The 56,831-nt window shown below is 71.6% G+C and carries 55 protein-coding genes and 1 pseudogene (2 of these 56 only partly in view); 39 read left to right on the top strand and 17 right to left on the bottom strand.

Annotation, left to right across the window (positions count from 1 at the left end):
• Together AC3RKB_RS18530 and AC3RKB_RS18525 are read left to right on the top strand one after the other, a co-directional pair.
• Positions 1-680: the 3' portion of an AI-2E family transporter gene (locus AC3RKB_RS18530; RefSeq protein WP_491437798.1), read on the top strand. 538 nt of this gene lie to the left of the window's left edge; 680 of the gene's 1,218 nt are visible here — the last part of the coding sequence; its start codon lies beyond the left edge, outside the window; it ends in the stop codon at positions 678-680.
• Positions 681-742: 62 nt separating this feature from the next.
• Complete coding sequence (locus tag AC3RKB_RS18525; protein WP_491437796.1) at positions 743-1,807, top strand: YihY/virulence factor BrkB family protein; 1,065 nt, start codon at positions 743-745, stop codon at positions 1,805-1,807.
• 34 nt (positions 1,808-1,841) lie between these two features.
• On the opposite strand, the gene AC3RKB_RS18520 is transcribed toward AC3RKB_RS18525, so the two are convergent.
• Positions 1,842-2,030 carry a hypothetical protein gene (locus tag AC3RKB_RS18520; protein ID WP_491437794.1) on the bottom strand — a complete coding sequence of 63 codons (189 nt, stop codon included), beginning with the start codon at positions 2,028-2,030 and terminating at the stop codon, positions 1,842-1,844.
• A gap of 155 nt (positions 2,031-2,185) precedes the next feature.
• On the opposite strand from AC3RKB_RS18520, the gene AC3RKB_RS18515 reads away from it, so the two are divergent.
• Entirely contained in the window at positions 2,186-2,464 is a 279-nt protein-coding gene (locus tag AC3RKB_RS18515) for a DUF2277 domain-containing protein (RefSeq protein ID WP_491437793.1), read from the top strand.
• A 36-nt stretch (positions 2,465-2,500) separates the two neighbouring features.
• On the top strand, positions 2,501-3,529 hold the full coding sequence (gene ligD, locus AC3RKB_RS18510; RefSeq protein WP_491437791.1) for a non-homologous end-joining DNA ligase: 1,029 nt from the start codon (positions 2,501-2,503) through the stop codon (positions 3,527-3,529).
• 7 nt (positions 3,530-3,536) lie between these two features.
• Here ligD and AC3RKB_RS18505 read toward each other — a convergent pair whose 3' ends face one another.
• Complete coding sequence (locus tag AC3RKB_RS18505) at positions 3,537-4,247, bottom strand: GTP pyrophosphokinase (RefSeq protein ID WP_491437894.1); 711 nt, start codon at positions 4,245-4,247, stop codon at positions 3,537-3,539.
• Positions 4,248-4,388: 141 nt separating this feature from the next.
• Positions 4,389-4,802, bottom strand: coding sequence for a YchJ family protein (locus tag AC3RKB_RS18500; RefSeq protein WP_491437790.1), 414 nt, complete (start codon positions 4,800-4,802; stop codon positions 4,389-4,391).
• A 168-nt stretch (positions 4,803-4,970) separates the two neighbouring features.
• Here AC3RKB_RS18500 and AC3RKB_RS18495 point away from each other — a divergent pair, with 168 nt between their 5' ends.
• Positions 4,971-5,819, top strand: a complete 849-nt coding sequence (locus AC3RKB_RS18495; protein ID WP_491437789.1) for an aggregation-promoting factor C-terminal-like domain-containing protein — start codon at positions 4,971-4,973, stop codon at positions 5,817-5,819.
• A 49-nt stretch (positions 5,820-5,868) separates the two neighbouring features.
• Here AC3RKB_RS18495 and AC3RKB_RS18490 read toward each other — a convergent pair whose 3' ends face one another.
• The 9 genes from AC3RKB_RS18490 to idi are packed head-to-tail and all read right to left on the bottom strand — an operon-like array spanning position 5,869 to position 12,345.
• Positions 5,869-6,162, bottom strand: coding sequence for a GNAT family N-acetyltransferase (locus tag AC3RKB_RS18490; RefSeq protein ID WP_491437788.1), 294 nt, complete (start codon positions 6,160-6,162; stop codon positions 5,869-5,871).
• 24 nt (positions 6,163-6,186) lie between these two features.
• Positions 6,187-6,558, bottom strand: coding sequence for an RNA-binding S4 domain-containing protein (locus tag AC3RKB_RS18485; RefSeq protein ID WP_491437787.1), 372 nt, complete (start codon positions 6,556-6,558; stop codon positions 6,187-6,189).
• Between the two features lie 22 nt (positions 6,559-6,580).
• Positions 6,581-7,486 carry a prenyltransferase gene (locus tag AC3RKB_RS18480; RefSeq protein WP_491437786.1) on the bottom strand — a complete coding sequence of 302 codons (906 nt, stop codon included), beginning with the start codon at positions 7,484-7,486 and terminating at the stop codon, positions 6,581-6,583.
• On the bottom strand, positions 7,483-7,848 hold the full coding sequence (locus tag AC3RKB_RS18475; RefSeq protein ID WP_491437785.1) for a lycopene cyclase domain-containing protein: 366 nt from the start codon (positions 7,846-7,848) through the stop codon (positions 7,483-7,485). Before AC3RKB_RS18475 ends, AC3RKB_RS18480 begins: the two co-directional genes overlap by 4 nt.
• Positions 7,845-8,231 (bottom strand): lycopene cyclase domain-containing protein, encoded by a 387-nt coding sequence (locus AC3RKB_RS18470; protein ID WP_491437784.1) that lies wholly within the window; start codon positions 8,229-8,231, stop codon positions 7,845-7,847. The genes AC3RKB_RS18475 and AC3RKB_RS18470 overlap by 4 nt, the downstream gene beginning before the upstream one ends.
• A complete protein-coding gene (gene crtI / locus AC3RKB_RS18465) occupies positions 8,228-9,865 on the bottom strand; it encodes a phytoene desaturase family protein (RefSeq protein ID WP_491437783.1) in 1,638 nt (545 codons plus the stop codon). The genes AC3RKB_RS18470 and crtI overlap by 4 nt, the downstream gene beginning before the upstream one ends.
• A complete protein-coding gene (locus tag AC3RKB_RS18460; protein ID WP_491437782.1) occupies positions 9,862-10,767 on the bottom strand; it encodes a phytoene/squalene synthase family protein in 906 nt (301 codons plus the stop codon). Before AC3RKB_RS18460 ends, crtI begins: the two co-directional genes overlap by 4 nt.
• Complete coding sequence (locus AC3RKB_RS18455; RefSeq protein ID WP_491437781.1) at positions 10,764-11,810, bottom strand: polyprenyl synthetase family protein; 1,047 nt, start codon at positions 11,808-11,810, stop codon at positions 10,764-10,766. Before AC3RKB_RS18455 ends, AC3RKB_RS18460 begins: the two co-directional genes overlap by 4 nt.
• Positions 11,803-12,345: an isopentenyl-diphosphate Delta-isomerase gene (gene idi / locus AC3RKB_RS18450; protein ID WP_491437780.1), complete on the bottom strand. Its 543-nt coding sequence runs from the start codon at positions 12,343-12,345 to the stop codon at positions 11,803-11,805. Before idi ends, AC3RKB_RS18455 begins: the two co-directional genes overlap by 8 nt.
• A gap of 138 nt (positions 12,346-12,483) precedes the next feature.
• Between idi and AC3RKB_RS18445 the strand changes: the two genes are divergently transcribed.
• From AC3RKB_RS18445 to AC3RKB_RS18425, 5 genes are all read left to right on the top strand, one after another.
• Entirely contained in the window at positions 12,484-12,951 is a 468-nt protein-coding gene (locus AC3RKB_RS18445; protein ID WP_491437779.1) for an NUDIX domain-containing protein, read from the top strand.
• 9 nt (positions 12,952-12,960) lie between these two features.
• The gene (locus tag AC3RKB_RS18440) at positions 12,961-13,581 is read left to right on the top strand and encodes a CDP-alcohol phosphatidyltransferase family protein (protein ID WP_491437778.1); all 621 of its coding nucleotides are present in this window, start codon (positions 12,961-12,963) and stop codon (positions 13,579-13,581) included.
• Between the two features lie 2 nt (positions 13,582-13,583).
• Positions 13,584-14,099, top strand: coding sequence for an FHA domain-containing protein (locus AC3RKB_RS18435; RefSeq protein WP_491437777.1), 516 nt, complete (start codon positions 13,584-13,586; stop codon positions 14,097-14,099).
• Complete coding sequence (gene ftsR, locus AC3RKB_RS18430) at positions 14,096-14,788, top strand: transcriptional regulator FtsR (RefSeq protein ID WP_491437776.1); 693 nt, start codon at positions 14,096-14,098, stop codon at positions 14,786-14,788. The genes AC3RKB_RS18435 and ftsR overlap by 4 nt, the downstream gene beginning before the upstream one ends.
• A 124-nt stretch (positions 14,789-14,912) precedes the next feature.
• The gene (locus AC3RKB_RS18425) at positions 14,913-15,467 is read left to right on the top strand and encodes a MerR family transcriptional regulator (protein WP_491437775.1); all 555 of its coding nucleotides are present in this window, start codon (positions 14,913-14,915) and stop codon (positions 15,465-15,467) included.
• Positions 15,468-15,549: 82 nt separating this feature from the next.
• On the opposite strand, the gene AC3RKB_RS18420 is transcribed toward AC3RKB_RS18425, so the two are convergent.
• The gene (locus AC3RKB_RS18420; protein WP_491437773.1) at positions 15,550-16,392 is read right to left on the bottom strand and encodes a ParA family protein; all 843 of its coding nucleotides are present in this window, start codon (positions 16,390-16,392) and stop codon (positions 15,550-15,552) included.
• Positions 16,393-16,471: 79 nt separating this feature from the next.
• Here AC3RKB_RS18420 and AC3RKB_RS18415 point away from each other — a divergent pair, with 79 nt between their 5' ends.
• The 3 genes from AC3RKB_RS18415 (at position 16,472) to def (ending at position 21,850) form a co-directional block, all read left to right on the top strand.
• Complete coding sequence (locus tag AC3RKB_RS18415) at positions 16,472-19,876, top strand: pyruvate carboxylase (protein ID WP_491437772.1); 3,405 nt, start codon at positions 16,472-16,474, stop codon at positions 19,874-19,876.
• 37 nt (positions 19,877-19,913) lie between these two features.
• A complete protein-coding gene (locus AC3RKB_RS18410; RefSeq protein WP_491437771.1) occupies positions 19,914-21,287 on the top strand; it encodes a MinD/ParA family ATP-binding protein in 1,374 nt (457 codons plus the stop codon).
• Positions 21,288-21,358: 71 nt separating this feature from the next.
• Positions 21,359-21,850 carry a peptide deformylase gene (def, locus tag AC3RKB_RS18405; RefSeq protein WP_491437770.1) on the top strand — a complete coding sequence of 164 codons (492 nt, stop codon included), beginning with the start codon at positions 21,359-21,361 and terminating at the stop codon, positions 21,848-21,850.
• A gap of 60 nt (positions 21,851-21,910) precedes the next feature.
• Here the strand turns inward: def and AC3RKB_RS18400 are convergent, their stop codons facing one another.
• The gene (locus AC3RKB_RS18400; protein ID WP_491437769.1) at positions 21,911-23,746 is read right to left on the bottom strand and encodes an AMP-dependent synthetase/ligase; all 1,836 of its coding nucleotides are present in this window, start codon (positions 23,744-23,746) and stop codon (positions 21,911-21,913) included.
• A 154-nt stretch (positions 23,747-23,900) separates the two neighbouring features.
• Between AC3RKB_RS18400 and AC3RKB_RS18395 the strand changes: the two genes are divergently transcribed.
• The 3 genes from AC3RKB_RS18395 to AC3RKB_RS18385 all read left to right on the top strand — a co-directional run bounded on the left by AC3RKB_RS18395 (position 23,901) and on the right by AC3RKB_RS18385 (position 27,046).
• Positions 23,901-24,854, top strand: a complete 954-nt coding sequence (locus AC3RKB_RS18395; protein ID WP_491437768.1) for an ROK family glucokinase — start codon at positions 23,901-23,903, stop codon at positions 24,852-24,854.
• A 52-nt stretch (positions 24,855-24,906) separates the two neighbouring features.
• Positions 24,907-25,596 carry a lysophospholipid acyltransferase family protein gene (locus AC3RKB_RS18390; RefSeq protein ID WP_491437767.1) on the top strand — a complete coding sequence of 230 codons (690 nt, stop codon included), beginning with the start codon at positions 24,907-24,909 and terminating at the stop codon, positions 25,594-25,596.
• A 121-nt stretch (positions 25,597-25,717) separates the two neighbouring features.
• Positions 25,718-27,046, top strand: a complete 1,329-nt coding sequence (locus tag AC3RKB_RS18385; RefSeq protein ID WP_491437892.1) for a class II 3-deoxy-7-phosphoheptulonate synthase — start codon at positions 25,718-25,720, stop codon at positions 27,044-27,046.
• Positions 27,047-27,152: 106 nt separating this feature from the next.
• On the opposite strand, the gene pknB is transcribed toward AC3RKB_RS18385, so the two are convergent.
• Together pknB and AC3RKB_RS18375 are read right to left on the bottom strand one after the other, a co-directional pair.
• Positions 27,153-29,072 (bottom strand): Stk1 family PASTA domain-containing Ser/Thr kinase, encoded by a 1,920-nt coding sequence (gene pknB / locus AC3RKB_RS18380; protein ID WP_491437766.1) that lies wholly within the window; start codon positions 29,070-29,072, stop codon positions 27,153-27,155.
• A 100-nt stretch (positions 29,073-29,172) separates the two neighbouring features.
• Positions 29,173-30,294 carry a LysM peptidoglycan-binding domain-containing protein gene (locus tag AC3RKB_RS18375; protein WP_491437765.1) on the bottom strand — a complete coding sequence of 374 codons (1,122 nt, stop codon included), beginning with the start codon at positions 30,292-30,294 and terminating at the stop codon, positions 29,173-29,175.
• 135 nt (positions 30,295-30,429) lie between these two features.
• Between AC3RKB_RS18375 and AC3RKB_RS18370 the strand changes: the two genes are divergently transcribed.
• Entirely contained in the window at positions 30,430-30,768 is a 339-nt protein-coding gene (locus AC3RKB_RS18370; protein ID WP_491437764.1) for an Rv2175c family DNA-binding protein, read from the top strand.
• Between the two features lie 15 nt (positions 30,769-30,783).
• Here the strand turns inward: AC3RKB_RS18370 and AC3RKB_RS18365 are convergent, their stop codons facing one another.
• Positions 30,784-31,896 carry a polyprenyl synthetase family protein gene (locus AC3RKB_RS18365; RefSeq protein WP_491437763.1) on the bottom strand — a complete coding sequence of 371 codons (1,113 nt, stop codon included), beginning with the start codon at positions 31,894-31,896 and terminating at the stop codon, positions 30,784-30,786.
• Positions 31,897-31,971: 75 nt separating this feature from the next.
• Between AC3RKB_RS18365 and AC3RKB_RS18360 the strand changes: the two genes are divergently transcribed.
• The 22 genes and pseudogenes from AC3RKB_RS18360 to hisD form a co-directional block, all read left to right on the top strand.
• Positions 31,972-32,367: an SCO2097 family morphological protein gene (locus AC3RKB_RS18360; protein WP_491437762.1), complete on the top strand. Its 396-nt coding sequence runs from the start codon at positions 31,972-31,974 to the stop codon at positions 32,365-32,367.
• Positions 32,368-32,795: 428 nt separating this feature from the next.
• Positions 32,796-33,227, top strand: a complete 432-nt coding sequence (gene mraZ / locus AC3RKB_RS18355) for a division/cell wall cluster transcriptional repressor MraZ (RefSeq protein ID WP_465545105.1) — start codon at positions 32,796-32,798, stop codon at positions 33,225-33,227.
• Positions 33,228-33,330: 103 nt separating this feature from the next.
• A complete protein-coding gene (gene rsmH, locus AC3RKB_RS18350; RefSeq protein ID WP_491437760.1) occupies positions 33,331-34,284 on the top strand; it encodes a 16S rRNA (cytosine(1402)-N(4))-methyltransferase RsmH in 954 nt (317 codons plus the stop codon).
• Complete coding sequence (gene ftsL / locus AC3RKB_RS18345; RefSeq protein ID WP_491437758.1) at positions 34,281-34,862, top strand: cell division protein FtsL; 582 nt, start codon at positions 34,281-34,283, stop codon at positions 34,860-34,862. Before rsmH ends, ftsL begins: the two co-directional genes overlap by 4 nt.
• Positions 34,863-34,914: 52 nt before the next feature.
• Positions 34,915-36,723 carry a peptidoglycan D,D-transpeptidase FtsI family protein gene (locus AC3RKB_RS18340; protein ID WP_491437757.1) on the top strand — a complete coding sequence of 603 codons (1,809 nt, stop codon included), beginning with the start codon at positions 34,915-34,917 and terminating at the stop codon, positions 36,721-36,723.
• 12 nt (positions 36,724-36,735) lie between these two features.
• Entirely contained in the window at positions 36,736-38,280 is a 1,545-nt protein-coding gene (locus AC3RKB_RS18335) for a Mur ligase family protein (protein ID WP_491437756.1), read from the top strand.
• Positions 38,277-39,689, top strand: a complete 1,413-nt coding sequence (locus AC3RKB_RS18330; protein WP_491437891.1) for a UDP-N-acetylmuramoyl-tripeptide--D-alanyl-D-alanine ligase — start codon at positions 38,277-38,279, stop codon at positions 39,687-39,689. The genes AC3RKB_RS18335 and AC3RKB_RS18330 overlap by 4 nt, the downstream gene beginning before the upstream one ends.
• Complete coding sequence (mraY, locus tag AC3RKB_RS18325; RefSeq protein WP_491437755.1) at positions 39,686-40,780, top strand: phospho-N-acetylmuramoyl-pentapeptide-transferase; 1,095 nt, start codon at positions 39,686-39,688, stop codon at positions 40,778-40,780. Before AC3RKB_RS18330 ends, mraY begins: the two co-directional genes overlap by 4 nt.
• Positions 40,777-42,321: a UDP-N-acetylmuramoyl-L-alanine--D-glutamate ligase gene (gene murD, locus AC3RKB_RS18320; RefSeq protein WP_491437754.1), complete on the top strand. Its 1,545-nt coding sequence runs from the start codon at positions 40,777-40,779 to the stop codon at positions 42,319-42,321. The genes mraY and murD overlap by 4 nt, the downstream gene beginning before the upstream one ends.
• Entirely contained in the window at positions 42,278-43,525 is a 1,248-nt protein-coding gene (gene ftsW, locus AC3RKB_RS18315; RefSeq protein WP_491437753.1) for a putative lipid II flippase FtsW, read from the top strand. The genes murD and ftsW overlap by 44 nt, the downstream gene beginning before the upstream one ends.
• On the top strand, positions 43,522-44,622 hold the full coding sequence (gene murG, locus AC3RKB_RS18310) for an undecaprenyldiphospho-muramoylpentapeptide beta-N-acetylglucosaminyltransferase (RefSeq protein ID WP_491437752.1): 1,101 nt from the start codon (positions 43,522-43,524) through the stop codon (positions 44,620-44,622). Before ftsW ends, murG begins: the two co-directional genes overlap by 4 nt.
• A gap of 43 nt (positions 44,623-44,665) precedes the next feature.
• Positions 44,666-46,100 (top strand): annotated as a pseudogene (gene murC, locus AC3RKB_RS18305) (UDP-N-acetylmuramate--L-alanine ligase); the annotation flags it as partial.
• An 18-nt stretch (positions 46,101-46,118) separates the two neighbouring features.
• Positions 46,119-47,138 (top strand): cell division protein FtsQ/DivIB, encoded by a 1,020-nt coding sequence (locus AC3RKB_RS18300; protein ID WP_491437890.1) that lies wholly within the window; start codon positions 46,119-46,121, stop codon positions 47,136-47,138.
• A 142-nt stretch (positions 47,139-47,280) separates the two neighbouring features.
• Positions 47,281-48,489: a cell division protein FtsZ gene (gene ftsZ, locus AC3RKB_RS18295; RefSeq protein ID WP_491437751.1), complete on the top strand. Its 1,209-nt coding sequence runs from the start codon at positions 47,281-47,283 to the stop codon at positions 48,487-48,489.
• Positions 48,449-49,192, top strand: a complete 744-nt coding sequence (locus AC3RKB_RS18290; RefSeq protein WP_491437750.1) for a YggS family pyridoxal phosphate-dependent enzyme — start codon at positions 48,449-48,451, stop codon at positions 49,190-49,192. The genes ftsZ and AC3RKB_RS18290 overlap by 41 nt, the downstream gene beginning before the upstream one ends.
• A 34-nt stretch (positions 49,193-49,226) precedes the next feature.
• Complete coding sequence (locus tag AC3RKB_RS18285; RefSeq protein WP_491437748.1) at positions 49,227-49,703, top strand: cell division protein SepF; 477 nt, start codon at positions 49,227-49,229, stop codon at positions 49,701-49,703.
• Between the two features lie 10 nt (positions 49,704-49,713).
• Positions 49,714-50,031: a YggT family protein gene (locus AC3RKB_RS18280; RefSeq protein WP_465545081.1), complete on the top strand. Its 318-nt coding sequence runs from the start codon at positions 49,714-49,716 to the stop codon at positions 50,029-50,031.
• A 116-nt stretch (positions 50,032-50,147) separates the two neighbouring features.
• Complete coding sequence (locus tag AC3RKB_RS18275) at positions 50,148-50,828, top strand: DivIVA domain-containing protein (RefSeq protein ID WP_491437747.1); 681 nt, start codon at positions 50,148-50,150, stop codon at positions 50,826-50,828.
• A complete protein-coding gene (gene lspA / locus AC3RKB_RS18270; protein ID WP_491437746.1) occupies positions 50,818-51,429 on the top strand; it encodes a signal peptidase II in 612 nt (203 codons plus the stop codon). The genes AC3RKB_RS18275 and lspA overlap by 11 nt, the downstream gene beginning before the upstream one ends.
• A 1-nt stretch (position 51,430) precedes the next feature.
• Positions 51,431-52,351 (top strand): RluA family pseudouridine synthase, encoded by a 921-nt coding sequence (locus AC3RKB_RS18265; RefSeq protein ID WP_491437745.1) that lies wholly within the window; start codon positions 51,431-51,433, stop codon positions 52,349-52,351.
• A 114-nt stretch (positions 52,352-52,465) separates the two neighbouring features.
• On the top strand, positions 52,466-55,936 hold the full coding sequence (gene dnaE, locus AC3RKB_RS18260) for a DNA polymerase III subunit alpha (RefSeq protein ID WP_491437888.1): 3,471 nt from the start codon (positions 52,466-52,468) through the stop codon (positions 55,934-55,936).
• Between the two features lie 47 nt (positions 55,937-55,983).
• Positions 55,984-56,831: the 5' portion of a histidinol dehydrogenase gene (gene hisD, locus AC3RKB_RS18255; RefSeq protein ID WP_491437744.1), read on the top strand. It continues 460 nt past the right edge of the window; only the first 848 of its 1,308 coding nucleotides appear in the window; it begins with the start codon at positions 55,984-55,986; the stop codon falls past the right edge of the window.

Here is a 56,831-nt window from a genome sequence, read left to right as displayed (position 1 = left end):
TCGGCCTCGTCGTGGTGCTCACGCTGCTGATTCTCATGGCCATGGACGCGACCTACGTGCCCGCGATCCTCCGCCAGATGCAACCGCGTCGCCCCGCGCTCGTCGTCGCGATCGTGACGTACGGCCGCAACGTGCGCCGCTACATGGTCGTCACGACCGGGCTCGGCATCGCGCAGGGCATCCTCAACTGGCTCGCCCTGCTCGCCCTGCAGGTCCCCGGCGCGGCACTCTGGGGCCTGCTCTCGTTCATCTGCAGCTTCATCCCGAACATCGGGTACTTCATCGCCATCATCCCGCCCATCGTGTTCGGCTTCCTCTCCGGGGGATGGCCGACCGTCATCGCCGTGATCATCATCTACGGGCTGGTGAACGCCGTGGTCCAGTCGATCATCCAGCCCAAGGTGGTCGGCAAGGCGGTCCAGTTGAGCGAGTCCATCACGTTCGCCTCGGTGCTGTTCTGGGCGCTCGTGCTCGGGCCCATCGGCGCCATCCTCGCGGTGCCGCTGACGCTCCTCGGGCGGACGGTCCTGATCGACGCCGATCCGTCCATCAGGTGGTGGCGCCCCGCCACCGGTGACGTCGGCGAGGCGAAGCTGCTGGCGACCGAGCTCGTCGCTGAGAACCGCGCCCAGTCCAAGGCCCTCCGGGCTGAGAAGTCGGAGCGGAAGCGAGCGAAGTGAGCAAAGTGGGCGCGCCTGTCAAGGCCGCCGCCCGACGGCGTGCACGTCGGTAGCCTGACGGGATGACCGAGAACACGGGGGAGTCGACTCGTCCGCCGGCGGGAATCCGCGCGCGCGTCACCCGCCTCGTCGAGTGGGTGCTGAGCACCAAGCCGGCGCGGGCGTTCCTGCTCTACCAGGAGCAGCACGGCGCGATGCTCGCCGACAGCGTGACCTACCGCACGCTCTTCTCGGTGTTCGCGGGAACCTTCCTCGGCTTCGCCGTCGCGGGCATCTGGCTTGCGGGGAACCCCGATGCCATCGACGCGATCGTGGCCACGGTGAGCGACGTCATCCCGGGCCTCGTCGGCGAAGGGGCGGTGATCGACCCCGATGACCTCGTCCAGCCGATCACGCTGAGCATCGCCGGCGCGCTCGCGCTCATCGGTACCGTCGGTGCCGCGATCGGCGCGATCGGGTCGCTCCGCATCGCCCTGCGCACGCTCGCCGGACTGCCCGACGATCGCACGTTCTTCCTCTGGCAGCTGCTTCGCGACCTCGCGATCGCCATCGCGTTCGGACTGCTGCTCGCCGCCGGTGCGGCGATCACCGTGATCGGCACCGGCGCGATCGGGACGGCGCTCGCGTGGATCGGGCTCCCGTCGACCGGCGGCCTCGTCCAGGGCGGATCGCAGACGCTCTCGATCCTCGTCGCGTTCGCGATCGACACGATCGTCATCGCGGGATTGTTCCGCCTCCTCTCGGGCCTCCGCCCCAGCGCGAGGGCGCTGTGGTCGGGCGCGGTGCTCGGCGGACTCGGACTGACCGTGCTGCAGGTCCTCTCCGGGCTGTTCGTCGGCGGTGCGACGAGCAACCCCCTGCTCGCCTCGTTCGGCTCGCTCGTGGCACTGCTCATCTGGCTCAACCTCTCGAGCCAGGTCGTGCTCATCGCGAGCGCGTACGTCATCACGGGCGTGGAGGAGGAGCGCGACCGGGTCGCGGCGCGTCACGGCGCGGCGTCGATGGCGCTGCGCCGGCTCAAGCGGGCCGAGCGCCGCGCGGCGATCGCGGCAGCCGAGGTCGCGGCGGCCCGCGACGCGCTGCCCGGGGTCGTCGACCCGGTCGCGGACCGTCGCGGCGCGTCCTGATCCGCGCCGCGACGGCCGGTCGTGCGATCGGCGTTCAGCGAGTCGGGCGGTCGGCGTCGGCGTCGGTGAACTCGATCACCTCGACCTCCTCGACGACCACGTCGTCGTCGTTCCAGTCGCCGTCGTCGACGCCCGCGGCGTCGTCGTCCTTCGGGAGCTCGGCGTCGAGCGGGAGCTCGGAGTCGGTGTACTCGCCCTCGATCGGGTCGTGCGGCTGCATCATGCTCACTCTCCGTTCGTCCGACCGTCATCCGCAGGTGCGGCGGCCGAGGCTCACGCTAGATGCGGCCGTCGCGAGTCGTCAGGGGATTGACGGAGCACCCGACCGCGAGTAGGCGGGCCCTCGACGTGGTCGGCACCCGGGGTTAGGCTCCCGGCATGTGCAGGAACATCCACACCCTCCACAACTTCGAGCCCGCCGCGACCAGCGAGGAGGTGCGCGCCGCCGCGCTGCAGTACGTGCGCAAGGTCAGCGGCTCCACGCATCCGTCGAAGGCCAACCAAGCCGCGTTCGACGACGCCGTCGAAGCGGTCGCGCACGTCACGCAACACCTGCTCGATCACCTCGTCACCTCGGCGCCGCCGAAGGACCGAGAGGTCGAGGCCGCGAAGGCGCGCGCCCGCGCCGCCCAGCGCTACGCCACGATCAGCGCCTGACCCCCGGCGTCGGCGGCGAGGGGTAGCGTCGAGCCCATGGCCGGCGACGCGGTGACCCTGCACATCCCCGGACCGGACGGAGCGCGCGACGTCCGGATCTCGAGTCCGACGCGCGTGCTCTGGCCCGAGCTCGGCATCACGAAGGTCGAGCTCGCGCAATACCTGGTGGCCGTCGGGCCCGCCTTCGTCGAGGCGAACGGCGGCCGGCCGGTCTCCCTCGAGCGGTTCCCCGAGGGCGTCGACGGCGAGCGGTTCTTCTCCAAGAACCCGCCGCGTGGCGCCCCCGAGTGGATGCGCGACGTCACGGTCGCCTATCCGAGCGGCCGGCGCCATCCGCAGCTCGTCGTCGACGAACCCGCCGGCGCGGTGTGGGCTGCGCAGATGAACACCGTCGTGTTCCACCCGTGGGCCTCGCGCGCCGAGGCGCCCGACCTGCCCGACCAGCTGCGCGTCGACCTCGACCCGCAACCCGGCACCGGATTCGCCGATGCGGTTCCCGCGGCGCTGGCGTTGCGCGACCTGCTCGGCGAGGTCGGGCTCACCGGGTTCGTGAAGACGTCGGGCAATCGCGGCATCCACGTCTTCGCGCCCATCGAGCCCGAGCACGAGTTCCTCGACGTGCGGCACGCGGTCATCGCGCTCGCGCGCGAGCTCGAGCGGCGCATGCCCGAACGCGTCACCACCGCGTGGTGGAAGGAGGAGCGCGGCGAGCGCATCTTCCTCGACTTCAACCAGGCCAATCGCGACCGCACGATGGCGGGCGCCTACAGCCCGCGGGCGCTCGCCAACGCGGCCGTCTCGTGCCCGCTCGAGTGGGACGAGCTCGAGCACGCCGATCCGGCCGACCACACCGTCCGCACGGTGCCGGCCCGGCTCGCCGAGCGCGGCGACCCGTGGGCGGGCATGCACGACGCGCCGGGCCGCATCGACACGCTGCTCGAGTGGTGGCAGCGCGACCTCGACGACGGGCTCACGGAACTGCCGTTCCCGCCCGACTTCCCCAAGATGCCGGGCGAGCCGACCCGCGTGCAGCCCAGCCGCGCGAAGCGGCCCGAGGGGGAGTGACGCCGGCTCAGGCGACGGTCGGTCCGGTGCGCGCGTGCCGCGGATCCTGCGGGGCGCCGTGCACCGTCCGGTGCAGCCGCTCCATGCGGGCGTCGAGCTCGGCCGCCGTGCGGGCGGCATCCGTCAACTGGTCGAGCAGCTCGCCCGGCACCTGGCGGTCGTACTTGTAGTAGATCTTGTGCTCGAGGCTCGCCCAGAAGTCCATTGCGATCGTGCGGATCTGCACCTCGATCGGCACCGGATGCGCACCGGTCGAGAGGAACACCGGCACCTCGACGATCAGGTGCAGGCTCTGGTAGCCGTTCGCCTTCGGCTCGGCGATGTAGTCCTTGACCCGGATCACCCGCACGTCCTCCTGCGCGGTGAGCAGCTCGGCGATGCGGTACGCGTCCGAGACGAAGCTGCACGTCACGCGGACGCCCGCGATGTCGGTCACGGTCTCGCGGATGGCGTCGAACGAGGGCTCCACGCCCTTCCGCCGCATCTTGTCGACCACGCTGTCGAGGCTCTTCAGGCGGCTCGAGATGTGCTCGATCGGGTTGTACGCGTGCGCCTGGCTGAACTCCTCGCGCAGGATCGAGAGCTTGGTGATCACCTCGTCCATGCCGAACTTGTAGCGCAGCATGAACCGCTCGGTCTCGTCGCGCAGTGCCCGCATCTCCTCGAGCGTCTGCCCGTCGATGGTGTCGAGCGTGCGCTGCGCCCGGGCCGTCAGCATCGAGGGCGAGGGCGAGGGCGAGGGCGAGGGCATCGGGGCACGGGCTGGCGGGGTTCCGTCGAGCGGCGTCACCTGGGCCACGCTACGCGGCGAACCTCGGGGTTCCCTCTGCGCCGGCGATGGATCGGCCATGGGCGGCGGTCAATCGATCGCGTCGACGTAGAGCCAGCGGGCCTCTCGCACGAAGCGGCTCGTCTCGTGCAGCACGCCGCGTTCGCCGTCCGCCGCATAGCGCGCCGCGAACTCGACGACGCCCTCGCGGTCGAGCGGGCCGCCGCGTTCGGTCCGCACGATCTCGAGTGAGCGCCACGTCAGGTCGGGGCCGAGTTCGAGCGAGCCGGGGCGGGTCGACGGATGCCACGTGACGAGGAGGTAGTCGGCATCGCCGACGACGTACGCCGTGTACCGCGAGCGCATGAGCTGGACCGCGGTCGGGGCCTCGGCCGCTCCGGCGTGGAAGGGTCCGCAGCACTCGCCGTAGGGCATGCCCGAGCGGCAGGGACAGCGATCCGCGGCGTCGAGGTCGGGGAATCCGGGGCGGTCGGGGTCGCGCATGCCGCCAGTCTCGCAGGCGGCGCGATCACCGTCTGCCCAGTGAAAGCCGAGGTTTCGTACAGAAACGGAGGGCAGAGTGGGGGGCTTGTGTGCCCGGGCGGTTCGTCCGGGCGCGTCCATGCCCCTGCTCGGAGGGCCCTCGACCCCCGGATCCGAGCCCCCCACGTTATGCAGATCGATACGCACGAGAACCAGCCCGCCCCCACCGTCACCGCCCCCCGCACCTCGCACGCCACGCCCGCCGTCACCCGACGCGCCCAGCGCCGTCGTCGTGCCGGTCGCCGCCGACTCGCCCTCGGTGCGGTCCTCGCGACCGGCCTCGTCGCCGGGACCGGTGCGATGATGCAGTCGGCGTTCGCCGCGCAGGAGCGCGTCGAGACCACCGCCTCGATCACGCAGGCGAGCGGTCTCGCCGCCGACCAGCTCGGCGCCTACGCCGGCATCGCGACGGCCAGGACCCACTCCGAGGCCGAGGACACCCTGACCGTCGCGCAGGACACGCTCGCCTCGGTTGAAGGCAAGATCGATGCGGGCGAGCTCGCGTCATCCGTCGCCTCGCTCGGCGAGTTCGAGACGCTGCCGCTCGACGAGGTCCGCGCCCTCACCGCCGAGACCGAGACGCGCATCCAGCAGGCGATGGACGCCGCCGCCGCACACGACCAGGCGGTCGCCGAGCGGACCGCGGCCGAGGCTCTGGCGCGCGCGAACACGCCGGAGGGCGCGAAGCAGACCGCTCGGGAGATGGCCGCGTCGCAGTACGGCTGGGGCGAGGGCGAGTTCCAGTGCCTCGTGCAGCTCTGGACCAAGGAGTCCGGCTGGAACTACCAGGCGACCAACCCCTCGAGCGGCGCCTACGGCATCGTGCAGGCCTGGCCGGCCGAGAAGCTCGCGACCGCCGGCGCCGACTGGGCGACCAGCGCCGCGACCCAGATCAAGTGGGGCCTGGACTACATCGCGCGCGGGTACGGTTCGCCGTGCGCCGCGTGGGGCCACTCGCAGTCGCTCAACTGGTACTGATCGCGATCTCCGTCCGTGAGGGCGGTCCGGGCTCGGGCCGGGACCGCCCTCACGTCGTACGCGGGTCGAGCAGGGCGCGTCGGTCGGGATGCCGGTCGAACCACTGCTCGACGTACCAGCAGCTGGGTACGATCCGACGCTGCGTGCGCTCCTCGACGTCGTCGACCGCGAAGCGGACGAGCTCGGCTGCGAGCCCGCTGCCGCGGTAGGGCGGATTGGTGAACGTGCGCACGAACGCGACCGTGTCGCCGAGTTCGCGGTAGTCGAGCACGCTGGCGACCTGGCCGTCGAGTCGCACGACGTAGCGCCGGAGTCCGGGTTCGTGGGCGAAGTCCTTCGTCACCGCTTCAGGCTACGCCCGGCGGGATCACCGGCCGCGCAGGCGGTCGAGGTCGCGTCGCTCGCGTTTCGTCGGCCGGCCCGCGCCGCGGTCGCGCACGGCGACCGTCGCCACCGCCTCACGCGGCGGCGGGGGAGGCGTGCGATCGTCGGCGGCGGTCGCCGCGACCTCGGCCGACACGCGCTTGACGATGGGCCGCCGCACGATGAGGATGCGGTCGAATCCGTGCAGCCGCACTCGCACCTCGTCGCCCGGTCGCACCGGCAGCGCCGCCTTCGCGCGCTCGCCGTTCACGCGGACGTGACCGGCGCGGCACGCCGCGGTCGCCGCGCTGCGCGTCTTGCACACGCGAACCGCCCAGAGCCACGCGTCCACGCGTGCCGACCCCGCTTCCGCCATCCTGCGAGTCTAGGCCGCCGGGTCAGCGGATCAGGGCCCACCAGATCATGAGCATGGTCACCGCGAAGCCGACGAGGTAGTTGATGAGGATGAAGTGACGCCAGCCGCGGTTCGACTCGCCCGACGCGGCATCCGTCACCGATCGGTAGGGCCACGCGGCCCAGAGGTAGGGCAGCACCAGCAGCGCCGCGAGCGGACCCGGCCAGTCGGTGGGGAGCATCAGGACGCCCGCCGCCGCCCACAGGGCGAGCGCGAGCCGCACGGTCGCCGCGGCGCCGAACGCCGTCGCGACCGACGCGATGCCGGCCTCGCGGTCGGGCACCACGTCCTGCACGGCGCCGAACGCGTGACTCGCCATGCCCCAGCAGAAGAAGGCGGCGATGAGCGCGACGAGCGGCCAGGTCGGCTCGGCCGCCGCCACCGCGAGGCCGTACACCGCCGGGCTCACGAAGTGCGTGCTCGAGGTGATCGAGTCGAGGAGCGGTCGCTCCTTGAACCGCAGTCCCGGAACCGAGTACGCGAACACGGCGAACAGGCTGACCGCCAGCACCAACCACGACCACGGCTCGCCCGTGCCGGCCAGCCACAGCATGATCGCGACGAGCGGCGTCGCCGTGACGACGCCGGCCCACACGACGGTGCGGTGCAGACTCGGATCGAGCAGCGCCCCCTCGGCGCCGCCCTTGCGGGGGTTGCGGAGGTCGGACTCGTAGTCGAACACGTCGTTGATGCCGTACATGAGCAGGTTGTACGGGATCAGGAAGAAGATCGTCCCGACGATCAGGAGCGCGTCGACCTCGCCGGTGGTGAGCAGGTACGCCGAGGCGAACGGGAACGCGGTGTTGATCCAGCTGATCGGCCGCGACGACAGCAGCACCTGGCCGACGCGGTGGCCGAGGCCCCCCTCGCGCGTGCGGGCCGCGCTCATCGGACGGCTCCGGCCTCACCCGGGCGGGGCGGATCTGCGGGGCCGGCATGGCGCGGGGGCCATCGGCGCAGCGCGAACGCCCAGACGGCCGGCAGCAGCAGCACGCCCGCGAGCGGGTAGAGGAAGTCCTCCACGGGCGCGAGCCCGACCGTCCAGCCGAGGCGGTGCGCATCGTCGTAGGCGACGATGCCCGTCGCGATGATGACGGAATCGAAGACCGCCGTGAGCACGACGAGCACGATCGCGGCGACGATCGTCGCGATCCCACGTCGGCGGGCGGCTGCGGAATCGCGCGGCCGCAGCGCCCACGCGACCACGACCGCGGCGATCAGGAAGGGCAGGCTGAGCAGCAGGTAGGTCACGCGACGCCCCGTCCGTCCGGGCGGGTGCCGGTGATCGAGCCGGATGCCGCGGCGGCCGAGCGTGCGCCGCGTGCGCGCAGCATCCGCTCGGTGCCGAGCACCAGCACCAGCGTGAGGTAGCAGAGGAAGGCGAGGAAGACCGGCTCCTCGAGCGGCAGCTCGGGCGCGAGCTCGATGCCGGTGACGATCTCCGAACGCCCGCGGAAGAACACGCCGAGCAGGATGCCCGCCGCATCCCACGCGAGGAAGAACGCCACGCCGAGGGCGACCGTGATGGCGGCCGCGGCCGGGGCGCGCCAGAAGACCAGGCGCCAGCGCGCGTCGATGAGCATCATGCATCCGATGACCGCGAGCAGCCCGGCGAGGTACGCGAACCCCGTCATGCGCGCGCCGGGTCGGAGGCCGTGCCCGGGGCGGCGCCCGGCCCGGCGATCTCGAGCGCATCGGATGCCGCGGGCTCGGCGATCGGCCCCGCCGAACGGTCGCCGCGCACGCGCTTGAGCACGTTCTCGGCGCTGATCAGGCACATCGGCAGCCCGATGCCCGGCACCGACGACCCGCCGGCGTAGTACAGCCCGTCGACCCGGCGCGACCGGTTCGACCCGCGCAGGAACGCGCTCTGCCGCAGCGTGTGCGCCGGCCCGAGTGCACCGCCCTGCCACGAGTTGAGGTCCTCGGCGAAGTCCGCGGGCCCGACGGTGCGCCGCACGACGATCCGCTCGGCCAGATCGGGCAGGCCCGACACCTCGGCGATCCGCGCGATGGCGCGGTCGGCGGTCTCCTCGACGAGCCGGTCGCCCGTGCCGTCGATCCCGCCGCGGCCGATCGCGGTGTCGGCCGGCACCGGGACGAGGATGAACAGGTTCGTGTCGCCCTCGGGCGCCACGGTGGGATCGGTCGCGCTCGGCATGCAGACGTAGAAGGAGGCCGGGTCGGGAACGTGCGGATCGGCGCCGAAGATCGCGCCGAAGTTCCGCGACCAGTCCTCGGTGAAGAAGAGCGTGTGGTGCTCGAGCCCGGGCACCCGGCCGCGGATCCCCAGCATCGCGAGCACGGCGCCCGGCCCGGAGGTGCGGCGGCGCCACCATTCCTCGGGGTACGTACGCACCGCGCGGGGGAGGAGTTCGGTCTCGGTGTGGTGCAGGTCGGCCGCCGACACGATCCGGTGCGCCGGCGCGACGACGCTGCGCCCGGTCGCGTCGCGGAAGCGCGCCCCCGCGACGGCAGGCCGCGCGTCGCCCGACAGCACGATCTCCTCGACGCGCGCGCCCGTCACGATGTCGACGCCGGCGTGCTCGGCCAGCGCCGCGATCCGGTCGATCAGCCCCGAGAAGCCGCCCTGGGGATAGAACACGCCCTGCTCGAGGTCCATGTGGCTCATCAGGTGGTACATCGCTGGAGTCGCATCGGGGGAGGAACCGAGGAACACGGCCGGATACCCGAGCACCTGCTGCAGGCGGCGGTCGCGCACCGCGTGCGCCGCGAACCGGTCGAGCGGGGTCATGAGCAGCTTCGCGAGCCGCCCGGCCTGCCGGAGCACCTCGCCGGAGAGCAGGTTCCGCGGGTCGTCGAAGTTCGTGTACAGGAATCGCCGGCGGGCGATGTCGTAGGCGGATTCCGCGGAGTCGAGGTAGTCGCCGAGGGCCGACCCCGCGCCGGGCTCGATCGACTCGAACAGCGCGACGTTGCCCGCCCGCGTCGGCCTGATGTCGACGGGGTCGGCGTAGCCCTCGGCGTGGACCCGGTACCCCGGATCGAGCTGGACCAGGTCGAGCTGCTCCTCGGCGCTGGTGCCGAACAGCCGGAAGAAGTGGTCGAAGACCTCGGGCATGAGGTACCACGACGGCCCGGTGTCGAACCGGAACCCGTGCTGTTCCCACCGACCGGCGCGCCCGCCGAGCTCGTCGCGTGCCTCGAGCAGCGTGACGCGGTGCCCGTCGCGGGCCAGCAGCGCCGAGGTGGCCAGTCCGGCGATGCCGCCGCCGATGACGACGATGCGCTCCGATTCGCCGATCATCGGCGACTCCCTCCCGTGCCGAGCGCCGAGCGGACCGCGATGGCGAGCTTCTCGCCGTCGGGCACGCGGATGCGCGTCGCGATGATCTCCGAGGCCGGGGTCGCCCGGCACCGGGCTGTGAGGCTCGCGAAGAGCCCGTGCGCCGCGGAGACCGCGGCGCGGGCGCGCCGCGGCAGCTCGGGCAGCGAACGACGCGCGATCTCGAGGTCGCGGTCGATGTCGTCGAGGATCGCCGTCTTGTCGCGATCGGTGAACGCGTCGGGATCGATGCCCGGGAAGTAGTTTCGGCCGAGCGTGCGCCAGTCCACCGCGAGGTCGCGGAGGAAGTTGATCTTCTGGAACGCCGCGCCGAGATGGATGGCGCCGCGCTCGAGTCGCGCGCGACGCGCCTCGTCGACCGGCACGCCGGTCTGCGCGGCCTCGCCGGAGAGGAAGACCGCGAGGCACATCAGCCCCACGACCTCGGCGGAGCCGTGGATGTAGGGGCCGATCTCCTCCGCGGCGAACGGCGCCGGGTCGAGGTCGCGTCGCATCGATGCGAAGAACGGCCGGGTCAGCTCCGTGCCGAACCCCGCCTCGCGGGCGACCGCCGCGAAGGCGTGCACGACGAGGTTCGCGGAGTAGCCCCATTCCAGCGCGCGTTCGGTGTCGGCCTCCAGCCCGTCGAGCACCTCCTGCTGGTGCCCGAGGCTCAGCCCGGCCTCGGCGGCAGCGCCGTCGACGATCTCGTCGGCGATCCGCACCAGGGCGTACACGGAGCGGATGCGGCGACGCGCGTCGGCGTCGAGCAGCTTCGCGGCCGCACCGAACGAGGTCGAGTAGTGCGAGATCACGGTCGCGGAACTCGCCTCCGCGGCATCCGAGTACCGGCCCAGGAGGCTCGGGTCGCGCCGGCCGCTCATCGCACGCGCTCCGTCGCCCGCTGGGCGAACTCGCCCAGCTCGCCCCGCAGTGCCGCCGGGAGGTCGGCGGCGTCGAGCTCGTACCGGGCGAGCGTCACGTGCTCGGCGGCGAGCGCCACGGCCGCATCGAGGGCCCCGCATCGCCGGAGCTCCTCGCGGACGGCCTCGGCGCCGTCGTCGTCGAGCGCGGGGTCGCCGAGCCGCGCCGAGACCGCAGGCCAGGACGACGTCGTCGCCGCGTGCGCGATCAGCGCGGTGCGCTTGCCCTCGCGCAGGTCGGCCGACGCGGACTTGCCCGTCACGAGCGGGTCGCCGAAGACGCCGAGCACGTCGTCGGTGATCTGGAACGCGACGCCGACCAGGCGGCCGAACCGGCAGAGGGCTGCCACGGCCTCGTCGGGGGCGCCGGCCAGCACCGCGCCGGCGGCGAGGGGGGACTCGAACGAGTACACCGCCGTCTTCTGCTCGAGCGTCGCGAGGACCGACTCGAGCTCCGGCGTCGTTCCCCGCAGCGAGCCGACGACGTCGGAGAGCTCGCCCGCCGCCGAGACGAACACGGCGTGGTCGAGAATGTCGAGCAGCGCCCCGCGCCGCTCGTCGGAGACCGGGAGCATCGCGAGTTCGCGGTGCGCACGACTGAGCGCCAGGTCGCCCGCGAGCACCGCGGCCGTCTCGCCCCACACGGCGCTCGCCCGCTCGTCGGCGCCGTGTTCGATCGCCCGCGCCGCGAACCGCCCCGCGACGTTCGGTTCGCCACGACGCACCGTGTCGCGGTCGATGAGGTCGTCGTGGATCAGGAACGCGGTGTGCAGCAGCTCGAACGCGAGCGCGACGTGCGTGACGAGGTCGCGGTCCTCGCCGCCGAAGCCGCGGTACGCCGACCACACCAGCCTCGGCCGCACCCGCTTGCCGCCCGAGCTCTGCTGCTCCATCGACTCCCACAGCGCCGCGTAGTGCGCGCCGTACTGCCCGGCGCGCGCTCGTGCCTCGGCGAAGAACGCGCGCAGTCCGCCGTCGATCGCCGAGTCGAGCAGTTCAGGCACGGAACAGCTCCAGTTCCCTGGCCTGGAGGACCAGCCACGGGCTGAACGCCCACGGCGCCGCCTCGACCGCGGCGGCGAGGGCGGCAGGGTCGACCCAGCGGTACTCGGCGACCTCGCGCGGGTTCGGGTCGGGCTCGCCGGAGGCGACTGCGATGTACACCGGGCATACCTCGTTCTCCACGACGCCGCTCGCGTCGGTCGCGCGGTACCGGAAGAGCGGCAGCGCGAGCTCGACCGAGTCGAGCTCGAGGCCGAGCTCGTGCTCGGCGCGCCGGCGCACCGCGTGCAGCATCGGCTCCGCCGGCTTCGGGTGTCCGCAGAACGAGTTGGTCCACACGCCGGGCCAGGCTTGCTTGGAGAGCGCCCGGCGCGTCACGAGCACCTCGCCGATGGGATTGACCACGTGGCACGAGAACGCCAGGTGGAGCGCCGTGTCGGGGCCGTGCGCCGCGCTCTTCGGTGCTCGCCCGATGGGCGTGCCCGACTCGTCGAGGAGCACCACCTCGTCCTCGACGGTCTCGGTCGTCTGCTGCATGGTGGCCTCCCTCGTCACAGCGGGCGATGACGTGGTCCCGCGGTCCGTGCACCCGAAGCTAGCAGCGGGCCCGCGGCACCGGGAACAACCGAAAGTTGGACGGGCGCATCGCGCGCTCGCGTGCGGCATGCTGGAACGATGACGGGCGAGAGCGGCGACGGCTGGGTGCACGGTCCGGACGGCGCCCGGTACTGGGGGCGCTACGGTGCGGCCGGGCTGCTCGTCGTCGATCCCGGCGGCGCCGTGCTGCTGCAGCATCGCGCCGCCTGGAGCCACTTCGGCGGCACGTGGGGCATTCCCGGCGGAGCACGGCACCTCGGCGAGTCGGCGTACGACGCCGCCGTCCGCGAGGCGACCGAGGAGACCGGGATGCCCGCGGGGCTCGTCGTCGTGCGCTTCGAGAGCGTGCTCGACCTCGGCTACTGGTCGTACACGACCGTCGTCGCCGATGCCGCGGAACGCTTCGAGGCGCGCCTGGCCGACCCCGAGAGCATCGCGCTGCGATGGACGCAGGCCGACGTCGTCGACGAACTGCCGCTCCATCCGCGATTCGCTGAAGCCTGGCCCGCGTTGCGTGCCCGGCTCCACGGCGGTTCCGCTCGATAGGATCGACCCGTGGGTGGGGAGAGCACGGGGGTCTCGACGCGGATCTGGACGATCCCGAACGTGCTCAGCATGCTCCGCCTGCTGCTCGTGCCGGTCTTCCTCATCCTCGTGATCGCCGGCGCGTACGTCACGGCGCTCATCGTGCTCATCACGGCCAGCCTGACCGACCTGCTCGACGGATACCTGGCCCGGCGGTTCAACCAGGTGACGCGTCTCGGGCAGCTGCTCGATCCCGCGGCCGACCGGCTCTACATCTTCGCCGCCCTCATCGGACTGGCCGCGAACGCGCTCGTGCCGTGGTGGATCGTCATCGTCATCGTCGCCCGCGACGTGCTCATCGTGGTGCTCGGCGTCGTGCTCGCCAACCACGGCTACGGCCCCCTCCCGGTGCACCAACTCGGCAAGGCGGCCACCTTCGCGCTCTTCACGGGCCTGCCCGTCATCATGCTCGGACTCGCCTTCCCGGCGATGCAGCCGGTGAGCGAGCCGTTCGGCTGGGCGGTCACGCTGTGGGGTGCGTTCCTCTACTGGTGGGCGGGCATCATCTACGCGATCGAGACCGCCCGCGTGGTGCGTGTCTCGCGGGTGTCGCCCCCACCCGCATCCGATACGCTGGAGCAGGGAGGTTAGCAGTGGCGGATTCCGACATGAACCAGGCCGGTGCGAGCGACGAGGAGCGTGAGCTCTCGACGCAGACCTCCGCCCACGTGGTGAGCGACGCGAACGATACGACGATGGGCTTCAGCCGCGAGGCGGCGGCTCAACTGAGCGCGCTCGACAGCGACATCTCAGCGGCCGAGCAGGAGGCGATCGCCGCGCTCCCGTCCGGGTCGGCGCTGCTGATCGTGCGTCGTGGTCCGAACGCGGGCGCCCGGTTCCTCCTCGACACCGATGTCACGACCGTCGGCCGTCATCCCGACGCCGACATCTTCCTCGACGACGTCACCGTCTCGCGCAAGCACGCCGAGTTCGTGCGGCACCGCACGGCGTTCGAGGTCCGCGACCTCAACTCGCTGAACGGCACGTACTTCGACGGCGTGCGGATCGAGACGGCGCTGCTCAGCGACGGCGCCGAGGTCCAGATCGGCAAGTACCGCCTGACGTTCTACGCCTCCCGGCGCGACCTCTCGCCGGCGGGAACCGGGTGAGCGAGGGCGCCGCGACGCGGCGTCCGGCCCACGCCCCGCCGCTGCTCGGCATCGGTCAGGTCCTCGCGAAGCTCCAGCCGGAGTTCCCGGAGCTGACCCCGTCGAAGCTGCGGTTCCTCGAGGAGCAGGGGCTCGTCACACCGTCGCGCACCGCGGCGGGCTATCGGAAGTTCGCGCCGACCGACGTCGAGCGGCTGCACCTCGTGCTCGCGATGCAGCGCGACCACTACCTGCCGCTCAAGGTCATCCGCGCGCACCTCGACGCCGTCGACGCGGGCGGCACGCCCGCGCTGCCGGGCGCGGTGAGCGCCGCGGCCGTCCAGGCGACCGCGAACCGGTTCTCGCGCGACGAGCTGGTCCGTGAGGCCGGTGCGACCGCCGCGCTCCTCGACGAGGCGATCGCGGCGTCCGTCATCCGTCCGGCCGAGGTCTACGGCGCCGACGCGCTCGACGCCCTCAGGGCGCTGGCCGCGCTCCGTTCCGTGGGCATCGAGCCCCGGCACCTCCGCGGCGTGCGCGCCGCGGCCGAGCGCGAGGCCGCGCTCATCGACCAGGCCATCCGGCCGGAACGCCGACCCGACCCTGCGGGCCGCGCGCGCAGCGCGGAGCGGGCACGCGAACTCGCCGAGCACCTCGCGATCGTGCACGCGAGCGTGCTCCAACGCGCGCTCGACGGCTTCTCGCGCTGACCCCGGTGCGGTCGGTCCGCGACACGCCGTGACGTTCGGCCCGATGTCCTCGACTCGGGTCGCGAGCGTGGGTAGCGTGGGACCCGCGCCGTCGAGGCGCCGACGAGAGGTGAGGGGCGATCGGATGAGCGAGCTCGATCGGAGCGAACGCACGCGCTACGACCTCGGTCTGCTCTTCACCGACGGGCTTCCCGAGCACGACGATGCGACGGGCTATCGCGGCGCCGTCGCAGCTCGTGCGGCCGGCATCAGCTACCGCCAGCTCGACTACTGGGCCCGCACCCAGCTCGTCGAGCCCACCGTCCGTGGCGCCGCCGGGTCCGGATCGCAGCGACTGTACGGGTTCCGCGACATCCTCGTCCTGAAGCTCGTCAAGCGGCTGCTCGACACGGGCATCTCGCTGCAGCAGATCCGCGTGGCCGTCACCCAGCTCCGCGAGGCCGGCATCGACGACCTCGCCCAGACCACGCTCATGAGCGACGGCGCGAGCGTGTACCTCTGCACCTCCGACGACGAGGTGATCGACCTCGTCAACCGCGGCCAGGGCGTCTTCGGCATCGCGGTCGGCAAGGTCCTGCGGGAGGTCGAGTCGACGCTCGTCGAGCTCGACACCCAGTCGGCCGACCACGTCGACGAGCTCGCGGCGCGACGGAGCCGGTCGACTCGCAAGATCTCCTGAGCGCGGCCCGACAGCCGGGGCCGGCCCGGGCGTCGCGCCGACGGCGTCGACATGACGTCGCGTGACGCCGCTCGAGGCGAGGTCAGCGGGGAGCGGCGTCGATCTCGAGGCGGCTGCCCGGAGTCGGCGCGAACTCGCCGATCCGTGCCGTGCGGAGCACGCGCTCGAGCAGCTGGTCGAAGTGGTTCGACATCTCCTCGGCGCTCTCGCCCGGCCACATGTGCAGCGGCTTCGCGGCGCCCTGCGCCTGCTGCAGCGACGTGCGCTCGGGCAGTTGCGGGGAGAGCACGAGCGGCCCGAACATGTCACGCAGCTCCTTGATCCGGAACTGGTGCTCGAGCGACTGCACGCGAGCGCGGTTCACGATGATGCCGAGCGGCTGCAGGCGGGGCGAGAGGCCGCGCCGGATCTCCTCGATCGCGCGCAGCGCCCGGTCGGCCGCGGCCACCGAGAACAGGCCCGGCTCGGTCACGACCGCGACGCGGTCGCTCGCCGCCCACGCGGTGCGCGTGAGCGCGTTGAGCGAGGGCGCACAGTCGATGAGGACGAGCTCGTAGTCGGCCTCGACGTTGGCGAGCGCCTCCTCGAGCTTCCAGATGTCGCGGATCGACGGATGCGGACCGTCGTAGTTGATCGCGGACGGGCTGCCGATCATGACGTCGATGGTCGACTGCGGGTTCGACCGGGCCCACCCGCTCGGCGCGATCGCCGAACGGACGATCTTCTCCTTGGGCGATGCCAGGACGTCGGCGACGTTGAGGTGGCCGGAGACCTGGATGTCCATGCCGGTCGACACATCGGACTGCGGATCGAGGTCGACCACGAGCGTGCGCACGCCGCGCGCGAACGCAGCCGACGCCAGTCCGAGGGTGACGGTCGTCTTTCCGACGCCGCCCTTCAGAGAACTGACCGAAAGAACGTGCACGAGCGAATACGTTACCGTTACTCGCAAGGCGATACCTAAATGTTCGCTGTGCGGAAGACCCCCATCCGGAAAGGCCTGCATGTTCTCGAAGATCCTGGTCGCCAATCGCGGTGAGATCGCCATCCGGGCGTTCCGCGCCGCCGTCGAGCTCGGTGCGAAGACCGTCGCCGTCTTCCCGTACGAGGACCGCAACTCGCTGCACCGGCTGAAGGCCGACGAGGCGTACCAGATCGGCGAGCCGGGTCATCCGGTTCGCGCGTACCTCGACGTCTCGGAGATTATCCGCGTCGCGAAGGAGTCGGGCGCGGATGCCATCTACCCGGGCTACGGCTTCCTCTCGGAGAACCCCGAGCTCGCACAGGCGGCCGCCGACGCGGGCATCACCTTCATCGGCCCGCCCACGCGCGTGCTCGAGATGGCCGGCAACAAGGTCACCGCGAAGGAGCAGGCGATCGCGGCCGGCGTGCCGGTGCTGAAGTCGACCGAGCCCTCGCGCGACGTCGAGGCGCTGCTCGCGCAGGCCGACGAGATCGGCTTCCCGATCTTCGCCAAGGCCGTCGCAGGTGGCGGCGGCCGCGGCATGCGTCGCGTCGACAAGCCGGAAGATCTGCGCCGCGCGCTCGAGGAGGCCATGCGCGAGGCCGACAGCGCCTTCGGCGATCCGACCATGTTCCTCGAGCAGGCCGTGCTCCGCCCGCGCCACATCGAGGTGCAGGTGCTCGCGGACGGCACGGGCGAGACCGTGCACCTCTTCGAGCGCGACTGCTCGGTGCAGCGCCGCCACCAGAAGGTCGTCGAGATCGCGCCCGCGCCGAACCTCTCCGACGAGATCCGGCAGTCCCTCTACCGCGACGCGGTCGCGTTCGCGAAGTCGATCGGCTACGCCAACGCGGGCACCGTGGAGTTCCTGCTCGACACGGCAGGGGAGCGTGCCGGCCAGCACGTGTTCATCGAGATGAACCCGCGCATCCAGGTCGAGCACACCGTCACCGAAGAGGTCACCGACGTCGACCTCGTCGTCGCGCAGATCCGCATCGCCGCTGGGGAGACCCTCGCGCAGCTCGGCCTCACGCAGGACCGCATCCAGCTGCGCGGCGCCGCACTGCAGTGCCGCATCACGACCGAGGACCCGACCGCGAACTTCCGCCCCGACACGGGCAAGATCACGACCTACCGCTCGCCCGGCGGCGCCGGCATCCGCCTCGACGGCGGCACGGTCAACCCCGGCGCCCAGATCAGCCCGCACTTCGACTCGATGCTCGCCAAGCTCATCTGCCGCGGTCGCGACTACGAGCAGGCCGTCACGCGCGCCAAGCGCGCCCTCGCGGAGTTCCGCATCCGGGGCGTGTCCACCAACATCCCGTTCCTGCAGGCCGTGCTCGAGGACCCGTCGTTCATCGCGGGCGACCTGAGCACCTCGTTCATCGACGAGCGCCCGCAGCTGGTGCGCGGCCGGGTCTCCAAGGACCGCGGGACGAAGATCCTGAACTGGCTGGCGGATGTCACGGTGAACCAGCCGAACGGGCCGGCGCCGACCACCGTCGCCCCCGCCGACAAGCTGCCCGAGCTCGACCTCGCGACGCCGGCGCCGTCAGGATCGCGTCAGCGCCTCCTCGAACTCGGCCCGGCCGGCTTCGCCGCCGCGCTGCGCGCGCAGACGCCGCTGGCCGTCACCGAGACGACCTTCCGCGACGCCCACCAGTCGCTGCTCGCGACGCGCGTGCGCACGAAAGACCTGGTGGCCGTCGCGCCGTACGTGGCGCGGATGACGCCCGAGCTCCTCTCGGTCGAGGCATGGGGCGGCGCCACCTACGACGTCGCGCTCCGGTTCCTCGGCGAGGACCCGTGGGAGCGGCTCGCCGCACTCCGTGGTGCGTTGCCGAACATCAACATCCAGATGCTGCTGCGCGGCCGCAACACGGTGGGCTACACGCCGTACCCGACCGAGGTCACCGACGCGTTCGTCCAGGAGGCGGCAGCGACGGGCGTCGACATCTTCCGAATCTTCGACGCGCTCAACGACGTGTCGCAGATGCGTCCCGCGATCGACGCGGTGCTCGCCACTGGCGGCTCGATCGCCGAGGTCGCCGTCTGCTACACGGGCGACCTGCTCGACCCGGCCGAGGACCTCTACACCCTCGACTACTACCTGCGCCTGGCCGACGAGATCGCGTCGGCAGGGGCGCACATCCTCGCGATCAAGGACATGGCCGGCCTCCTGCGCCCCGCCGCGGCCGAGATGCTCGTCACCGCGCTCCGCGAGCGGTTCGACCTGCCGGTGCACCTGCACACGCACGACACCGCCGGCGGACAGCTCGCGACCCTCCTCGCCGCCAGCCGGGCCGGCGTCGACGCGGTCGACGTGGCGAGCGCGCCGATGGCGGGCACCACGAGCCAGCCGTCGGCCTCGTCGCTCGTCGCGGCGCTCGCCCACACCGACCGCGACACCGGCATCTCGCTCGACGCGGTCTCCGACCTCGAGCCGTACTGGGAGGCGGTGCGGCGCCTGTACCGCCCGTTCGAGTCGGGCCTGCCGGGCCCCACCGGCCGCGTGTACCACCACGAGATCCCCGGCGGCCAGCTCTCCAACCTCCGCCAGCAGGCGATCGCGCTCGGCCTCGCCGACGACTTCGAGCTCATCGAGGACATGTACGCCGCGGCGAACGCGATCCTCGGTCGAGTGCCGAAGGTCACGCCGTCGTCGAAGGTCGTGGGCGACCTCGCCCTGCACCTCGCGGCCGTCAAGGCCGATCCTGCCGACTTCGAGGCCAACCCGGAGAAGTACGACGTGCCCGACTCGGTCATCGGCTTCATGGCCGGCGAGCTCGGCGACCTGCCCGGCGGCTGGCCCGAGCCCTTCCGCTCGAAGGTCCTCGCCGGACGCGACGTGCGCGTCGGCGTCACCGAGCTGACCCACGCGCAGCGGCGGGGGCTCGAGGCGCCCGGCGTCGAGCGCCAGGCGCTGCTCAACGCACTGCTCTTCCCGGCGCCGACACGCCAGTTCGAGCAGATCCGCGAGCTGTTCGGCGACCTCTCGGCGGTCGACACCGCCGACTACCTGTACGGGTTGCGCCCCGGCGCGGAGCACGTGGTCGAGATCGCGAAGGGCGTGCGACTGTACGCCGGGCTCGAGGCGATCGGCGAGGCCGACGACAAGGGCATGCGGACCGTCATGACGATCCTGAACGGCCAGCTCCGGCCCGTGTTCGTCCGCGACCGGAGCATCACGGTCGAGAGCCGTGCGGCCGAGAAGGCCGACGCGTCCCAGCCGGGCCAGATCGCCGCGCCATTCTCCGGCGTGGTCACGCTGCAGGTCGAGGCGGGTGCCGAGATCGCGGCCGGACAGGCCGTGGCATCCATCGAGGCCATGAAGATGGAGGCCGCCATCACCTCGCCCGTCGCGGGCGTCGTCGAGCGCGTCGCCATCCCGAAGACCCAGCAGGTGGAGGCGGGTGATCTGCTCGTCGTGGTGCGCCCGCGATAGACTCGTGAGCGTTCCGCACTGATGAGGAGGGAAATCGGTGGCTGAACACGATGACGAGACGGGCCCCACCGCCCGTCGCCCACGTTCCCGAACCACCGAGCGCTCCGCCGCTGCAGGCGGGTCGCACCCCGTCGAGCCGACCGAAAAGGTCGACGTCCGCGTCGACCTTCCGCCCGCGCCGGCACGGCAGATGCCCGACGACGAGGTGGCGGTGGCCATCGACGACGTCGCGGTCGATCCGCACGACCTCGGTGCGGTCACGACCGGCACGACCTCGGTCGACGTGCTCGCGGCGCTGCCGCGCGGGTCCCATCGCCAGGCGGCCGCGCGCGACGCCTCGCCGTACGGGGCGCTGCTCGCCGCCGATGCGTCGCGCCTGCGTCGCGAGCGTGTGACGACCGACACCGGTTCGCATGTCGCGATCGTTGACGCCGACGCCGACGCCGAGCTCCTGCCCGCCGAGCTGCCCGAGACGCCCGACTCGCTCACGGCCGATCGCCTGATCGACCTCAACCGCACCACGCGGCCGGCGCCCCAGGGCGGGTTCAATCGATTCCTCTACGAGGCGACCCTCCACATGGTCAACCTCGGCGACTCGGCCAAGGTGCGCGCGCACCGGGCGATGAACGAGCGGATCCGCCGGCGGTTCGAGGGCGGTGCGCGATTCGTGCCCGTGCTCACGCGAAAGGGCGGCGTCGGCAAGACCACCATCACGACGCTGCTCGGGATGGCACTGGCCGACGCCCGCGACGACCGCGTCATCGCGATCGACGCCAACCCCGACCGCGGCACGCTCGCGGAGCGCGTCGACCGGCAGACCCGAGAGACCGTCCGCGACGTGGTCGCGAAGGCCTCCTCGATCGGCGGGTACACCGACTTCTCCAAGTTCGTCTCGCGCGACGAGACGCGGCTCGACATCCTCGCCTCCGACACCGACCCGACCCTCTCCGAGGCGTTCGACGCCGACGACTACAACGTGGTCGCCGGCCTCGCGGCCCGGTACTACTCGCTCGTGCTCACCGACTGCGGCACGGGCATCGTGCACTCGGTCATGCGCTCCACGCTCCAGCGTGCCGATTCGATCGTGATCGTCTCGGGCGGCAGCGTCGACGAGGCGCGGCTGGCCAGCGAGACGCTCACCTGGCTCGAGGCCAACGGGTACGGCGAGCTCGTCCGGAACGCGGTCGTCGCGATCAACCTGGCCACGCAGGGCACGCACCTCGTCAAGGTCGACGAGATCGAGGCTCACTTCCAGTCGCGCGTGCGCGAGATCGTGCGGATCCCGTACGACCCGCAGCTCGCCGCGGGTTCGGTGGTGCACTGGAGCGACCTGCGCGCGGTGACCCAGCACGCGGCCCGCGAGCTCGCCGCCCTCGTGGTGGAAGGCCTGCCCGTCGAGCGCGGGCACTGACCCCCTGACCCCCTGCCCCTCGGCCGGGACCGACCCCGCCCGTCGTGCACGGGCCTGAACACGGAGCACCATTGCCGGAACGTCCCATCCGCCTGTTCGGCGACCCTGTCCTGAAGACCGTCTCCGCACCCGTCGAACGGGTCGACGACCGTGTGCGCGCCCTGGTCGACGACCTCGTCGACAGCGTCCGGCTGCCCGGCCGCGCCGGGGTCGCCGCGCCCCAGATCGGCGTGAACCTCCGCGTGTTCAGCTACAACGTCGACGGCGAGGTCGGCTACGTCATCAACCCCGAGCTCGTCGAGGTGACGGGGGAGCCCGAGCTCGTCGACGAGGGCTGCCTGTCGGTGCCCGGCCTATGGCACAAGACGCCGCGGCATCCATTCGCCCGCGTGCGCGGCATCGACCTCGACGGCAACGTGGTCGAACTGGCCGGCGAGGGGCTGATGGCGCAGGCCCTGCAGCACGAGACCGATCACCTCGACGGCATCCTCTACCTCGACCGACTCGAGAAGGACGAGCGCCGGGCGGCCATGCGCGCGGTGCGCGAGTCCGACTGGTTCTGACCGTCACGACGTCGAACGGCCCCGCGGGATCCGCGGGGCCGTTCGACGTGTGGCAGGCGATCAGTGCACGATCGAGTGCCCCTCGGTCGCGGGCGAACCGGAGTACATGCCCTCGATGTCGCCGGCGAAGTCCTCGAGGATGACGTTGCGCTTGATGCTCATCTTCGGCGTGAGGTGGCCGCTCGCCTCGGTGAACTCGATGGGAAGGATGCTGAACTTGCGGATCGACTCGGCGCGCGAGACGTGCTCGTTGGCCGCGTCGATCGCTCGCTGCACCTCGGCGAGCACGGCGGGATTCTTCGCCGCGTCGCCGAGGCTCATTCCCGCATCCTCGCCGTGGTTGTTGAGCCACACCGGCAGCATCTCGGGGTCGAGCGTGACGAGTGCGGAGATGAACGGCTTCTGGTCGCCGACGACCACGACCTGGCCGACGAGCGGGTTCGCGCGGATCGGGTCCTCGAGCGCCGCCGGGGCGACGTTCTTACCGCCCGCCGTGACGATGATCTCCTTCTTGCGGCCCGTGATGGTCAGGAAGCCGTCGGAGTCGAAGGAGCCGATGTCGCCCGTCTTGAACCAGTCGCCGTCGAACACGGCGGCCGTCGCCTCGGGGTTCTTCCAGTACTCCTTGAAGACGTTGATGCCCTTGACCTCGATCTCGCCGTCGTCGGCGATGCGCACCGAGACACCGGGCAGGGCGGGTCCGACCGTTCCGATCTTCGACTTGTGGGCCAGGTTCACCGTCGCGGGCGCGGTGGTCTCGGTCAGGCCGTAGCCCTCGAGGATCGTGATGCCGAGTGCGTGGTAGAAGTGGCCGAGGCGCGGGCCGAGCGGGGCCGAGCCCGAGACGGCGTACTTCACGTTGCCGCCCATCGCCGCGCGGAGCTTGGAGAAGACGAGCCGGTCGAACAGGCGGAACTTGAGCTTCAGCCCGAGCGGGATCTTGCCGCCGGCCTCGAGCGCGGTCGAGTACGCCACGGCGGTCTCGGCGGCGGCGTGGAAGATCTTCCCCTTGCCGCCGGCCTCGGCCTTCTGCTCGGAGACGTTGAAGACCTTCTCGAACACGCGCGGGACGGCGAGGAGGAAGGTGGGCTTGAAGCTGCCGAGGCTCGGGAGGAGCTGCTTGGTGTCGGGCTGGTGGCCGACGCGGACGCCCGCGTGCACGCAGAGCACAGAGATGAAGCGTGCGAACACGTGCGCGGTGGTGATGAACAGCAGCGTCGAGGCGCCGTTCGGGTCGAGCACGACCTCCTCGAGCGCGACCGCGGCGTTGCGCGAGAGCTCGACGAAGTTCGCGTGCGTGAGCACGCAGCCCTTTGGCTTGCCGGTCGACCCCGACGTGTAGATGAGCGTGGCGATGTCGCTGCCGACCGCGAGGTTGCGGCGACGCTCGATCTCCTCGTCGGGCACGTCGGCGCCCGCGGCGACGAGCTTGTCGAGGTCGCCGAGGTCGATCTGCCAGACATTGCGGATGGCGGGCAGGTCGGGGTGCACCTCGTCGAACCGCGCGAAGTGGTCGGCCGTCTCGAGGATGACCGCGACCGAGCCCGAGTCGCCGAGGTTCCAGCGCACCTGCGCGGGGGAGCTCGTCTCGTAGATCGGCACCAGCACCGCGCCGGCGAACCAGGCGGCGAAGTCGATCAGCGTCCACTCGTAGCGCGTCTTGCTCATCAGGCCGACCTTGTCGCCCGGCTGGATGCCGGCCGCGACGAGGCCCTTCGCGAGGCGGACCACCTGCTCGTGGAACTCGCGGGTCGTGACCGGGCTCCAGCCGCCGCCGGCGGTGGGCAGCGAGAACAGCACCGAGTCGGGAGTCGCCTTCACGCGCTCGACCAGCAGGTCGGTCGTGTTGGCGTCGGGGTCGGCGGGGACCAGGGGTGCTGTGGCGAATTCGGTCACGGTAGCTCCTTCGGCACCGGGAGGATCGCACGCGCTTCGGGGCCGCGCGAAACCTCGGCATTGGGGTTGACTACACTCTAACCGGTGCGCCCCCGGCAGCCCCGGGGGGCTTGTGCACAAACTCCAAACGATCACACCCGGAAAGGCGACCCCATTGGCGCTTGCGATCGGCATCGACATCGGCGGCACCAAGATCGCGGGGGCGGTCGTCGACGAACTGGGCACGATCACGCGGTCGCAGCGGGTGCCGACGCCGGCAGGGGATGCCGCCGCGCTCGAGGATGCGGTGGTCGAGATGATCCGCACGCTGTCGGCCGATGAGGAGATCCGCGCCGTCGGCGTCGCGGCGGCCGGCTTCATCGACGCCGCGCAGTCCACCGTCTACTACGCCCCGAACATCGACTGGCGCAACGAGCCCTTCCGCGAGAAGCTCGAGGCCCGGGTCGGGGGCACCGTCGTCGTCGAGAACGACGCGAACGCCGCGGGCTGGGCGGAGTTCCGCTTCGGTGCGGGCCGCATGGTCAGCGACATGGTGATGCTCACGATCGGCACGGGTGTCGGCGGCGCGATCGTGGCCGGCGACCGGCTCTTCCGCGGCGGGTTCGGCGCGGGCGCCGAGCTCGGCCACCTGCGCGTGGTCCCGAACGGCGTCGCGTGCGGCTGCGGCCAGCACGGGTGCCTCGAGCAGTACGGCTCGGGCCGGGCGCTCATGCGGATGGCCGGCGAGATCGCCGACGCGGGCGGCATCGGCCTCGCACTCGCCCGCGCGCGCGAGGAGCACGGTGCGCTCGACGGCACGATCGTGGGCGGCCTCATCGCGGCCGAGGATCCGGGCGCACTCGCCGCCCTGCGCCAGCTCGGGCACTGGCTGGGCCAGGCGTCGGCGAGCCTGTCGGCCGTGCTGGACCCGCAGCGGTTCGTGTTCGGCGGCGGCGTCGCGGTGGCGGGGGAGCTCCTGCTCGCTCCGATCCGCGAGGCGTTCCTCGAACACCTCCCCGCCCGCGGGTACCACCCCGAGCCCGACTTCGTGATCGCCGAGCTCGTCAACGACGCCGGAGTGGTCGGCGCGGCCGACCTCGCACGCCTCTGGGTCGAGGAGCACGCCTGACGGGTCGCGGGCTAGGCTGGCTGCCGGGCGGACGGCGAGACGGAGGACTCCGGTGTTCTACTGGATCATGAAGCACATCGTGGTGGGCCCGATCCTCCTCTCGATCTTCCGCCCCTGGGTCGTCGGACTCGAGCGCGTGCCCAAGGACGGGCCCGTCATCCTCGCCTCCAACCACCTGTCCTTCATCGACTCGATCTTCCTCCCGCTCGTGGTGGACCGTCCCGTGGTGTTCCTCGCCAAGAGCGAGTACTTCACGGGCAAGGGGCTCAAGGGCTGGGCGACGAAGATGTTCTTCCAGGCCGCCGGACAGCTGCCGATCGACCGCTCGGGCGGCAAGGCGTCCGAGGCATCCCTCAACACCGGTCTCCGGGTCCTGCGCGAGGGCCGGATCCTCGGCATCTACCCGGAGGGCACGCGCAGCCCCGACGGCAAGCTCTACCGCGGTCGCACCGGCGTCGCACGCATGGTGCTCGAGGCCGGCGTGCCCGTCGTCCCGGTCGCGATGATCGGCACCGCCGAGGTCATGCCGATCGGCACGCGGCTGCCGAAGATCCGCCGCGTCGGCATCGTGTTCGGCGAGGCGCTCGACTTCAGCCGGTTCCACGGGATGGAGGGCGACCGCTTCGTCCTGCGGTCGGTGACCGACGAGCTCGTGTACGACCTCCGCGCGCTCAGCGAGCAGCAGTACGTCGACGTCTACGCCAGCACCGTCCGGGAGCAACGCGCTCCGCAGTCGCGGTAGGCTGGCGGGTACGGCGTCGCGGCGTGCGGCGCCCGTTCCATCCCCCGCGCACGTGCGCCCCAACCCTCCAGGATTCCAAGTGGTACAGCTCGTCGAGCCCATCGTGAACGCAGATCCCTCCGTGATCGCGGGCCTCGACTATTGGCGCACGCTGCCGATCAAGCAGCAGCCCAGCTGGCCCGATCCCGAGGCGGCGCACGCGGCATCCGCCGAGCTGGCCACGCTGCCGCCGCTCGTGTTCGCGGGCGAGGTCGACATGCTCCGCGATCGGCTGGCCGCGGCGTCCCGGGGCGAGGCGTTCCTCCTGCAGGGCGGCGACTGCGCCGAGACCTTCGCGGGCGCGACCGCCGACCAGATCCGCAACCGCGTCAAGACCGTGCTGCAGATGGCCGTGGTGCTCACGTACGGGGCCTCGATGCCGGTCGTGAAGATGGGGCGGATGGCGGGCCAGTTCGCCAAGCCCCGGTCGAGCGACACCGAGACCCGCGGCGATGTCACGCTGCCCGCGTACCGCGGCGACATCGTCAACGGCTACGACTTCACGCCCGAGTCCCGGGCCGCCGATCCCTCGCGACTGTTGCAGGGGTACCACATGGCCGCGTCGACGCTGAACCTCATCCGCGCGTTCACGCAGGGCGGCTTCGCCGATCTGCGTCAGGTGCACGCCTGGAATCAGGGTTTCGCCGCGAACCCCGCGAACGCCCGGTACGAGAAGCTCGCCCGCGAGATCGACCGCGCCGTGAAGTTCATGGACGCGTGCGGTGCCGACTTCGACGAGCTCAAGCGCACCGAGTTCTACACGGGCCACGAGGGCCTGCTCATGGACTACGAGCGCCCGATGACGCGCATCGACTCGCGAACCGGCACTCCGTACAACACGTCGGCGCACTTCATCTGGATCGGCGAGCGCACTCGCGAGCTCGACGGCGCGCACGTCGACTTCCTCTCGCGCGTCCGCAACCCGATCGGCGTGAAGCTCGGTCCCACCACGTCACCCGAGACGATGATGGAACTCGTCGAGCGGCTCGACCCGAACCGCGAGCCGGGCCGCCTCACGTTCATCACGCGCATGGGCGCGGGGAAGATCCGCGACGCCCTTCCGCCCCTGCTCGAGGCGATCAAGGCGTCCGACGCGAACCCGCTGTGGGTGACCGACCCGATGCACGGCAACGGCATCACGACGCCGACCGGCTACAAGACGCGCCGCTTCGACGACGTCGTCGACGAGGTCCGGGGCTTCTTCGAGGCGCACCGCGCCGCGGGGACGTACCCGGGCGGCATCCACGTCGAGCTCACCGGCGACGACGTGACCGAGTGCATGGGCGGCTCCGAGCACATCGACGAGCAGACGCTCGCCACCCGATACGAGTCGCTGTGCGATCCGCGACTGAACCACATGCAGTCGCTCGAGCTGGCGTTCCTCGTGGCCGAGGAACTCGCCGTGCGCTGATCGACCGCTCCGCCGGCGGGCGGTCGTGGCATCCGACGGATGCCGCGGCCGCCCGTTCCGCGTCCGGCCTCGGCGACGTCGAGCCGCGGGCCCGCCGCGACGCGGCTCAGAGCGTCAGCGAGCCCACGATCCTCACGCTGCTGCCGCGTGGCGCGGTCTCGCCGGCCGCGGGCGTCTGCTCCTTGACGGTGGCGAGGGGCAGGAAGATGTCGGGCAGTTCATAGGCGACCGAGAACCCGGCGGCCTCGAGGGTCGCGACCGCGTCGGACATCGTCGCCCCGACCACGTCGGGCACCGCCACGGGTTCCGGGCCCTGGGAGACGGTCAGGCGCACGATGTCGCCGGGGTTCATCGGGTCGTCGAGCCAGTCCGCCGTGATCACGACGTCGACGGGCACGTCGTCGCTGTACTGCGGTTCGGCGAGCTCGACGGTCAGGCCCACCTCCTCGAGACGCGACTGCGCCTCGCCCACCGCGAGACCCTGCACCGGCGGCACCGGGCCGACGGAGACGACGAGCGTGATCGCGCCGCGCTCGGGATAGGTCGCGCCGACCGGCGCACCCGACGCATCGAGCAGCGCGACCACGATACCGGGTTCGACGTCGGCGGAGAACTGGCCGGACGCATCGTCGGCCACCGTGAACGCGTCGAGGGCCGTGCGGGCGTCGGCCTCGGGCATCCCGACGACCGGCGGCACGTCCAGCATCTGCGGTCCGAGCGAGACGAAGAGCTGCACGGTCGACCCACGACGTGCGAGCGCACCGTCGGCGGGGTCGGTCCCGGACACCTGTCCGACGGGGACCTCGGGGTCGTTCCGTTCCGCGGGTTCGACCTGGAACCCCGCATCCTGGAGGACCTGGGTGGCGTTGTCGGGGAGCATGCCCGTGGTGTCGGGCACCGTCGCCAGCGATCCGGGTCCGGCGCCGAAGTACCATCCGGTGCCGGCCGCGAGGCCGGTGAGCAGGAGGACGAGCGTGAGGAGCCAGTACCCGCGATGGCGCCGCCGGGTTGCGACCGTCGTGAGTGCGGCGGCATCGCCGTCGACCGCGTCCCCATCCTTGGTCGCGGCCGGCGCGACGGCCATGCGGCCCGTCGCCGCGAGCACGCGGGTCTCGGCGGTCGGCGCGGAATCGAGCGCGCCGATGACTATGGTGTCGCCGGCGGAGGCGCGCGGCTGCGTGGGCCGGATGCGCGGTTCGAGCTCGCGGAGGCGTTCGAGCATGATGCGGGCGTCGGCAGGCCGCGCGTCGGGGTCGCGAGCGGTCGCCCACAGCACCAGCTCGTCGAGCTCGTGCGGCACCGCGGGGTTGCGGGTGCTCGGCGCGGGGACCGACTCGTTGGCGTGCTGGTAGGCGATCTGCATAGGCGCCTCGCCCACGTAGGGCTGCTCGCCCGTGAGCATCTCGTACGTCATTATGCCGAGCGCGTAGATGTCGCTGCGGGCATCGGCGACCCCTCGGGTCACGAGCTCGGGGGAGAGGTACGCGATCGTGCCGAGCAGGGCCTGCCCGGTCGCGGTGTTCGCGCTCGCGGCGCGCGCGAGCCCGAAGTCGCCGAGCTTGATGCGGCCGTCGTCGGCGAGCAGCACGTTCTCGGGCTTCAGGTCGCGGTGCACGATGCCGGCCTTGTGCGCGGCGGCGAGGCCCGAGAGCACGGCGTCGAGGATGTCGACGGTCTGCTCGGGCGTGAGCCGCTTGTAGTCCTTGAGGAGGTCGCGGAGCGTGATGCCGGGCAGGTACTCCATGACGAGGTACGCCATGTCGGCGTCCTGTCCCTGGTCGAACACGTTGACCACGTTCGGGTGCGCGAGGCGCGCGGCGGACCGCGCCTCCTGCACGAAGCGCGTCTTGAACGTGTTGTCGTCGGCGAGGTGGCCGTGCATGACCTTGATCGCCACGCGCCGCTCGAGGCGGAGGTCGGTCGCGAGGTAGACGGTGGCCATGCCGCCGCGTGCGATCCGCGAGCGCACCTGATAGCGGCCGTCGACGAGACGGCCGATCATCGGGTCGGCGGGCGCGGTGGTCACCGTACGAGTGTACGAAGGCACGTATGCCGCCAGATGAACAAACGCCGGGCGTGGTCGGATCGCAACGTCATCGTGACGATGGGATGTCGCGGAGCGAGCGTCATCCGAGCTCGGCGAGCCACCGCTCGGCCGAGGTCTCCCACTTGGCGTAGTGGCCGGGGTGCGCGCTGTGCTGCACGGCCTGCGCGGCCTCCGTGAGGGGCATCGCTTCCCAGCCCTCGACGTCGAGCAGGCCGGGTGCCGTCCCGACCGTGGGCGAGGCGGGGCCGCCGTAGAACGCGGCGGCCGCACGGACCGGGTCGCGCACCTGCTCGGGGGTTCCCCAGCCCTGGCTCGGACGCTGCTGGAACAGGCCGAGCGAGTCCTGGTCGCCGTGGTCGAGGTTGCGCAGGCCGGACTCCTGCGCGGCGGCGGCGAGGGCGATGACGATGCCCCGGTCGGGGATGCCGAGCGCGCGGCCGACGTCGACCACGATGCGCGCGTTCGCCCGCATCTCCTCGTCCAGCCCGACGTCGAGCATCACGACCGCGGTCGCCTCGACCGGCTCCGGCGGGTTCGGCGCCGCGTCCGCGGCGGGCGGCGGTGCCGCGGGTGCCGCTGCGGCATCCGCGTCGGAGTCGGTGCCATCCGTCGCCGGCAGCACGATCGCCTGGCCGGGGAAGATCAGGCTCGCGCGGCTCAGGCCGTTGGCGCTGAGCACCACGTCGACGTCGAGTCCGTGCGCCGCGGCGATGCCGCTCACGGTGTCGCCCGCCGCCACGACGTGCCGATCGATCTCGGGTCGCGACACCGGCGGAGTGCTCGACGCGGCGGCGGCCCCGCCCGGCAGCGCGAGCCGCTGGCCGGGGAAGATCAGGCTCGACCAGCTCAGTCCGTTCTCGGCGAGCACCTCGGCCGTGGACAGGCCGTAGCGGGCCGCGATGGCGCTGACGGTATCGCCCTCGAGCACCTCCACCTCGGCCGGCACGGTCGAGGCGACGGCGGCCGTGCTGCGCACCGCGGCGGGGGCGGCGGACTGCGCCTTGGCCTTCGCCTGCCGCTTGACGGTGGGTGCGGCGGCCGCGGCGGGCTGGACGATGCCGAGCGTGACGGCGACCGTGCTCGCGACCGCGACGGGCAGCGTGAGCAGTCGGCGGATGCCGCGGCGCGGGCCGGTGCGCGGAGCGACGGTGCCGCCGTCGGCCTCGTCGCCGGCGGGCGCGGCCCCCGTGGTGTGCTCCATGATCCCCCTCCGCCCTGAGCGGATGCGGTCACCGTCTCACGGTGGGGGAGGCGAGTCAAACTCATCCTCGCGCGTCGCCGCGCCTCGCCGCGGAAGCGGTTCCCAGGCCGCCCGCTCGCGTGGCAGTCTGTACGCGTGACCGACGCCGAGCAGACCGAGTGGCTGACCGTTCCCGACCTCGTCGAACGACTGGGCCAGACCCCGAGTCGCATCCGCCGCCTGATCGACGAGCGCTACCTGCTCGCCGCGCGGGTCGACGGCGTGCTGAAGGTTCCCGCGGTGTTCCTGCGGGACGACGCGCCGCTCCCCGAACTCCACGGCACGGCCATGGTGCTCGCCGATGCCGGCTTCACCGACGCCGAATCGCTCGAATGGCTGCTCGGAGAAGAGGACAGCCTGGGCACGACGCCCATCGCGGCGCTCCGAGCGGGTCGCAAGTCCGAGGTGCGACGCGTCGCCCAGGCGCTCGCCTAGGGCGGACTGCGGGTCTCAGCTCGCGCGTCGCGTCACGGCGCGCGCCAGCTCGCCGAGGCCGCTCGCGGCGTCGCGGTCGATCGGCGCGGACTCCAGCGCCGCCATCGCGCGCTCGGTGTTCTCGTCGATGATCCGCTCGAGCTCGTCCACCGCGCCGCAGTCGCGGATGGTGTCCTGCAGCATCCGCACCTGGCCGGCATCGAGGTCGGGATCGCCCAGCAGTCCGTCGACCAGTCGCCGAGCGTTCGGCGCCAGGCGTTCGCGCGCGATCGCGACGAGCAGCGTGCGCTTGCCCTCCCTGAGGTCGTCGCCCGCGGGCTTTCCGGTGACGGCGGGGTCGCCGTAGACGCCAAGCAGGTCGTCGCGCAGCTGGAACGCAATGCCGAGCGGCAGGCCGAACGCGCGGAGTGCATCGAGCTCGGTCGCAGAACCGCCGGCGATCGCGCCGCCGATGACCAGCGGCGCCTCGATGCTGTACTTGGCCGACTTGAACACGACGACGCGCTCGGCGCGCGTGCGCTGCTCGTCGTCGGGCATGGCGAGCCACGCCCGCTCCTCGAGGATGTCGAGGTACTGGCCGACGGTGACATCGGTGCGCATGCGGTTGAACTCCAGCCGCGCCGCGCGCGCCGCTGCGGGGTCGTGCAGCGCGGCGAGCCCCTCGTCGAGCAGTTCGTCGCTCCAGCCGAGCAGGAGGTCGCCGAGCAGCACGGCGGTGGCCCGACCGTAGTCGGGCGCGCTGCCGGCCCAGCCCGAGTCGCGGTGCTGCGCCTCGAAGACCCGGTGGGCGGATGGCGCGCCTCGCCGCGTGTCGGAGTTGTCGATGAGGTCGTCGTGCACGAGCGCCGCCGCGTGGAACACCTCGAGCGCCGCGGAGGCCGAGACCACGGCGTACCGCTCGCCGACGGAGGCGGCGTCGGAGCGCTCGCCGGCGGGGCCGCGGACGGCCTGCCAGCCGCGGTGGCAGAACTGCGCCCGGAAACGCTTGCCACCGCTGAGAAAGCGCTTGGAGAATTCCGACATCGGGTCGAGGTCGGTCGCGATCGAGCGGAGAATGGAGGCACGGTCGGCGAGGAACTCCTCGAGGCGTTCGTTCACCAGAGCGACGGTTCGGGGGGCCGGGACCATCGTCCTAGCCTACCGACGACGCGGAGGACTAGAATGGCGTCACGAAGCGTCGGTCCCGAGCATGAGGGGAATGAGATGCCGCTTTCAGAGCAGGAGCAACGCCTTCTCGAGGAGATGGAGCGGAACCTCTACAAGAACGACGCGGATTTCGTCGCGACGGTCGGAGGTGCCGGTCGCGGGCGACCCAATTACCGGGCGATCGTGCTCGGCGTGCTGCTCGCCGTCGCGGGCGCAGGGGCGCTCATCGGCGGGGTGGCGTCGCACCTCCTCATCATCGGCGTGCTCGGCTTCGCACTCATGTTCGTCGGCGTGCTCGTCGCGATCACGCCGTCCAAGCGCCCGGCCTCCGCGACCCCCATGTCGGGCATGCCCGGTCCGTCCGGCAGCCAGTCGCGCCAGCCCAAGTCGCGCGGGGGCTTCATGGACCGGCTCAACGAGCGCTGGGACCGTCGCCAGGAGGGCCGCGACTGACGCGCACCACGCACTGACCACCGACTGACGGGCCGATCATCGATCGGCCCGTTCTTCGTGTCCGGGGTCGGCGCCGGTGCCGTATTCGCCGCCCTCCACTCCCAGCCACCCGGGCCCTCCACATCCCGCCACCCGGGTCCTCCACTTCCCACCACCCAGGCGCAGCCGGCGCCCGCCGAGCCGCGATCGCGGCCGGATCGCCACGGTCCGCGGGGTTTCGTACGGATTGCGTGGGGCGGATGTCAACCCCCGGCGTGATCGGCGTGGCTGCGACCCCCACTTCCCTCCACCTCCGAGATGCCTGAGAATCCGGGCCTCCACTGAGGTGAAACACCGGGAAACGAGCCAAGGTCGTTGTCTGGTGGAGGACAGTGGAGTAAAGTGGAGACCAGCACCTGGTTCCTGGGCCGGAGGATGGGGGTGACGCGATGTTCCTCGGAAGCTACGAACCGAAGCTCGACGAGAAAGGCCGCGTCATTCTTCCGGCGAAGTTCCGGGATGAGCTGTCGAACGGCCTCGTGCTCACGCGAGGTCAGGAGCGCTGCATCTACGTGTTCAGCGCGCGGGAGTTCGAGAGCATGAGCGAGAAGATCCGCCAAGCCCCCGTCACGAGCAAGCAGGCGCGCGATTACATGCGCGTCTTCCTCTCAGGGGCCTCTGCGGAGACCCCCGACAAGCAGCATCGGGTCACCATCCCCGCGAACCTCCGCACGTATGCGGGGCTCGACCGAGACCTCACGGTCATCGGCGCGGGAACGCGGGTGGAGATCTGGGATGCGGCGGCGTGGCAGAGCTACCTCGCCGAGCAGGAGGCGGCCTTCGCAGAGACGGCGGAGGAGGTGATCCCCGGACTCTTCTGAGTCCCCGGGCTCCGACTCCCAGCCGTGCGAGCCTGCTGCACTTCCCCGCAGCAGGACGAACGGATGGGGATCAGAACCCGGAGGGCCGGGAGTGGGAGACATCATGGACATCGAACGGATCCACACCCCGGTGATGCTCGAGCGCACGCTCGAGCTCCTCGGACCGGCGCTCGACCGTGACGGCGCCGTGTTCGTCGATGCCACGCTCGGCATGGGCGGGCACACCGCCGCGGTGCTGGAGCGGTTCCCGGGGGCCGTGGCCATCGGGCTCGACCGCGACACCGATGCGCTCGCGATCGCGCGCCAACGGCTCGCACGATTCGGCGACCGCGCCCGGTTCGTGCACACGGTCTACGACGGCATCGCCGCGGCGGTTCACGGCGAGGGGTTCGACGAGGTGCACGGCATCCTCTTCGACCTCGGCGTCTCGTCGCTGCAGCTCGACCGGGCCGAGCGCGGGTTCGCCTACGCGAAGGATGCGCCGCTCGACATGCGCATGGACTCGACGCGCGGACGCACCGCGGCCGACGTGATCGCCGAGTACTCCGAAGCCGACCTGCGCCGCATCTTCCGCGACTACGGCGAGGAGAAGCTCGCGGCGCGATACGCCCGGGCGATCGTCCGGGCGCGTGAGAGCGCGCCGATCACGCGCTCCGGCCGCCTGGTCGAGGTGCTGCACGACGCGACACCTGCCGCGGTGCAGCGGGCGGGCCATCCGGCCAAGCGGGTCTTCCAGGCCCTGCGCATCGAGGTGAACGAGGAGCTCTCCGTGCTCGAGCGGGCGCTGCCCGCCGCGCTCGACCTCGTCGCCGTCGAGGGCCGCATGGTGGTCCTCGCCTACCAGTCGCTGGAGGACCGGCTCGTCAAGCGGGTCCTCGCGGCGGCGACCAGCTCCACGGCCCCCGCCGGACTGCCGATGGAGCTTCCCGAGCATCGCCCGCAGTTCCGGCTCCTCGTCAGGGGCGCCGAACTCGCGAGCGAGGCCGAGCAGGCGGAGAACCCGCGTGCCAAGCCGGTGCGACTGCGCGCCGCAGAACGAGTGAGGAGGCCGTCGTGAGCGCACTGCCGGCCCAGACCCGACCCGCCCGCCGCCCCGCGTCCGGAACGGCGCCCGTCCGCACGCCCCGCCTCCGACCTGTTCCCGACGCGGTCCGCCGGGCCCGGCCGCGTCTCGCGTACGCCGTGGTCGCCCTCGTCTCGATCGGCATCATCGCGATGGTGCAGCTGCTGCTCTCGATCGCGATGACGCAGGGCGCCTATGAACTCGACGCCCAGCTGCTGAAGCAGGCCGAGCTGCGACGCGAGGAGCAGAAGCTCTCCGACGACCTCGACCGGCTCGAGTCGCCGCAGTTCCTCGCCGCCAACGCCGAGGCGCTCGGCATGGTGCCGAACTCCGATCCCGTCTACCTGCGGCTCTCCGACGGGGCCGTGCTCGGCGAGCCCACCGCGGCCGCCGGTGCGGGCGTGTCATCCGCCCCGCTCGTGCCGAATGCCCTGATCGACGGCGTGCCGCTCGTCACGGAGCAGGCCGCGGGGGAGACTTCGGAAGAGGGCGTGCCGTCGCCGGCGACCGATGGCACACCGGCCTCGCCGCCCCCGCTCGAGGGCGGCCTTCCGACTCCCGCCACCCACTGACCGATCACGACGCACCGAACGACGACCGCAGCGAGGGGAGTGGAATCCGCCGATGAACCGAGTGAGCCGGCGGCCCGTGCGCCGTGTCATCGCGGCAGGACTCGCGCTGGTCATCATGGTCGGCTGGTTCGTCGTCCGGCTCGTCGACATCCAGGTCGTCCGCGCCGCGGAGCTCAACGAGGCGTCGCAGGATGTGCGGTCGCAGACCCGGGTGCTCCACGGCGAACGCGGCGCGATCCTCGACGCGAACGGCACCGTGCTCGCCGAGAGCGTGATGCGCTACGACATCGCGCTCTCACCGAAGCAGGCGCTGCTCGGGCCCGTGGTCCGCGAGGAGGCCGACCCATCCGATCCGTCGAAGCGGATCGAGGTCGAGGTGCCGGTGGAGCAGGTGCTCGCCGAGCTCGGGGGGGTGATCGGCCGGACGACCGAGGAGCTCCGGGCGCTCATCGACGCATCGCTCGCGGCCGATCCCGACTCGGACTTCGCCTACGTCGCGAAGCTGGTCGACACCGAGACGTACGAGCAGGTCAAGGCGCTCGACATCCCGTGGGTGGTGCCGTACGAGCACCCGAGCCGCCGGTACCCGAACGGCGCCGTCGCGGGCAACCTCCTCGGCTTCGTCGGCGACGAGGGCGACGCGCTCGCGGGGCTGGAGTTCTCGGAGGACGCGTGCCTGGCCGCCGAGGACGGCGAGATGAGCTACCTGCACAGCCTCAAGGACTGGGTCGCGATCCCGGGGTCGGAGCAGGTGCACACCCAGGCGCGCGACGGGGGCGACCTGCAGTTGACGATCGACGCCGACCTGCAGTACTTCGTGCAGCGCGTCGCCGCCGAGCAGGTCCAGGCCACGGGTGCGCAGTGGGCGACCGTCACGGTCATGGAGGCGAAGACCGGTCGCCTGCTCGCGGTCGCCGACGTGCCCACGGTCGATCCCAACGCGCCGTCGTCGACGGAGTCCGACGATCGCGGTTCGCGCTCGTTCACTGCGCCGTTCGAACCGGGGTCGACGTTCAAGGCGCTCACCTCGGCGTCGGTGATCGACGCCGGAAAGGGCGACCCGATGAGCGGCGTGACCGCCGACTACCGGTACCTGCCGGCCAACGGCGCCGACGTCAACGACAGCTTCTTCCACGGACCGACCAATTACACGATGACCGGCATGCTCATCGATTCCTCGAACACCGCGATGTCACTGTTCGGCGAGCGCGTGAGCGACGAGCAGCGCTACGAGGACATGCTCGACTTCGGACTCGGCACGACGACCGAGGTCGGCTTCGCGGGCGAGGCGTCCGGCGACCTGCACGGCGGCCCCGACGAGTGGGACAACCAGACCAAGTACGCCACGATGTTCGGCCAGGGCCTGACGACGACGGCGGTCCAGGTCGCGAGCGTGTACCAGACCCTCGCGAACGGGGGCGTCCGCATGCCGGTGACGCTCGTCGACGGATGCCGTCAGCCCGACGGCACGGTGACCGAGGCCGCGTCGACCGAGGGGCACCGCGTCGTGTCCGAGAAGGCCGCCGACGAGACCGCGCAGATGCTGGAGCGCGTCTACCTCGAGGGGTGGCTCGCAGACAAGTGGGAGATCCCCGGCTACCGGGTGGCCGCGAAGACCGGAACGGCCCAGGTCTCCGACGGCAACGGCGGCTACCAGTCGGGCCACTTGGTCTCGGTGTCGGGCTTCGCTCCGGCCGACGACCCCGAGTTCGTCGTTTCGGTGAGCATCATGGACCCCGTTAAGATGAATTCGTCCGCCGCATCGGCTCCTGTGTTCCAGCAGGTGATGAGCCAGGTGCTGAAGAAGTATCGGACGGTTCCATCCGGCGCCCCGGCGCCCGAGTTGCCAGCCACCTGGTAGAAAGTTGGGTTCGTGACCGGAACGCCTCCCACGGCACTCCGGCCGCAGCACCCCGGTCCTCGTTCGCTCCGCGGCCTTGCGGAGGCGTTCGGATTCGAGGTGCGCGGCGGGATCGACGAGATCGACGTGACGGGCGTCGCCATCGCCTCCGGGGCGGTCCAGGGCGGCGACCTCTACGTCGGCGTCCCCGGCCGCAACGCCCACGGGGCCGAGTTCGCCGCGCAGGCCGCCGAGAACGGCGCCGTGGCGGTGCTGACGGATCCAGCGGGCGCCGAGCACGCCGCCGGCGCGGGCCTGCCCGTGCTGGTCACGCCCGACGCCCGTGCGGCGCTCGGCGAGGTCGCTGCGTGGATCCACCGCACCGCGGAGAACCCGGCGACGCTGTTCGGGGTCACGGGCACCAACGGCAAGACCAGCGTGGTCTACCTGCTCTACGCCGTCCTGCGCCAACTCGGACTCACCGCGGGCCTGACCTCCACGGCCGAGCGCCGGATCGGTGACGAGGCCGTCACGAGCTCGCTCACGACGCCCGAGGCGAGCGAGCTGCATGCGCTGCTCGCGCGCATGCGCGAGGTCGACGTCCGCGCCGTGGGCATCGAGGTCTCGGCGCAGGCGCTCAGCCGGCACCGCGTCGACGGGCTGGTGTTCGACGTCGTGGGCTTCACGAACCTCTCACACGACCACCTCGACGACTACGCCTCGATGGAGGAGTACTTCGACGCCAAGCGCGAGCTCTTCACGCCCGAGCGGGCGCGCCGCGGCGTCGTCACGATCGACTCCGAGTGGGGTCGGCGACTGGTGGCCGAGTCCCGCATCCCGGTCACGACCCTCGCGACCGAGCCCGGTACCGATGCCGACTGGACCATGACCCTCCTCGAGGAGGCCCCGACGCACACGGCGTTCCGCCTCGTCGCCCCCGACGGCCGCGCCCTCGAGACGCGCGTTCCGCTCATCGGCCACTTCATGGCCGCCAATGCGGCGCTCGCGGTCGTGATGCTCGTCGAGGCGGGTCACGACCTCGACCTGATCGCACGCGCGGTCGCCGAGCACGGCATCGACGCGTACATCCCCGGCCGTGCCGAACGCGTGTCGGGTGAGCGCGGCCCGGTCGTCTACATCGACTACGGCCACACGCCCGACGCGTTCCGGCAGACGCTCGACGCGATCCGGCGCACGACCGACGGCCGGATCGTGATGGTGTTCGGTGCCGACGGCGACCGCGACACGACCAAGCGCGCCGACATGGGCGCGATCGCCGCGCGCGGCGCGGACTCGCTCGTGATCACCGACTTCCACCCGCGCTGGGAGGATCCGGCCGCGATCCGCGCGGCGCTCATCGCCGGGGCGCGGGCCGCCGTGCCCGATCGCGAGATCCACGAGATCCCCGACCCGCGTGCCGCCTTCCGGCAGGCGCTCGCCCTTGCCGGCGAGGGCGACGCGGTGCTCTACGCGGGGCCGGGCCATGAGGACTACCAGGAGGTCGCGGGCGTGAAGCATCCGTACTCGGCACGGGACGACGCCCGGCTGGCACTGCAGGAAGCGGGGTGGCTCGAATGATCGCGCTGACGTTGGCGGAGGTCGTGGCCGCGACCGCCGGGCGGCTCGAGGCGAGCGGCACCGACGCGACGGGGGCGACGGTCGTCGACGGTCCCGTCACGACGGACTCGCGCGAGGCCGTCCCGGGCGGCGTGTTCGTGGCCAAGCGCGGCGAGTTCGACGACGGTCACCGCTTCGCGCCCGGCGCCGTCGAGCGGGGCGCCGCCCTGCTCATCGTCGAGCACCCGCTCGACCTGCGCGTCCCGCAGGTCGTGGTCGAGGACTCGGTCGAGGCGCTCGGCGCCCTGGCGACCGAGGTCGTGCGACGGGTCCGGGCGCTCGGCCGCCTCAAGATCGTGGGGGTCACGGGCTCCAACGGCAAGACGACCACGAAGAACCTGCTGCGCACCGTGCTCGAGCAGGTCGGCCCGACGGTCGCGGCCCGCAAGAGCTACAACAACGAGGTCGGCGCGCCGACGACCATGCTCGAGCTCACCGAGGAGACCGAGTACCTCGTGGCCGAGATGGGCGCCTCCGGCGTCGGCGAGATCGCGCGGCTGATCCGGATGGCGCGTCCCGACGTCGGCATCGTCCTCAAGGTCGGCCTTGCGCACGCCGGCGAGTTCGGCGGCATCGAGAAGACCGTGCAGGCCAAGTCCGAGATGGTCACCGACCTGCTGCCGACGGATGTCGCGGTGCTGAACGCCGACGACCCGCGTGTGGTGCCCATGGCGGACGTCACGGCCGCGCGCGTCGTGTGGTTCGGGTTGGGGGAGCGCGCGGAGGTGCGCGCGACCGACATGGTCGTGCATGCGCGCGGCACCGAGTTCACGGTGACGGTCCCCGGTGGCGAGTCGGCGCGCGTGAGCTTCTCGGTGCTGGGCGAGCACCACGTGATGAACGCCCTCGCCGCGATCGCGGCGGCGCGCGAGCTGGGGGTGCCGCTCACGACCATCGTCGCTGGGCTCGAGCGCGTGACGCTCGCCGAGCAGTGGCGCATGCAGGTCATGGGCGGCCGGCACGGCATCACGGTGATCAACGACGCGTACAACGCCAGCCCCGACTCGGTCGCGGCGGCGCTGAAGACGCTCGCCCAGGTCAAGCGACCCGAGAGCCGCACGATCGCGGTGCTCGGCGAGATGAGCGAGCTGGGCGAGTTCTCGGGCGAGGAGCACGACCGCATCGGCCTGCTCGCCGTGCGGCTGGGGGTCTCGCAGCTCGTCGTCGTGGGGGCGGGTGCGCGGCGCCTGCACATCACGGCGATCAACGAGGGCTCGTGGGACGGCGAGTCCACCTACGTCGAGACGGCCGACGAGGCGTTCGACCTCGTGACGTCGACGGTGCGCCCCGGCGACACCGTGCTCGTGAAATCGTCGAACTCGGCGGGCCTCCGCCACCTCGGCGACCGACTGGGAGAATGGTTCGCGTGAGAGCACTTCTGACCGCCGGAGCATTGTCGCTCTCCTTCACGCTCTTCCTGACGCCGCTGTTCATCCGGCTGTTCACGCGGCTCGGGTGGGGCCAGTTCATCCGCGACGACGGACCGAAGACCCACCACGTCAAGCGCGGGACGCCCACGATGGGCGGCATCATCTTCATCCTGGGCACGCTGTTCGGGTACTTCTCGGCGACGCTGCTCATCGGCGACGGCCCGACGGCGTCGGGACTGCTGGTGCTGTTCATGATGGTGGGACTCGGGCTCGTGGGCTTCGTCGACGACTTCCTCAAGACGCGCAAGAAGCAGAGCCTCGGGCTCGGCGGCTGGGCGAAGATCGCCGGGCAGACGATCGTGGCGGCGGCGTTCGCGCTCCTGGCCCTGCAGTTCCCGAACGAGGAGGGCGCGACGCCAGCGACGACGAAGATCTCGTTCATCCGCGACCTCCCGCTCGACTTCATGGTGCTCGGCACGGTGGTCGGCATCATCGCGTACGTGGTGTGGATCGTGCTCATCGCCGCGGCCGCCTCGAACGGCGTCAACGTCACCGACGGACTCGACGGCCTCGCCTCCGGGGCCTCGATCCTCGCGATCGGCTCGTTCATCATCATCGGCTTCTGGCAGTTCAACCAGTCGCGCTTCAGCGAGAACCTCAATCCCGACGATCTCTACCGCAGCTACGACGTGCGCGATCCGCTCGACCTCGCGATCGTGGCGACCGCGATCGTGGGCGCCGTCGTCGGCTTCCTGTGGTGGAACACGAACCCGGCGCACATCTACATGGGCGACACGGGGTCCCTCGCACTGGGCGGCGCGCTCGCGGCGCTCGCGGTCACGAGCCAGACCGAGTTGCTCCTGCTGCTGCTCGGCGGCCTGTTCGTGATCGAGGCAGGCTCGGTGATCGTGCAGCGTGCATACTTCCGGGTCACCGGCGGCAAGCGGATCTTCCTGATGAGTCCGATCCACCACCACTTCGAGCTCAAGGGCTGGGCCGAGGTCACGATCGTGGTGCGCTTCTGGATCATCGCGGGCCTGTTCGTCGCGGCGGGCGTCGGCGCGTTCTACTTCGAGTGGCTGCAGAGTTGACCGATGCCGCTGCGCGCGCCGCGCGCCTCGAAGGTCTGACGAGCTGGCATGCCGACGGATGGCGCGGCCTTCGGGTCGCCGTCCTCGGCCTGGGCGTCACGGGATTCGCCGTGGCCGACACGCTCGCCGAGCTCGGCTCCGAGGTCACCGTCTACGCGCGCGACCGCGATGAGGACCGCGAGCGGATCCTCGAGGTGATCGGCGTGCGGTTCGCGTCGCATCCGCTCGACGCCGTTCCCGATGAGCTCGCGGCATCCGCCCCCGATCTCGTCGTGGTCTCGCCGGGATTCCGGCCCGACCACCCCGTGGTCGCGTGGGCGGAGGAGCACGGCGTCCCGGTGTGGGGCGACATCGAGCTGGCGTGGCGCGTGCGCGACAAGGTCAGGGCCGCCGAGTGGATGCTCGTCACCGGCACGAACGGCAAGACCACGACCGTGCAGCTGGCGGCGACCCTCATCGCCGCGAACGGCGTCAGGGTCGCGCCGTGCGGGAACATCGGCGTGCCGGTGCTCGACGCGGTCCGCGATCCGCTCGGCTACGACGTGCTCGTCGTGGAGCTGTCGAGCTTCCAGCTGCATCGCCTGCCGACCGACGGCCCCGGCGCGATCCATCCGTACTCGAGCGTCTGCCTGAACATCGCCGACGACCACCTCGACTGGCACGGCTCGGCCGACGCCTACCGTGACGCGAAGGGCAAGGTGTACGCCAACACCAAGGTCGCGTGCGTGTACAACCGCGCCGACGAGGCGACCCGGACGATGGTCGAGTACGCCGAGGTCGAGGAGGGGGCCCGCGCCATCGGCTTCGGGCTCGACACGCCCGGACCGAGCGACTTCGGCGTCGTCGACGGGATCCTGTGCGACCGGGCGTTCCTCGACGACCGCCGCACGGCGGCCCTCGAGATCACGACCCTCGAGGAGCTCGAGCCCCACGGGCTCGCCGCGCCCCACATCGTCGCGAACATCCTCGCGGCGTCGGCGCTCGCGCGCTCGTACGACGTTCCGGTGCGGGTCGTCCACGATGCGCTCGCGACCTTCCGCCTCGACGCGCACCGGATCGAGACCGTCGCGGTGGCCGGCGGCATCCGCTGGATCGACGACTCGAAGGCGACGAACCCGCACGCGGCCGAGGCGTCGCTGCGCGCCTTCGGCCGCGTCGTCTGGATCGTGGGCGGGCTCCTCAAGGGCGTCGACGCCGACGCGCTCGTCGCGCGGCACGCCGCGCGGCTGCGCGCGGCGATCGTCATCGGGCGCGACCGGGCGGCGCTCGTCGAGGCGTTCCGCCGACACGCGCCCGCACTGCCCCTCTTCGAGGTGGTCACGGATGACACTGAGAGCGTGATGCCCGACGCGGTCGCCCTGGCGGCCTCGGTCGCGGAGGACGGCGACACCGTGCTCCTCGCGCCCGCGGCGGCATCCATGGACCAGTTCGCGGACTACGCCGACCGCGGCCGGCGATTCTCCGACGCCGTCCGCGCCCGGCTCGGAGGGGAGTCGCATGACGAGCCCGCCTCGGACGAGCCGCCCGCCGAAGGCCGCTGAGCCCTCGGGCCTGGCCGCCCGGATCCGGCTCGGCGCGTTCCGGCCCGAGTCGAAGGACTACTTCCTCCTGCTCGGCACGACGGTCTTCCTCGTGCTGCTCGGGCTCATCATGGTGCTCTCGTCCTCGATCGTCGAATCCGGCCTCGAGAACGACGGCGACTTCACGTCGCGCGCGATGCAGCAGGCGACCTACGCCCTGATCGGCGTGCCCGTGATGCTGCTCGCCGGGCGCATGCCCGAGGGCTTCTGGATGCGCATCGCCTGGCTGGTGCTCGGCGTCGCCTGTGTGCTGCAGCTGCTGGTCGTCGCCACGCCGCTCGGCGTCGAGGTCGGCGGCAACACGAACTGGCTCCGGCTCGGCCCCGTGCAGTTCCAGCCGTCCGAGCTCATCAAGGTCGCACTCGTCCTCTGGCTCGGCCTCATCGTGACCAAGAAGCAGGACCACCTGCACGAGTTCGGCCAGGGGATCATGCCGATCCTGCTCGTCGGCGGCGGGGCGATCGGGCTGGTGCTGCTCGGCGGCGACCTCGGCACGGTCATGGTCATGGCCGCGATGCTGCTCGGCACGCTCTTCCTCATCGGCGTGCGGCTGCGGCTGCTGGTGATCCCGCTCGTCGTCGGCGCGGTCGCGTTCTGGCTGGTGGCGATCTCGAGCGAGAACCGGATGCGGCGCATCACCGCGTTCCTCCAGGAGCACTGCACGCGCTACGACACGGCCGACTGCTGGCAGATCCAGCACGGCACGTTCGCGCTCGCGAACGGCGGGATCTTCGGCGTCGGGCTCGGCAACTCGGCCGCGAAGTGGTCGTGGCTGCCGGCCGCCGACAACGACTTCATCTTCGCGATCATCGGCGAGGAGCTCGGGCTCATCGGGGCGATCGTCGTGATCGGGCTGTTCGTGGTGCTCGCGATCGCGCTGGCCCGCGTGCTCCGGAACGCCGCGACGCCGTTCGGCCGGACGGTCTCGGCGGCGGTGCTCGTCTGGGTCGTCGGCCAGGCGTGTGTCAATATCGGTGTCGTGCTCGGCGTCTTCCCCGTCCTCGGCGTTCCGCTGCCGCTCGTCTCCGCGGGCGGCACCGCGCTCCTGACCACCCTGTTCGCGATCGGCGTGGTGCTCTCGGTCGCCCGCGACCCCGAGGCGCCGGCCCGCGCCGCGGCGCGGTCCGAGCAGCGACGTGCGGCACGGGCGGCACGCGCGCGATGACGACCTACCTGCTCGCCGGCGGTGGCACCGCCGGCCACGTGAACCCGCTGCTCGCCGTCGCCGACCGGCTCCGCGAGCGCGACCCGGAGGCGCAGGTGCTCGTGCTGGGCACGGCGGAGGGGCTCGAGGCACGCCTCGTCCCGGCCCGCGGCTACGAGCTGCTCACGATCGAGAAGGTGCCCTTCCCGCGCCGGCCGAACGGTGCCGCGCTGCGATTCCCCTCGCGCTTCCGTCGATCGATCGCCGACGTCGCCGCGATCATCGCCGAGCGCGGCGTCGACGCCGTCGTCGGCTTCGGCGGGTACGTCGCGACGCCCGCCTACCTCGCCGCCCGTCGGGCAGGCGTGCCGGTCGTGATCCACGAGGCGAACGCGCGCCCCGGCCTGGCCAACCGGCTCGGCGCGCGCTTCGCCGCGCGCGTGGGCGTGGCCTTCCGCGGCACGCCGCTCCCGCGGGCCGAGTTCGTCGGCATGCCGCTGCGCCGCGAGATCGAGGAGCTCGACCGCGCGTCGCGTCGCGACGAGGCGGCCGCGCTGTTCGGCCTCGACCCGGCCCGGCCCGTGCTGCTCGCGACGGGCGGATCGCTCGGCGCCCGGCGGATCAACCGCACGATGGTCGAGAGCGCGGCCGCGCTGGTCGCGACCGGCTGGCAGGTGCTGCACGTCACGGGGGCGAAGTCCGAGGTCGAGGACCCCCGCCTGCCCGACTACCGCATGGTCGAGTACGCCGACCGCATGGACCTCGCCCTCGCGATCGCCGACGCCGCCGTCTCCCGCGCCGGCGCGGCGACCGTCAGCGAGCTCGCCGCGCTCGGCATCCCGGCGGTGTACGTGCCGTACCCCGTGGGCAACGGCGAGCAGCGCTTCAACGCGGCCGACGTGGTCGCCGCGGGCGGCGGCATCCTCGTCGACGATGCGGCGTTCCTGCCCGAGTGGGTGGAGCGCGAGCTCGTGCCCCTGCTGGCCGATCGCGATCGCCTCGCCGCGATGGCGCAGGCCGCGGCATCCGTCGGCGCCCTCGACGGCACCGACCGCACGGTCGCGCTGATCGACGCCGCGCTGCGGCCCGACGGCGGCACCCCGGCCACGGGCGCGTAACGTTGATCCCACCGAACCCCCGACCAGGAAGCTCCGCGACACCGTGACGATCAAGCCCGACCTCTCCACTCCGATCCCCGCCGACCTCGGCGCCGTGCACTTCGTCGGCATCGGGGGATCGGGCATGAGCGGGATCGCGCGGCTCGCGCTCGGTGCAGGCCACCGGGTGACCGGCTCCGACGTGCGCGAGTCCGACAACGTCACGGCGCTCCGCGCGCTCGGCGCGACGATCGCGATCGGGCACGCCGCCGAGAACCTGCCCGACGACGTCGACACGGTCGTCGTGACCGGAGCGCTCTGGCAGGACAACCCGGAGTACCGGCTGGCGCTCTCCCGCGGCGTCCCGGTGCTGCACCGCTCGCAGGCGCTCGCCTCGGTGATCGCCGGCCGACGGCTCGTGTCCGTCGCCGGCGCGCACGGCAAGACGACGTCGACGGGCATGATCATCACCGGCCTGCTCGCGCTGGGGGAGGACCCGAGCTTCGTCAATGGCGGCGTCATCGAGGAGCTCGGCGTGAGTTCCGCGTCGGGTTCGGGCGAGCTGTTCGTGGTCGAGGCCGACGAGTCCGACGGCTCGTTCCTGCTGTACGACACCTCCGTCGCGCTCGTCACGAACGTCGACCCCGACCACCTCGACCACTATGGTTCGCTCGAGGCCTTCGAGCAGGCGTTCGTCGACTTCTCCGACCGCGCGCGCGAGCTCGTCGTGATCTCCTCCGACGACGCCGGCGCGACGCGCGTGCACGAGCGCCTCTCGCACCGGCGGGTCATGACGTTCGGCGAGGCGGCGGATGCCACGGTGCGGGTGCACTCCATCCGGACCGAGGGTCCCGTTGCGTTCTCGCTGTCGTACGAGGGCGGCGAGTACGCTGCGCAGCTGCGCATCCCCGGCCGCCACAACGCGATCAACGCCGCGGGCGCGTTCGCCGTGCTGGTCGGGCTCGGCTTCGACCCGCAGCGCTCGCTCGAGGGCATCGCGCGGTTCGCGGGCACCGGCCGCCGATTCGAGCTGCACGGCACGGTCGACGGGGTGAGCGTCTACGACGACTACGCGCACCACCCGACCGAGGTCGCCGCGGCGCTCTCCGCGGCGCGGACGGTCGTGGGCGACGGGCGCATCATCGCGGTGCACCAGCCGCACCTCTACAGCCGCACGCGGCTCTTCGCGAAGGAGTTCGCCGACGTGCTCGAGCAGTACGCCGACGAGACGGTCGTGCTCGACGTCTACGGTGCCCGCGAGGACCCCGAGCCCGGGGTCACCGGCGCGCTCGTGAGCGAGCGATTCGTCCACCCCGAGCACGTCGCGTTCATCGCCGACTGGCAGGACGCGGCCGACCACACCGCGCGCATCGCCCGGCCGGGCGACTTCGTCATCACCCTCGGCTGCGGCGACGTCTACCGCATCGTGCCGCAGATCCTCGGTTCCCTCGAGCGCGAGCGGCGCAGCTGAGCGGGGCGTCGTGAAGCGGCCGCAGGGATTCGATCGGGCGCGGTCCGTGCGGACGCGCGCGAACGCGTCCGCGGCCGTCCGCCCCGAGGCGGGCGCTGAGCGCGGCGTCCGGAGGGACCGCGTATCCGCGGTCGGCGATCCCGTCCGCTCGTCGGAGGGTCGCGACCTCACGCTGACCGAGCCGATCCGGCTCCCGGTGGGTGAGGGCGACCGGGCCGCCGAGGTGCGGCCGACAGGAGACGGCGACGCACGGCCGGCCTCCGCTGGGTCGGAGGGCCGCGGCGCGACGTCGCCGTCCGACGATCGTGCGGCACGCCGCGCGGTGGCCGCCGCGGAACGGGAACGGCGCCGGTACGAACGCCAGGAGGTGCGGCGCTTCACGAAGCGGAGCCGCATGCGGCGGATCGCGTGGATCACCGGCCTCGCCTCCGTCGTCGGGCTCGCCGTGCTCGCCGTCGTCGTCGCCTACTCGCCGCTCATGGCGCTGCGCGAGGTGCGCGTCGAGGGCACCGCGCGCATCCCCACCGCCGACGTCCGCGCCGCCTTCGAGGATCGCCTCGGGACGCCCCTGCCGCTCATCGCGTCCGACGAGGTCCAGGAGACGCTCTCCGGATTCCCGCTCATCGAGACGTACTCGACCGAGACCGTGCCGCCCGGCACGCTCGTCGTCCGGATCGTCGAGCGCACGCCCGTGGGCTGGATCGAGGGCTCGTCGGGGTTCACGGCGGTCGACGCGGCCGGCGTGGTGATCGAGCGCGCGGACCAGGCGTCGGAGGGCCTGCCGATGCTCGACGTGGAAGGCGGCCTGTCGGGCGATGCGTTCCCCTCGGTCGGCGCGGTGCTGCGCAGCCTGCCCGCCGACCTGCTCGCGCGCGTGACGACCGTCGTGGCGGACTCGCCCGACGATGTCCGGCTCCAGCTCGCGGAGGGCGCGACCGTGGTGTGGGGGAGCGCGGAGGACTCGGCCCTGAAGTCGACCGTGCTGGTGCGGCTCATGTCGGCCGCGCCGCCCGACTCGGTGGGTCGCTACGACGTCTCGGCGCCGCTCAGTCCTGTCACGCAGTGACGCGTCGGATCGCGACACGCGGAGGCGCCTTGCCGGATGCCCGGCCGCGGGCACCTACCTTCGATTCAGGAATTGCATACTCGGCAAATCTTTAACCTTCGACTAGAGGTTCAGGGTTCAGAGTTCGCAGAGAGGGCCGAACATGTCGACAAACCAGAACTACCTCGCCGTCATCAAGGTGGTCGGCATCGGCGGTGGCGGCGTCAACGCCGTGAACCGCATGATCGAGCTCGGCCTGCGCGGGGTCGAGTTCATCGCGATCAACACCGACGCGCAGGCGCTGCTCATGTCCGACGCCGACGTCAAGCTCGACGTCGGACGCGACCTCACGCGCGGCCTGGGAGCCGGCGCGGATCCCGAGGTCGGCCGGCGCGCGGCCGAGGACCACGCGGAGGAGATCGAGGAGGCGCTCGCGGGCGCCGACATGGTCTTCGTCACCGCGGGCGAGGGCGGCGGCACCGGAACGGGCGGCGCGCCGGTCGTCGCGCGCATCGCGAAGTCGATCGGCGCGCTCACGATCGGCGTCGTGACCAAGCCGTTCGGCTTCGAGGGCAAGCGCCGGCAGACCCAGGCCGAGCAGGGCGTCGCGCGCCTGAAGGAAGAGGTCGACACCCTCATCGTCGTGCCGAACGACCGCCTGCTCGAGATCAGCGACCGCGGCATCTCGATGCTCGAGGCGTTCGCGACGGCCGACCAGGTGCTCCTCGCCGGTGTGCAGGGCATCACCGACCTCATCACCACGCCGGGCCTGATCAACCTCGACTTCGCCGACGTCAAGTCGGTCATGCAGGGCGCCGGCTCGGCGCTCATGGGCATCGGGTCCTCGCGCGGCGCCGACCGGGCGATCAAGGCCGCCGAGCTGGCGGTCGCGAGCCCGCTGCTCGAGGCGTCCATCGACGGCGCCCACGGCGTGCTGCTCTCGATCCAGGGCGGATCGAACCTCGGCATCTTCGAGATCAACGACGCGGCCCGGCTCGTGCAGGAGGCGGTGCATCCCGAGGCGAACATCATCTTCGGTGCGGTCATCGACGACACCCTCGGCGACGAGGTCCGCGTGACCGTGATCGCCGCGGGCTTCGACGGCGGAGACCCCATGCCGAAGCCGGTCGAGGTGAAGAAGCCGTCGGTCGTCCCGGCGACCGTGGGCGCCGTCGCGGGCGGCGGGTCCGGGTTCGGGAGCGCGCTCGCGGGCGCGGACTCGGGCGAGGCTCTCGCCGAGATCGACATCGAGGAGCTCGTCGAAACGGCGAACTGGGGCGAGGCCACCAGCCGCACGGCCGACCAGATCGTCTCCGACCCCGCGTTCGGCGATGACTCGGACGACCTCGACATCCCCGACTTCCTCAAGTGAGTCCACGGAGCCGGTGCCGGGGGCGGACCGCGTGAGCGAGCTCGCCGCCCGGCTCGACGCCGTGCAGTCGGGCATCGCGGAGGCCGCCTCGGCGGCAGGCCGCGATGCCGACGGGATCACGACGATCGTGGTCACGAAGTTCCAGCCGGTCTCGCTCATCCGCGAGCTCGCCGCGCTCGGCGTCACCGACGTCGGCGAGAACCGTCACCAGGAGGCGCAAGCGAAGGCACGCGAGCTCGCCGACCTCGCGCTGACGTGGCACTTCGTCGGGCAGCTCCAGGGCAAGAAGGCACGGCAGGTCCGCGCCTACGCCTCGGTGATCCACTCGGTCGACCGTGCGTCGCTGGTCGACGCGCTGCGCTCCGACGAGGCCTCCGTCGACTGCTTCGTCCAGGTCAACCTCACGGACGACCCCGGCCGCGGCGGCGTCGCCCCCGGTGCGCTCGCTCCGCTCGTCGAGCACGTGCTCGGCACGCCGGGGCTTCGACTGCTCGGGCTCATGGCGGTCGCGCCGCTCGGCGAGCCCGCGAGGCCCGCGTTCGCGCGCGTCAGAGGCCTGTCCGAGCGCATCCGCGCACTGGCCCCCGACGCGACCGCGCTGTCCATGGGGATGTCGCACGACTATCGCGACGCGATCTTGGAGGGTGCGACACACCTTCGGATCGGCACGGCAATCACGGGTGATCGCCCGACCCCGGGCTAGCCTCGGAACCACGGAACCACTGACGGAGGCAGCGATGTCCAACCCGCTCAAGAAGACCATGGTCTACCTCGGACTCGCCGACGAGGAGCTCGAGGCCGACACGCCGCAGACGGCGGCTGCGCCGGCTCCGATCGTGCACCCCGCGCCCTCGCCGGCACCAAAGACCGGGGCCGCGGTGACACCGCTCAGGAAGCAGCACATCCAACCGACACCCCCGCAGGCGGAGATGAACGAGATCCTCACGGTGCACCCGCGCCAGTACCGAGACGCCCAGGTGATCGCCGAGTCCTTCCGCGAGGGCGTGCCGGTGATCATCAACCTCTCGCAGATGTCCGACGCCGACGCGCGCCGGCTCATCGACTTCGCGAGCGGGCTCTCGCAGGGCCTCTACGGCAAGATCGAGCGCGTGACGAGCAAGGTCTTCCTGCTCTCTCCCGCGCACGTCGTGGTCTCGGGGGAGGCCGGCGAGACGGAGGGCGACGTCGACGCGTCGTTCTTCACGCACGCGTAGACTCCCCGACGTGAGTGCCCTCGTCGTCGTCTGGAACCTCCTCTACACCCTGCTCCTCATCTACTTCTTCGTGATGTGGGCGAGGTTCGTGCTCGACCTCGTGCGCACGTTCAACCGCTCCTGGCGGCCCCGCGGATTCGTGCTCGTGCTCGTCGAGGGCGTGTACACGGTGACCGATCCGCTGGTGCGATTCTTCCGGCGGCTCGTGCCGCCGATCCGGCTCGGCCAGGTCGCGCTCGATCTCGGATGGAGCATCGCGATGCTCGTCGTGATCGTCGCGATGACCGTCGTGTCGTGGCTCGCCGCGGCCTCCGCGGCATCGGCGTGACCGGATGACGCGGAGGTGGCGCGCCGAGCATCTGCGCTCTCTGCCTCCGTGAGGTTCTCTTTGCTACCGTTAGCTGAACGTGATCGACAGTTCGACAGATTTGAGGGTGGGAAGCCATGGCGCTAACTCCGGAAGATGTGGTCAACAAGCGCTTCCAGGCGACGAAGTTCCGGGAAGGGTACGACCAGGACGAGGTCGACGACTTCCTCGATGAGGTGGTCGTCGAGCTGCGTCGGCTGAACCAGGAGAACGAGGAGCTGCGCCAGCGTCTCGCCGCTGCTGAGGCCCGTGCGGGCGAGGGCGGTGCCGCACCCGCGGCCGCCGCCGTGCCCGTGTACGCCGAACCGGCCGCCGCGCCGCCGACCGTCGCAGTGCCGACGCCCGCGCCGACGCCGCAGTCCGAGATCGACGAGCAGACGAGCACGACGAACCTGCTCCAGCTCGCCCGCCGGCTCCACGAGGAGCACGTGCGCGAGGGCGTCGAGAAGCGCGACGCGCTCATCGCCGAGGGCCACGCGACCGCGGCTCGCATCGTGGCCGAGGCCGAGGCGAAGCAGCGCGCGCAGATGGGCATCCTCGACCAGGAGCGGGTCGCGCTCGAGAAGCGCGTCGACGAGCTCCGCGTCTTCGAGCGCGAGTACCGCCAGAAGCTGAAGAGCTACATCGAGGGCCAGCTCCGCGAGCTCGACACCGCACAGCCGGTGCAGGTCTCCGGCGGCGCGGGCTTCTCGGCCCCGGTCGGTGCGCAGGGCGCGACGAGCGAGCCCGCCCCGACCTTCCAGGGCTTTGGCGGCTGAGCGCGCGGCCAGGGTCGGCACCACCGCGCTGCTCATCCTGGTCGGCGTCGCGATCACCGTCTACGGCGTCGACCAGCTGAGCAAGTACTTCGTCGTCACCACGCTCGCCGAGGGCGAGGTCGTCCCGGTGCTCGGCAACGTGCTGCAGTGGCAGTTCGTGCGGAACCCCGGGGCGGCCTTCTCGATCGCGAGCGGCATGACCTGGGTCTTCACGATCCTCGCGGCGGGCGTCATCACGTTCATCGTGTGGTTCGCCCGCCGCATCCGCTCGATCGCCTGGGCGCTGGTCTTCGGCCTCCTGCTCGGCGGCGTGCTCGGCAACCTGACCGACCGGCTCCTCCGTGAGCCGGGGTTCGGCATCGGGCACGTGATCGACTTCATCTCAACGCCGTGGATGCTCCCCGCGATCTACAACGTGGCCGACATCGCGATCGTCTCGAGCATGGTCCTGTTCATGATCCTGACGATCCGGGGCATCGGCCTCGACGGATCGCGGCCGGCGCGCGACGGCGACGATGCGACCGAGGCCGCGACGCCCGCCTCGGAGACCGGGCGCGAAGCGCGCGGCGGCGCACCCGCCGAGCTCGCACGCGAGTCCTGACGTGGAGCACCGCGCACTGCCCGTCCCCGACGGGCTCGAGGGGTCGCGGGTCGACGCCGGGCTCGCCAAGCTGCTCGGCTTCTCCCGGACGCAGGCCGCCGAGGTCGCGTCGGCCGGGGGCGTGCGGCTCGACGGCGCCGTGGTCGACAAGGCCGACCGCCTGCGCGCCGGCGCGTGGCTCGAGGTGAGCTGGGCTCCGCCGCGCACGCTCGAGGTCGAGGCCATCCCGGTGCCCGATCTGGGCATCGTCCACGACGACGACGAGATCGTGGTGGTCGACAAGCCGCCGGGCGTCGCGGCGCACCCGTCGCTCGGCTGGGAGGGCCCGACGGTGGTCGGGGCCCTCGCCGCGGCCGGCTACCGGATCTCCACGTCGGGTGCCCCCGAGCGGCAGGGCGTCGTGCACCGGCTCGACCAGGGCACGAGCGGTCTCATGGTCGTCGCGAAGTCCGAACGCGCCTACACCGACCTCAAGCGGAAGTTCCACGACCGCGAGGTCGAGAAGATCTACCACACGCTCGTGCAGGGCCACCCCGACCCGCTGGCCGGGACGATCGACGCGCCCGTCGGGCGCCATCCGCGCTCGGAGTGGAAGTTCGCGGTGACCTCCGACGGCAAGCACGCCGTCACGCACTACGAGACGATCGAGGCGTTCCCGTACGCGTCGCTGCTCGAAGTGCACCTCGAGACGGGTCGTACGCACCAGATCCGCGTGCACATGGCGGCGCAGCGGCATCCCTGCACGGGCGACGCGATGTACGGCGCCGATCCCGCGTTGAGCGCCCGACTCGGGCTCGCGCGCCAGTGGCTGCACGCGAAGGAGCTCTCGTTCGTGCATCCCGGCACGGGGGAGTGGACGACCTACGATTCGGACTACCCGGCCGACCTCCAGCACGCGCTCGACGTCCTGCGGGGCGACTGAGCGGCGGGCACCTCCGAGGTCGGCGGTCGCCCCTAGACTGATGATCCCGAAGCGCTGAGGAGTTCTGTGGCCGCCGATTCCTTCGTCCACCTGCACGTGCACTCCGAGTACTCGATGCTCGACGGGGCCGCCCGGGTCGGCGAGCTGATGAAGGCCGCCGCGGCCGAGGGCATGCCCGCGGTCGCGGTGACCGACCACGGCAACGTGTTCGGCGCGTACGACTTCTGGAAGCAGGCGACCGACGCCGGCGTGAAGCCCATCATCGGCACCGAGGCGTACCTCACGCCGGGCACGCACCGCAGCGACAAGACGCGGGTGCGCTGGGGCAACGGCGGCGGCGACGACGTGTCGGGCTCCGGCGCCTACACGCACATGACGCTGCTCTCCGAGACGACCGAGGGCATGCACAACCTCTTCCGGCTCTCGAGCCGGGCGTCGATCGAGGGGTACTACTTCAAGCCGCGCATGGACCGCGAGCTGCTGCAGACGTACGCGAAGGGCCTCATCGCCACCACCGGCTGCCCATCCGGCGAGGTGCAGACGCGGCTCCGGCTCGGCCAGTACGACGAGGCGGTGCAGGCCGCGGCCGACTTCCGCGACATCTTCGGCAAGGAGAACTTCTTCGCCGAGATCATGGACCACGGGCTCGGCATCGAGAAGCGCATCATGGACGACCTGCTGCGCCTCGCGAAGCAGCTCGACCTGCCGCTCGTCGCGACCAACGACCTGCACTACACGCACGCGCATGATGCGAAGAGCCACGCTGCCCTGCTCTGCGTGCAGTCCGGTTCGACCCTCGACGACCCCAACCGGTTCAAGTTCGACGCCGACGAGTTCTACCTCAAGTCCGCCGCCGAGATGCGGCACCTGTTCCGCGACCACCCCGAGGCGTGCGACAACACGCTGCTGATCGCCGAGCGCTGCGACGTGCAGTTCAACACGAGTGCGAACTACATGCCGCGCTATCCGGTGCCCGAGGGCGAGAGCGAGCAGAGCTGGTTCGTCAAGGAGGTCGAGCAGGGCCTCCACGAGCGCTACCCGGCCGGCATCCCCGACGAGGTCCGCCGACAGGCCGACTACGAGGTCGAGGTCATCAGCCAGATGGGCTTCCCGGGCTACTTCCTGGTCGTCGCCGACTTCATCAACTGGTCCAAGCGCAACGGCATCCGCGTCGGCCCGGGCCGCGGATCGGGCGCCGGCTCCATGGCGGCGTACGCGATGAAGATCACCGACCTCGACCCGCTGCAGCACGGGCTCATCTTCGAGCGGTTCCTGAACCCCGACCGCGTCTCGATGCCCGACTTCGACGTCGACTTCGACGAGCGTCGTCGCGGCGAGGTCATCCGGTACGTCACCGAGAAGTACGGCGATGAGCGCGTCGCGCAGATCGTCACGTACGGCACGATCAAGGCCAAGCAGGCCCTGAAGGACTCCAGCCGCGTGCTCGGCTTCCCGTTCGGCATGGGCGAGAAGCTGACCAAGGCGATGCCGCCGGCCGTCATGGGCAAGGACATCCCGCTCTCCGGGATCCTCGACAAGGACCACCCGCGGTACAAGGAGGCCGGCGACATCCGCGCCCTCATCGAGACCGACGGCGAGGCGAGGACGGTCTTCGAGACCGCGCTCGGGCTCGAGAACCTCAAGCGCCAGTGGGGCGTGCACGCGGCCGGCGTCATCATGTCGAGCGAGCCGCTCATCGACATCATCCCGATCATGAAGCGGGAGCAGGACGGCCAGATCGTCACGCAGTTCGACTACCCGGCGTGCGAGTCCCTCGGCCTGATCAAGATGGACTTCCTGGGCCTGCGGAACCTGACGATCATCGACGACGCGCTCGACAACATCGAGGCGAACCGGGGCTTCCGGCCGGTGCTCGAAGACCTCGCGCTCGACGACGCGGAGGCGTACCAGCTGCTCTCGCGCGGCGACACGCTCGGCGTCTTCCAGCTCGACGGCGGGCCGATGCGCTCGCTCCTCCGGCAGATGAAGCCCGACAACTTCGAGGACATCTCGGCCGTCATCGCGCTCTACCGCCCCGGCCCGATGGGCGCGAACTCGCACATCAACTACGCGCTGCGCAAGAACGGCCTGCAGCCGATCACGCCGATCCACCCCGAGCTCGAGGAGCCGCTCAAGGACATCCTCGACACCAGCTACGGCCTGATCATCTACCAGGAGCAGGTCATGGCGATCGCGCAGAAGGTCGCCGGGTTCAGCCTCGGCCAGGCCGACATCCTGCGCCGCGCGATGGGCAAGAAGAAGAAGTCCGAGCTCGACAAGCAGTACGAGGGCTTCTCGGGCGGCATGAAGGCCAACGGCTTCTCGGATGCCGCGGTGAAGACGCTGTGGGACATCCTGCTGCCATTCTCCGACTACGCGTTCAACAAGGCCCACTCCGCCGCCTACGGCGTGCTCAGCTACTGGACCGCCTACCTCAAGGCGCACTACCCGGCCGAGTACATGGCGGCACTGCTCACGTCGGTGGGCGACGCACGCGACAAGCTCGCGCTCTACCTCAACGAGTGCCGGCGCATGGGCATCAAGGTGCTCCCGCCCGACGTGAACGAGTCGATCGGGTTCTTCGCGGCCGTCGGCGACGACATCCGCTTCGGCCTCGGCGCGGTGCGCAACGTCGGCTTCAACGTCGTCGACGCGATCCGGGCCGCGCGCGACGCGAAGGGGCGCTTCGAGACCTTCCACGACTTCCTGAAGAAGGTGCCCACGCAGGTCGCCAACAAGCGCACCGTCGAATCGCTCGTCAAGGCCGGCGCGTTCGACTCGCTCGGGCACACGCGCCGCGCGCTCGTCGAGATCCACGAGGGCGCGGTCGAGGCCGCCGTCAAGGAGAAGCGGGCCGAGGAGAACGGCGACGTCGGGTTCGACTTCGACAGCCTCTTCGAGGAGCACGAGAAGGAGGCCGCACCCTCGCCCGTGCCCGACCGTCCGGAGTGGTCCAAGCGCGACAAGCTCGCGTTCGAGCGCGAGATGCTCGGGCTCTACGTCTCCGACCACCCGCTGGCCGGGCTCGAGGCGACGCTCGCCAAGCACGCGTCGACGACGATCACCGACCTCATGAGCTCGGATGCCACGCAGGACGGCGACGTCGCGACCATCGCCGGCCTCGTGACGAGCGTGCAGCACCGCGTGGCGCGGCAGTCCGGCAACCAGTACGGCATGATCCAGGTCGAGGACTTCTCGGGCGAGATCACCGTGATGTTCATGGGCAAGGCGTACCAGGAGTTCGCGCCCGCGCTGAAGGGCGACTCGATCGTGGTCGTCCGCGGCCGCGTCAGCATGCGCGACGACGGCATGAACCTGCACGCCTACAGTGTCTTCGAGCCCGAGGTGGGCCAGGGCGACGAGAACGGGCCCGTGGTCATCTCGCTGCCCGACGTGCGGGCGACCACCGACACGATCACCGCGCTCGGCGACGTGCTGATCCGGCACCGCGGCGACACCGAGGTGCGGCTGAAGCTCACCAAGGGGCGCACGGCTCGGGTGTTCGAACTCCCGTATCCGGTCGCCGTGAGCGCCGACTTCTACGGCGAGCTGAAGAGCCTGCTCGGCCCGAACTGCTTGACGTGACGCGCGCGGTGCGTGCGTCGCGATGGCCTCGATAGGCTGGTCCGACCATGCTTCGCACGATCGACCTCCGCGGTTCCCGTCCGTCCGCAACCGAGCTGCTCGCGCTCGTCCCGCGCGCCGCGACCGATGTCGCGGCCGCCCTCGAGCCGGCCCGCGCGCTCATCGACGACGTCCGCGAGCGCGGCGAGGCGGCGCTGCTCGATCAGGCCGAGCGGTTCGACCGGGTCCGGCCCGCCGCGGTGCGGGTGAGCGCCGAGGAGCTCGCCGAGGCCGGCGACGCGCTGCGGCCCGACGTGCGCCGTGCGATCGAGTCGACCATCGAGCGCGTGCGCGCGGCCAGTGCGGCGCAGGTTCCGGCGCCCGAACGCACCGTGCTCGCCACGGGCGCGATCGTCGAGCAGCGCTGGCAGCCCGTCGGCCGCGTCGGCCTCTACGTGCCAGGCGGCAAGGCGGTCTACCCGTCGAGCGTCGTGATGAACGTCGTGCCCGCGCAGGTCGCGGGCGTGCGCTCGATCGCGCTCGCCTCGCCGGCGCAGGCCGCGCACGGCGGCCGCATCCACCCGACGATCGCGGGGGCGGCGGCGCTGCTCGGCATCGACGAGGTCTACGCGATGGGCGGGGCGGGCGCGATCGGCGCGTTCGCGTACGGCGTGCCGGGCATCGGGCTCGAGCCGGTCCAGCGCGTGACGGGGCCGGGCAACGTGTTCGTCGCGGCCGCGAAGCGCGTCGTGCAGGGCGTCACGGGCATCGACGCCGAGGCCGGGCCGACCGACATCCTCGTGATCGCCGACGAGGCGGCCGACGCCGACTTCGTGGCATCCGACCTGGTCAGCCAGGCCGAGCACGACGAGCTCGCCGCCGCCGTGCTCGTCACCGACTCGGCCGAGTTCGCCGA

Source organism: Agromyces capsici (genome assembly GCF_058349965.1).
Note: the sequence above shows the minus strand (reverse complement) of the source record. Positions and strands in the feature narration are given on the sequence as shown.

Coding starts and splice junctions, on each gene's coding strand:
- AC3RKB_RS18425 (WP_491437775.1), top strand. CDS start 14,913: ATGAGCGAGCTCGATCGGAGCGAACGCACGCGCTACGACCTCGGTCTG.
- mraZ (WP_465545105.1), top strand. CDS start 32,796: ATGTTCCTCGGAAGCTACGAACCGAAGCTCGACGAGAAAGGCCGCGTC.
- dnaE (WP_491437888.1), top strand. CDS start 52,466: ATGCTCGACGGGGCCGCCCGGGTCGGCGAGCTGATGAAGGCCGCCGCG.
- ftsW (WP_491437753.1), top strand. CDS start 42,278: ATGACGAGCCCGCCTCGGACGAGCCGCCCGCCGAAGGCCGCTGAGCCC.
- AC3RKB_RS18415 (WP_491437772.1), top strand. CDS start 16,472: ATGTTCTCGAAGATCCTGGTCGCCAATCGCGGTGAGATCGCCATCCGG.
- AC3RKB_RS18360 (WP_491437762.1), top strand. CDS start 31,972: ATGCCGCTTTCAGAGCAGGAGCAACGCCTTCTCGAGGAGATGGAGCGG.
- AC3RKB_RS18520 (WP_491437794.1), bottom strand. CDS start 2,030: ATGATGCAGCCGCACGACCCGATCGAGGGCGAGTACACCGACTCCGAG.
- AC3RKB_RS18500 (WP_491437790.1), bottom strand. CDS start 4,802: ATGCGCGACCCCGACCGCCCCGGATTCCCCGACCTCGACGCCGCGGAT.
- ftsZ (WP_491437751.1), top strand. CDS start 47,281: ATGTCGACAAACCAGAACTACCTCGCCGTCATCAAGGTGGTCGGCATC.
- AC3RKB_RS18445 (WP_491437779.1), top strand. CDS start 12,484: ATGACGGGCGAGAGCGGCGACGGCTGGGTGCACGGTCCGGACGGCGCC.
- AC3RKB_RS18485 (WP_491437787.1), bottom strand. CDS start 6,558: ATGGCGGAAGCGGGGTCGGCACGCGTGGACGCGTGGCTCTGGGCGGTT.
- rsmH (WP_491437760.1), top strand. CDS start 33,331: ATGGACATCGAACGGATCCACACCCCGGTGATGCTCGAGCGCACGCTC.
- AC3RKB_RS18285 (WP_491437748.1), top strand. CDS start 49,227: ATGTCCAACCCGCTCAAGAAGACCATGGTCTACCTCGGACTCGCCGAC.
- AC3RKB_RS18365 (WP_491437763.1), bottom strand. CDS start 31,896: ATGGTCCCGGCCCCCCGAACCGTCGCTCTGGTGAACGAACGCCTCGAG.
- AC3RKB_RS18495 (WP_491437789.1), top strand. CDS start 4,971: ATGCAGATCGATACGCACGAGAACCAGCCCGCCCCCACCGTCACCGCC.
- AC3RKB_RS18375 (WP_491437765.1), bottom strand. CDS start 30,294: ATGGAGCACACCACGGGGGCCGCGCCCGCCGGCGACGAGGCCGACGGC.
- AC3RKB_RS18525 (WP_491437796.1), top strand. CDS start 743: ATGACCGAGAACACGGGGGAGTCGACTCGTCCGCCGGCGGGAATCCGC.
- AC3RKB_RS18275 (WP_491437747.1), top strand. CDS start 50,148: ATGGCGCTAACTCCGGAAGATGTGGTCAACAAGCGCTTCCAGGCGACG.
- AC3RKB_RS18340 (WP_491437757.1), top strand. CDS start 34,915: ATGAACCGAGTGAGCCGGCGGCCCGTGCGCCGTGTCATCGCGGCAGGA.
- AC3RKB_RS18515 (WP_491437793.1), top strand. CDS start 2,186: ATGTGCAGGAACATCCACACCCTCCACAACTTCGAGCCCGCCGCGACC.
- AC3RKB_RS18290 (WP_491437750.1), top strand. CDS start 48,449: ATGACTCGGACGACCTCGACATCCCCGACTTCCTCAAGTGAGTCCACG.
- AC3RKB_RS18330 (WP_491437891.1), top strand. CDS start 38,277: ATGATCGCGCTGACGTTGGCGGAGGTCGTGGCCGCGACCGCCGGGCGG.
- crtI (WP_491437783.1), bottom strand. CDS start 9,865: ATGATCGGCGAATCGGAGCGCATCGTCGTCATCGGCGGCGGCATCGCC.
- AC3RKB_RS18470 (WP_491437784.1), bottom strand. CDS start 8,231: ATGACGGGGTTCGCGTACCTCGCCGGGCTGCTCGCGGTCATCGGATGC.
- AC3RKB_RS18480 (WP_491437786.1), bottom strand. CDS start 7,486: ATGAGCGCGGCCCGCACGCGCGAGGGGGGCCTCGGCCACCGCGTCGGC.
- AC3RKB_RS18460 (WP_491437782.1), bottom strand. CDS start 10,767: ATGAGCGGCCGGCGCGACCCGAGCCTCCTGGGCCGGTACTCGGATGCC.
- idi (WP_491437780.1), bottom strand. CDS start 12,345: ATGCAGCAGACGACCGAGACCGTCGAGGACGAGGTGGTGCTCCTCGAC.
- ligD (WP_491437791.1), top strand. CDS start 2,501: ATGGCCGGCGACGCGGTGACCCTGCACATCCCCGGACCGGACGGAGCG.
- murG (WP_491437752.1), top strand. CDS start 43,522: ATGACGACCTACCTGCTCGCCGGCGGTGGCACCGCCGGCCACGTGAAC.
- AC3RKB_RS18505 (WP_491437894.1), bottom strand. CDS start 4,247: ATGCTGACGGCCCGGGCGCAGCGCACGCTCGACACCATCGACGGGCAG.